Origin of the sequence: Roseivirga sp. UBA838 (assembly GCF_002296035.1) — a bacterium.
Taxonomy (GTDB): domain Bacteria; phylum Bacteroidota; class Bacteroidia; order Cytophagales; family Cyclobacteriaceae; genus Roseivirga; species Roseivirga thermotolerans.
On the sequence record NZ_DBHC01000029.1, the window covers coordinates 1 to 57,671 of the forward strand.

The following is a 57,671-nucleotide window of genomic DNA, read 5'->3' on the forward strand; positions in this document are numbered from 1 at the left end:
GGAAAATATCCGCAATCTCATTTAGGCTCTGGAGATACCGGATAAAACAGCACTTTTTGAGAGTTTAAAGCCTGTTTTTCCGGCATGACGCTCTTTTCGTACATCGAACTCAGATTAAATAAAATGTTCAATGAAAATAAAACAGTACCTCAATTTAACCTTGAAAACGAATACTCTTACTGTGTAGAGATATCTGAAAGAACCAGTATAGTGAAATATTCAAAGGACGTTGAGACGGAACACGGGAAGCTTTGCTTCTTGTTCAATCAATCACTGTCTTCTGATCAGCTCCCTAATAATCTTGGTCATTCCCTTCTCGGCTTGTGCTGCCGCAGCCAGTATTTTCGAAATCTCTACTTTTTCCAGATGGTCAGGGTCGCAGCGATCGGTGATAGCCGATATGGCAAAAACAGGCAAATCCATATGTCGGGCCACAATGACTTCCGGAATGGTAGACATACCCACTGCATCGCCTCCAATACGGGCAATGAACCTGTATTCAGCTCGTGTCTCCAGGTTAGGTCCACTCACCCCTGCATAAACACCCTCATGACAACGGATACCATTTGCACGGGCTATCTCCATAGCTTCGTCAATCATCTTTCGTTCATAAGGTTCGCTCATATCCGGAAAGCGCCCTCCAAATTCATCGAGGTTAGGCCCGGTAAGTGGATTTTCTTTGGTCAGATCGATGTGATCTTCGATAATCATTAAATCTGCTACCTGAAAGTTCAGGTTCACACCCCCGGCTGCATTAGAAATGAAGAGCTTCTCTATACCCAGCATCTTCATTACCCGAACAGGAAAAGTAACCTCTTTCATATTGTACCCTTCGTAGTAATGAAAACGCCCCTGCATAGCCACTACACTTTTTCCGGCCAGCTCACCAAAAATCAGTTTACCCTGATGGCTTTCTACCGTAGACACCGGAAAATGAGGAATACTATCGTAAGAAATTTCATCAACAATTGATATTTCGTTGACCAAAGCACCCAATCCCGTACCCAGAATAATCCCAAACTGAGGCCTCACTTTTGTCTTGGATTGTATATATGTGGTGGTTTCCCTTACTTTTTCTGAATAGGTCATAGCTAATGATTTACAGTGAAAGACAAGAAGGATTGTCCGGGTCGAAATTAAACGGATATTTTCAATTGGCTGGTACAATTCCTAAAATTCCATCGAGCCGTTGCCAATCAATACACTGTCCATTGAACCTTTTATATAAAATATCAATTTGCTGTACATACATACTTTGAAATAATGCAAACAGAGGTCGGCATTTTTGATGAATGACTTTAAGTTTGCGCTGCAAAGCCTTTAACATGATCACCATAGTAGTAGGAACAAACAGAAAAAACTCAATGAGCGGCAAAGTAGCTCATTACTACCAAGATATACTGAAGAGCAAGTTTAGCGGCCCCACTCAAATAGTAGATTTAGCCGAACTACCGGGCGACTTTGTAGGCACTGCGCTTTATGACAACAATGGTAAAAACAGCAAGTTCAACGCTATTAGGGAGCGAGTCCAGGCCTCTGATAAAATTGTATTTGTGGTGCCAGAGTATAATGGTTCTTTCCCGGGTGTATTAAAGGCTTTTATTGACGGACTAAAATACCCAGAGGGCATTCGTGATAAGAAAGGAGCTTTAATAGGTGTTTCTTCCGGAGTTCAGGGGGGTGTATTGGCTATGGCACACCTTACTGACATTTTCAACTACCTGGGTATGCACGTTTTGGCCATTAAACCTAAGCTGGCCGGAATAGAAAAGCACTGGGATGGCACCAGAATCACCAACGACTTATACAACACCCTTTTGCACCAGCATGCTGAGAAGTTGGTGACATTCTAATTCGTTTTTCATGCCGCTGAACCCATTTATCAACTGACAGGTTCGTTTGAGCCTTCTTCTTAAAAAAACTAAAGCAAATTGAAGGTGACGGGAATAAAAAAAGACAGCCCATGGCAGTAGGCTGTCTTATTCACATGTCTCAACTTTTAACCGTTGATTAAGTTAAAAATTGGTTTTAGTCCACGTTGTCATGCAGAAACTTATTGTCTCCCATGATTTCGTCATCATCATTGAGATTATATCTCGAAATATTACGCTCAGATGACGGTGAGTTTTCACTCAACCGAACTTGTCTTCGCTGGTATGCGGGTATTTCCAAACGCTCTTTAAAGTCATCGTTGTTCATTCCATGATTAGAAGAGCCTCTTAGTCGTTCTTCTCGCAAACGAGCCTGCTCCATAAGTTTAGCACGCTTCATTTCCAAAAAGTTTTTGTTTCGCTCTTCGTAGAAATCATTATCTAACGACCTGTTTCGTGCCTCATTTTCTTCCTCATAGGGAGCTGAAGGGTATTCTTCTATCTCGTACTTTCTGGCAAGTCTGGCCAGGAAGGAGTAGCCCGAAGGATTGGCGTCTTCATCATCGTCATCGTCTTGCGACTTGCCGGTAGCTTCAGGTTGGGGCTCCGCCTTTGGAGCTTCAGCCGAACGATCGAAAAGGGAAGTTTGCGAGTGCTTAGGTGAAAGAGAGTCTTCATCTCTCAAATCGATCTCTCGATTGCTCTCCAGATCGATAACTTTTTTTCTCGATTCGCTCATTTGAGTCTTCAGTTCCGGAGCCTCAAAACCTGTAGCAATAACTGTTACGCTGATGTTTTGGCCATGATTAGGATCAATGCCATGCCCGAAGATAACCTCTGCATCATCGCCAGCTTTTTCCTGAATGTATTCTGTGATTTCAGTAAGTTCGTCCATTTGCAACTCTGCCTCTTCTCCGGAAATAATGGAAAGGAGAATTTTGGTTGCTCCATGAATGTCTTTGCTGTTTAGCAATGGAGAAGATATGGCCATTTCGGCTGCGCGCAATGCTCTGCCTTCTCCATCGGCTGTAGCAGAGCCCATTACGGCTGCTCCGGCACCTTTCATTACGGTTTGAACATCCATGAAGTCTACATTGACATAGCCCGGTACGGTAATAATTTCTGCAATACCTTTGGCTGCTGTAGTCAACACATTATCGGCCTCTCCAAAGGCTTTGCTGATGGGCAGGTTACCGTGCACTTCACGAAGTTTATCGTTAAGTATTACCAAAACTGTATCGCAGTTCTCTTTGAGCTCAGCAATACCTTTATTGGCCGCTTCCATTTTCTTTTTGCCTTCAAAGCTAAATGGAGCTGTAACTATACCTACTGTGAGCAGATCCATGTCTCTGGCAATTTTGGCAATTACAGGAGCAGCTCCTGTACCAGTGCCACCGCCCATTCCGGCCGTTATAAATACCATTTTGGTATCGTCCGAAAGCATGGTGCGAATTTCTTCCTTGCTTTCAATAGCGGCATTTTTACCAATATCAGGATTGGCGCCAGCCCCAAGCCCTTCGGTGAGCCCAACACCAAGCTGAAGCCTGTTGGGTACAGGGCTGCTTTTAAGTGCCTGGGCATCGGTATTACATACTACAAATTCCACATCCTTAATGCCTTGATTATACATGTGGTTTACTGCGTTACTACCGCCACCACCAACACCAATCACCTTTATGATTGATTTGTGGTGCTTTGGAAGTTCAAACATATATGAGTCTGCCATGTCGTTTTATTTTGAGCTGGGAGCGAGAAGCTTGAAGCTTGGAGCCCACAGCGGTTATTTCATTTTTTTCCTAAATGCTACTATCATATTTAAGAGGTTGAAGCATCGCTCATAATTGACTTTAAATTCTTCTTCCCCTAAATAATTCCTGTTCCTCGCTTTGTAAAGGCAAGTCACAACCTCTGCGATTGATCTCACAGAGTAACCTAAAAACCTTCTGAACTCTGAGTCTGACTGACCAATTGATCCTTCTGAAATATTCAAGGCAACAGAATCAATCGCTCTCGTAATCTGACTGGAAAGATTGAACTTCTCCCTATCCGGAAATTTGTATGAAAGAGCATTAATCTCTTCACCCAAGTCCATTGCTTCAATCCAAATTTTCATCCGTTCAAACCTAAAGCTCATTTTGTGTGTGATTTAATTTCAAGTTTCCAGGAAGCCGTTTGCTTCCCGCTTCATGCTCCTAGCTCTAAGCTAGTACTCCCCTTTATCATGAAAGTCGTCCATCAAAAGGCCTTTGGTTTTGTCAATAAGCTTGCTAAAAAACTCTGCTCCTTTCTTTTGCCCTCTGACTTCCTTTTTCACTCCACTATGGTTTCTGTTTTCATTGTAGCGGTTTTCGCGCTCATCTATGGCACGGAACCCTGAAAGTACCAAACCAACTGTGGTGGCATACATTGGGCTCTTAATGGCTTCGATCTTAGATTTACCCAAATGCTCGTTGGGGTAACCAATTCTTGCATCCATGCCCGTCATGTATTCAAACAGTTGCTGCACATAAGCCAGTTGCGATCCGCCACCGGTTATCACAATACCTCCGGCCAACTTATTGGCATAACCCGAAGTAATTATTTCTGCGTGCACCAACTCAATTATTTCCTCCATTCTGGCTTCTATAATATGGGCCAGATTTCGAATAGAAATTTCTTTTGGAGGCCTGTTTCTAAGGCCCGGAATCGAGACAATTTCATTTGGATTGGCTTCTTCGGCTATGGCCTTGCCAAACTTGGTCTTTAACAACTCAGCCTGGTTTTGCATTACCTTGAGCCCCTCCTTAATGTCGGTTGTAATAATGTTGCCACCGAAAGGAATGACCGCGGTATGGCGAATTATGCTATCATGGAAAATGGCAATATCCGTAGTACCACCTCCTATATCGACCAAACAAACACCTGCTTCTTTTTCTTCATCGCTCAACACCGACATGCTGGAGGCCAACGGCTCTAAAATGAGATTTTCGATTTCCAGCCCTGCCCGCTTAACACATTTGTTTATATTTCTTATAGCATTGGTCTGTGCTGTAATTACATGGAAGTCGGCTTCCAGTTTTACGCCAGACATACCTACCGGATCTTTAATGCCATCTTCATAATCCACAATGTAGTCTTGCGGCATAACATGAATAATCTCGCAACCGGGAGGCATTACAATTTTGTGAATGTCGTTGGTGAGCCGATTGATATCTTCTACGGTAATTTCATCGTCTACCCGGTCGCGTGTAATGCTTCCATGGTGGATTGAGCTTTTAATGTGTTGACCGGCTATTCCCACATTGACTACATTGATTTCAATGCCCGATTGCTCACTCGCCTCCGCAATCGCCTTTTCAATGGCAATAATGGTTTTATCAATATTGGTTACTATTCCACGGATCACTCCGTCTGAAACGGCTTTACCCATTCCCAGAACCTCAAGTTTTCCGTATTCATTCTTGGTTCCAACTATGGCACAAATCTTAGTTGTACCGATGTCGAGTCCTACTACTATTTTGTCGTGTTGCATGGCATTGGTTAGTCACAAATTATCTGATCCTTATATTCTACATTCACCTTTGAGTAAGTGTTCCAACCTTTGGTTGGCATTATTTGCTTGAAGAAAATCTCAAGCTTCTTGAACTTCTTCTCTATGTCTTCGGCATAGCCGAATTCCAGTCGTTGATCTCCCACCTGGGGATACATAACCACATATCCTTTGCTGTTGATATCGATCTGACCTATTTGCATAGACCAGAACTTGTGGTTGTTAATGAAATTGATGAGTGTGTAAATCTTTTGGGCATACTCTTCTTCTTTCACCGACTTAATGGCCATAAGTTTTTCGGTGTAGCGTCCGGTAATCACAGGTACGCGAGCAGTGTATTTGGAAGATACCGGCAACAGCTCCCCCGTTTCTGCGATGTAGGCATTTTTGCCCTGTGTTCCCATTAGCCGGGCAACAGGTTTGTTTTGCCTCGCCTTTACTACCAAATGGCCTTTTAGGTCTCTGTATACCTCTGCCTCTTTTACAAAACTGTGTGACTCAATTCGCTCCTCTACTTCTTTTAAGCTTACAGGAGTAAAGCCGTCTCCCAGAATGGAGTCGTTTTCGTTTTGCATTATGAGTTCCATTACATCGCTTTCATCGACAAAGAAGTTCTCAAAGGCATTTTCTATCTCTACATTTATTTCTTCTACTCTATATCCAAAGTCTCGTTTCTCTACCGAACTGGCCAGAATAACCAATAGGGCACATCCGGCTATAATCCCCAGCACTCTCAATACATTCTCTTTTGTTTTCATGACAATGCACGTTTTAAGGGTTGAACTAACTTATCTATATCACCTGCCCCCACAGTTAAAAGCACTTGAGGTTGCCAGGCTTTTATCTGATCTATCAAGCTTTCTTTGCTTGATACCATCTTCTTTTCGGCAGAAATACCATCCATGAGCATCTCTGAATTCACTCCTTCCATAGGAAGTTCCCTGGCAGGGTATATATCCAGCAAGATCACTTCATCGGCCAAAGACAAACTCTCAGAAAACTCTTGAGCGAAGTCTCTGGTACGGCTGAAAAGATGTGGCTGAAAAACAACCGTAATCTTTTTGCCGGCAAACAGGTCTTTTACCGATTTGAGTAGAGCAGCAATCTCTACAGGGTGATGAGCATAGTCGTCTATGAACACCAGGTCATCTCGCTTAATAATGAATTCAAACCTGCGTTTGACTCCACGATAGCTCTCTACAGCTTTTTTAATGGATTCATCTTTAGCCCCTAAATGCCTGCTAACAGATATGGCTGCAAGCATATTTTCCACATTGTGATAGCCGGGAACATTGAGGCGTATACCTTCAATGGTTTTCTCTCCATTCTTATAATCGAAAATAAAAGAGGCCTCTTCAAAGCGAATGTTTTCGGCAGTAATGGAAGCCTCTGAAAGCGCATAGCCTTCATGGTTAAGCTCATGACCTGAAACAAGCTCTGTGGCCAACTCATTTTTCACAAAGAGTTTCCCTTCTTGCTTTATTCTTTTTATAAAGTCCCTAAACGAGTCTTTCAACGCATCCTTATGGCCATAAATATCCAGGTGATCAGCATCGGCCGAAGTCACTACAGCCCATTCGGGATGTAAAGTGAGGAATGATCTATCGAACTCATCGGCCTCAATCACAGCAATGGCCTCACTGGTTTCGTTGAGGATCATATTGGTATCGTAGTTGGCACTTATTCCTCCAAGAAAACCGGCCACATCGAACCCTGACTCTTTTAACAGGTGCACAACCATCGATGAAGTAGTGGTTTTGCCGTGGGTTCCGGCCACTGCCACACTGCGCATGTTTTGGGTAATGATTCCCAGCACCTGTGATCTCTTGAGCACTTCAAATCCGTTATCCTTAAGCCAGTTTAATTCTGAATGATCTTTGGGTATAGCCGGAGTGTAGATAATCAAGCTACCTTCGGGGTTTGCCTTTACCTCTGCATCGATCAGGTCAATATTATCATCAAAGTGAATCTCGATTCCTTCCTGAATTAACCTGGTGGTCAACTCCGTTGAGGTGCGATCGTAGCCAGACACACGCTTTCCGTTGTGCTTGAACCAACGGGCCAAAGCACTCATGCCAATACCACCGATACCGACAAAATAGACGCTATGTATCTTTTCTAACTTCATGCGATGAGTTTCACTATTTCATCTACAATTTCATTGGCCGCATTGGGCTTGGCCATAGCCTTTATATTCTTGCTCAGCTGAGCTTTTTTCTGTTCATCTTTCAGCAGTTCGATGGCTCTATCAATGAGCACCTCTCTTGCCTCAACGTCTTTTACCAATACCGCAGCCTTGTTTTCTACCATGGCCTGGGCATTCTTGGTTTGATGGTCTTCTGCCACATTGGGCGAAGGCACGAAAATGGTGGGCTTACCTGCAATACTCAACTCCGATACTGAGAGAGCTCCTGCTCTGCTAATCACCACATCGGCCACGGCATAGGCCAGGTCCATCTCTTTCAGGAATTCAAAAAGCTTCACCAGATCGTTTTGAGGCACTTGCGATAGCTTGTTCTGCATTTCTGCATGGTAGAATTTACCACACTGCCAAAGCACCTGCACTTGTGCATCAATTAGCTTCTGAATATTCAGAATCATGCTGTCGTTTAGAGTTCTTGCTCCCAAGCTGCCACCTAAAGCCAATAATACAGGTCTATCGGCCCGCAGCCCAAAATGGCTGAGACCAGCATCCCTTTTATCAGTCAGTTCGGTAATGTCCTTTCTCACCGGGTTGCCCGTGAGTACCACCTTCTCGGCCGGAAAGAAGCGATCCATTTGCGGATACGCCACGCATATCTTCTGTACCTTCCTGGCCAACATTTTATTGGTTAAACCTGCATAAGAGTTTTGCTCTTGCACAATGGCAGGAATCTTATGCTTAACTGCCATTCTCAACAACGGACCGGAGGCGTAACCTCCAACTCCTACTGCCGCATGTGGCTTAAACCGTTTTATGATCTTCTTACTCTTTAGCAGGCTATCGACCACTTTGAGGGGAAAAGAAAGATTATCGAGCGTGAGCTTGCGCTGAAGCCCACTGATCCAAAGCCCCTTAATGGTATAGCCCGCTTCAGGCACTTTTTGCATCTCCATTTTGCCCTTAGCCCCAACGAACAAAATCTCTGCTTCAGGAAAGCGAGCTTTGAACGCGTTGGCTATGGCTATGGCCGGATACACATGCCCTCCGGTGCCTCCACCGCTAATAATTAATCGATATGGTTCTTTCTTTTCGATGTTATGCAGTTCTTAATTTATTCTTCATGTCGCCACTGATGGCCGAAAAGTCTTCTTGCTCACCTCGGCTCACGCTGAGGATAATTCCCAGTGATAGTCCGGTGAATAGCAGGGAGGTACCTCCCATACTTATGAGCGGAAGTGTCTGGCCTGTTACCGGCCCGAGCCCCACTACAACCCCAATATTTACCAGTGCCTGAATGACTATGGCAAAAGTTAGCCCTGCCGAAAGCAGGCCTCCAAAAGCCCTATCGCTATTGGCTACTACCCGCATGCCTCTATACAGCAATACCAGATAGAGAAAGAGTACCATAACACCGCCAACCAAGCCATACTCTTCAATGATGATTGCATAGGCAAAGTCTGAGTATGCTTCCGGCAAAAAATTTCGCTGAATACTTTCGCCAGGCCCATTACCTAAAATTCCGCCTGTAGCAATGGCCATGTTAGCCACCTGAGCCTGATAAGGCACTTCGGTTGGATTGAGGAACGACCGAACTCTGTTCATAGCTGTTTCGCCTCGTTGCCCCACCTTCATAGCTACGAAGCCTGCAAAGGCACCAACTACCAGAAGCATGGCCAAATACTTTACCGGTACACGGCCTATGAAGAGCAGTAGCATACAGGTAGCAAACAGCATGACGGCTGTTGAAATGTTGGTCATGGCGATGAGGGCACAAATGCCCCCACACCAGGCCAACATTGGAATTAAAGATTCTTTAAAGTCATCTATTTTTTGCTGACGTTTGGCCAACATTGTAGCCAAGGCAGCAATAAGAGCCAATTTTGCCAGATCTGAAGGCTGAAACTGCAGCCCAACAAACGGAAGTACAATCCATCGATTGGCACCGTTTACCTGAGACCCCCACTGCCACGCATAAAGCAACAGGGGCACCGAAAGTAGCAGTGCAAAATGAGTGAGCTTTGCATAGTACCTATAGTCTATCTTATGAGCCACCCACATAACAAATAATGACAAGCCCACCATAATGGTGTGGCGAATCAAAAATTTCTCGGTGTTTACTCCAGCCCTATAGGCCAATGACCCCGTGGCACTATACACTACCAGAATACCAAAAACAGACAGGCAAATAACCACCAACCAGATGACGGGGTCACCCTGAATATTCTTGTCAGCCCATTCTTTGATCTTGTTCATTTCAGATCTTTGATTTTTAATTTTTGATATTTCTGTTCGCAGAAGAAGTTTTGATCGAAGCCACCACTATGCCAAAATCTCATCTCCTTCTTTCATCAATTCTTTTAGCAATTGAAGATTCGTTCCATTTAGTTCGGTTAATAAATCCATGAAGTATAAGCACTCATCGGCCTCTTCTTCGACTATCTTCAGTTTGTTAATGAAGTCTGCTGATTTTGCTCTACAGGCAGCACGATAATTAGCCCCTACCGAGGTACTACATCTAGTCAGTTGCTGACCAATTACACCATAGGTATATCCATTTGGCAATTCCTCAATCATTCTCAAACTGCTGAGTACATATTGCCTTTGGCGTTTGATCATATCGTGTCTACTGAAGCTCAATCGTCATTCAACATTCATAAATCCAAAATCATAGTGCCCTAACGGCACTCTTAAACTGGTTTCCTCTGTCCACATAATTCTGGAACAGATCGAAACTGGAGCAAGCCGGAGACAGCAACACAATGTCTCCCGGTTTGGCAAGTTCTTTGGCCCAGCGCACAGCCTGGATCAAATCGTCAGTAGACCTTACTACCGGTACCAAATTCTCGAAAGACGTAATGAGCTTGGAATTATCTTTTCCCAGGCAGATCAGCGCCTTCACTTTATCCTGCACCAGTTGGTTTACCAGGTTATATTCATTGCCCTTATCAATTCCTCCGGCAATCCACACAATTGGGTTTTCGAAGGCATCGAGGGCATATTTTACGGAATCAAGATTGGTTGCTTTGGAATCGTTGATGTACTCTACTCCATTGAGTTCGCGGACAGGTTCCAGCCTGTGTTCAGCTCCCTTGAAAGTCTTAAGTGCCTCAAGCAATGCTTCCGGTGAAACACCGGCCACAAGGGCAGCATTTCCGGCAGCGGCTGCATTCAACGCATTGTGTAGTCCCTTGATTGAGATATCTGCTCTGGGGGCAGATACCTCAATACCATTAGGGACATAAAACAACCTATCATTTTGTATATAAGTTATCTCAGCAGCGTCTCCGCTGAGCGAAAAGGGATGTACATTGAGGCCACGAGTGGCTTTAACAATGCCTTCCCCGATTTGGGGGTCATCCTGCCAATAGACAGCATGACGTCCCAGGTGTACAAGGTGAAATATGCGCATCTTGGATGCGATATATTTTTGGAAGTCGTAGTCGTATCTATCCAGATGATCCGGTGTGATATTCAACAAGACCCCTATTTCTAATTTCAATTCGTAGGAATCATCCAACTGGAAACTGCTCAGTTCGAGCACATACCAATCGAAGTTTTCCGTGAGCACCTGACGTGCGAAACTGGTTCCTACATTGCCCGCTAGCCCTACATTGAATCCACCCGTTTTCAGGATGTGATAAGTGAGCATTGCAGTTGTGGTTTTACCGTTTGTTCCGGTAATTCCTATGAGTTTTGCATTGGTGAATTGTGCTGCGAACTCGATTTCTGAAATGATCAGATTTCCGTTAGCTCTTAGCTTTTTAATCAACTCTGCCTTTTCAGGAATGCCTGGGCTTTTTACTACCAAGTCGCTTTTCAGAATTCGGTCTGTCGAGTGACTTCCTTCTTCATAAGCAATTCCAGCATCATCAAGCTCCTTCTTATAATTCGCTTTGATTTGACCTGCGTCTGAAACGAACACATCATACTCCCTAGCCTGCCCTAGTAAGGCTGCTCCTATGCCGCTTTCACCGGCTCCGAGTATGGTTAGTTTACGTTTCATTCGTTTCTACCCCCTTGTATTCCCCCTGCTAGGGGGAAATTGGGTTATGGTTTTATATTTTAATTCTTTTCTTCATATCAACTTCTCCCCTCTCAGGGGAGATACAGAGGGGTGTTAGCCCTCCTCTAATCATCACCTCAGTTTCAATGTGGCCAAGGCAATAATTGCCAGCAGGATTCCCACAATCCAGAATCGCGTAACGATTTTAGGTTCTGGGATTTCCATTTTCTGGTAATGATGGTGAAGCGGAGACATCTTAAAGATTCTTCTGCCTTCACCGTATTTCTTTTTGGTGTATTTGAAATAGCTCACCTGCAAAATCACAGAGAGATTTTCTATCACGAAGATTCCGCACAACACGGGAATCAAAAGTTCTTTTCTAAGTACTAGCGCCAGTACAGCAATTACTCCACCTAATGAAAGGCTACCTGTATCGCCCATAAATACCTGGGCAGGGTATGAGTTGTACCAAAGAAAGCCTACACAAGCACCCACAAAAGCCGTACAGAAGATTACCAGCTCTCCAGATCTTGGAATGAACATTACATTGAGGTAATCGGAGAAGATGGCATTACCTGAGATATAGGCCAATATGGCCAGTGTGAGGCCTATAATTGCTGAAGTACCGGCTGCCAGTCCATCGATTCCATCGGTAATGTTTGCCCCATTGGAGATGGCCGTAACAAAGAAAATGACAATTAAGATGTATATGCCTGCTGTAATCAGCTCATTCTCGGTCGGATTCAGTTTGCTGTAATCCAGCTCATTGTTCTTTACAAATGGTATAGTCGTAGTTGTTGACTTATATTCAAACCAATTGACTTCAATTGGTGGATCACTATCTACATCCGGTAGATTAAAATCACGTATTACAACATCTTGGTGAAAATAAAGTGTGGCTCCTACGATTAAGCCTACTGATATTTGTCCAACAACTTTGAATTTACCAGCTAACCCTTCTTTGTTCTTTTTGAATACTTTGATATAGTCATCCAAAAAGCCGATTCCGCCTAAAACCAAAGTAGTTACCAGCAAAAGGATGACATAGATATTTTCAAGCTTGGCAAACAGTAGTGTTGGCACTACAATGGCCGCAATAATAATGAGCCCACCCATAGTTGGTGTGCCTTTCTTTTGCATTTGGCCTTCCAAACCAAGATCCCTTATGGTTTCACCTACCTGCATTTTCCGTAGCATGTTGATGAGAGACTTACCAAATGTGATGGTGATGAGCAATGAAACGAGCACAGCCATACCTGCCCTGAAGGAGATGTACTGGAATACTCCAGCTCCAATCAGGTCAAATTCACGGTCTAAATAGTCGAATAAGTAGTATAACATGCTTAGTTCGGCTTGTGCATTAGGTTCAACATTTCACTCAATACTTTTCGGTCGTCAAAGTCGCTGCGAACACCTTTGATTTCCTGATAAGACTCATGACCCTTTCCGGCCACCAGAATAATATCGTTTGGATCAGCCATAGCACAGGCGGCTTTTATCGCCTCTTTCCTGTCTTCAATGACCAATGTCTTTCTAAAGTTGGATGCAGAAACTCCAGCCTGCATGTCCTTCAGAATGTCGCCCGGCTCTTCGAATCGGGGATTGTCTGAAGTCAGTATCACCTTATCGCTCAAGTCGCAGGCTATCTTGGCCATAACAGGCCTCTTCTCTTTGTCTCTGTTGCCCCCGCAGCCCACTACCGTAATCACCTTTTCGTTACCGGTTCTAAACTCCTTAATGGTTGAGAGTACGTTCTCCAGGGCATCGGGCGTATGAGCATAATCGACCAGTGCCGTAATGCCTGTATTTGAATTGACCTGCTCGAATCTTCCGGGGGCTGGATTCAAACTAGACAACTGCTCCAGCACCATGCTTTCGTCTTCTCCCAACAGTACAGCCGCACCATACACCGCCAACAGATTATAGGCATTGAAATCGCCTATAAGCTTAAACCAAACACTCTTTCCCTCAATATCCAGTTCTAAACCCTGTAGTGTATTGGAAAGAATTTTGGCCTTAAAGGCTGCCATAGATTTTAGTGCATATTTATGCTTGGCTGCCTTGGTATTCTGGAGCATTACTGCCCCCCTTTTGTCATCGGCATTAACCAAAGCGAAGGCTGTCGATGGTAGCCCATCGAACAGCAACTTCTTCGCTTTGATGTACTCATCGAAAGTTTTATGATAGTCCAGGTGTTCATGTGAAAGGTTTGTAAAGACAGCTCCTTCATACTTAAGTCCTGCAATTCTGTTTTGCACGATAGCATGGGAACTCGATTCCATAAAACAATGAGTACAGCCTTTGGCCACCATCTGTGCCAAAGTTTTATTTAAAGTGATAGCATCCGGAGTAGTGTGTGTAGCCGGAAGCTCCTCTTCATTAATTTTGTTTACTACAGTAGAAAGCAGACCGGCATTGTAACCAAGCAACCGAAACAGCTGGTGCAATAGCGTAACACAAGTGGTTTTTCCGTTGGTACCGGTTACTCCCACCAGCTTAAGCTTCTCTGAAGGATTGCCATAGTAATTGGCGGCCATAAAGCCGAGGGCTTTGGAAGAATCCTTCACCTGCACAAAAGCAACATTATTGACCAAAGACTCTGGTAGCTCTTCGCAAACTACTGCTACGGCACCCTTTTCTATAGCCATTTCTATATACTCGTGGCCATCGGCCTGAGTACCACGAACTGCTACAAAAGCGGTTCCGGCCTCCACTTTTCTGGAGTCAAAGGCAATGGCTTTTACTTCGGTTTCCATATTGCCTGAAACCGACTGCAACGAGACTTTATACAATATGTCTTTCAATACAGCCATTAGCCTAATTCTAATTCTATTGTTGCTCCTTTAGTTGCCCGAACACCAGCTCCAACCGACTGTCTTTTCACGCGGCCGCTGCCTGAAGCCAAAACTTTTAACCCTATATTTTCAAGGATGTATACCGCATCGCGCAAGGTCATTCCTTCCACATTGGGCACCAATCCTGTATTGTCATGATTTTTCTTCCAAATGACTACGTTATTATTCACCGAACTCCTTACCCAATCGCTAGCCTGCTCATCAGCATAGTTAGATATGCCCAATTGATTACATAGCTCATTGAGTTCCTCTAGCCTTCCGGCTCGTATTACAGGAAATGTACCATTGTTGGCAGCAGTATACTGAGGTGCGAAGGAGTCATGTATATCGAGGTTTTGAGCATAAATCATATCGGCTATTTCTTTGAAAACCGGTGCAGAAACATCTCCACCATAACGATTCCAACCTCTTGGGTTATCGATAATAACTATGCACGAATAGAGTGGATCTTCTGCCGGAAAGTAGCCGGCAAAAGAGGCATAGTAGCTCTGTGTCATATAGCGCCCATTAACCAAACGCTGGGCGGTACCGGTTTTCCCGGCAATCTTATAATGCTCGTTCTTAATGTTTTGGGCCGTACCACGTTCTACCACCCCTTCAAGCATAAGACGCAGCTTCTGCAACGTTTCGTCAGAAGCAATCTTTTTATTCAGCACTTTGGGCTTAAATACCTCAACCGGCTTATTGGCTCTGTTGATGCTTTTTACAATGATGGGTTGAATCATTTTACCATCGTTGGCAACAGCATTATAAAAAGCCAATGTTTGCAGAGGAGTCAGGCCGGTCTCGTAACCTACAGACATCCACGGCAAGCTGGATCCGGACCAGGACGGATCGCTCGGATCTTTAATATAGGGTTCACCTTCGCCCAATAATTGAAAGCCAAGGGGCTGACCTAAGCCAGTTTCTTTGATGAGATCGACAAACTCCTTTGGGTTATCTCCAAAATGCTCAGTCACCAGTTTAGCTATACCCACGTTAGAGGATTTTTCGAATACATCCTGAACGGTTATCTTCCCATATCCTCCACGTTTCACATCAGTAAGCTTGAGCTTACCATCAAAAAACTCAATGGTACCATCACCGGTATCCACACTGTCGGTCAACTCCACCTTGCCTGACTCCAGCAAAGCCAACATGGTAGCTAACTTAAAAGTAGACCCTGGATCGTTTGTAGTACCTATGGCAAAGTTGTATGTCTCGGCATAGTTGCCGGACTCAAGTTTTTCCAGATTAGAAATAGCCTTAATTTCTCCCGTTTTTACCTCCATTAAAACCACAGCTCCATAGTTGGCCTGATAGGTTGAAAGAGCTCTAAGCAAGGCATTTTGTGCTACGTCTTGCAGGTTAATATCTATAGTAGTATGAATATCATAACCATCTACCGGACGCACATCGGTTGAGGCATATACGGGCTTCCAGTTTCCACCAGCCACTCGCTGAAAAAGACCCTCACCATTTTTACCGGAGAGGTAATCATTAAAACTAGCTTCAATACCTACTACGCCTTTTCCATCTCCATTAACTCTGCCAATGGTTCGCTGAGCCAGCTTTTTAAATGGGCGATGTCGATCATCAATCTTTTCGAAAATCACACCACCGCGCATTTGCCCTAAACGAAATATTGGCCAGGTGAGCATTTCCTGACGCCCCTGGTAATTGACCAACTCTCGGTTGAGAATGAGGTATCTGCTTTTCATTTGCCGAGCTTCCGAGATCTTCTTCTTATAGTAGTCTGAAGAATGATCCCGGAAATATTTCGACAGTAGATGTGAAAGGGAGTCTATATTAGACGTAAATGTTTTATTATCGACCAAAGACGGATCGAAGGCCAACCTGTAAAATGGCAGCGAAGTTGCCAGCAGATCGTTTCCTGAAGCATAAATGCTTCCACGGGTAGCCTTAATGGTTCTATAATCCAGGCTACTTTCTTCTGCCAATTGCCTCCAGTGATCACCTTCAACCATCTGGATATCGACCAGCCTATAAATGACAGCGAAAACAAATAACACTGCCACCAAAAAGGCTATCCTTACCCTTAATAGTATGGAGTGCTTAATATTCATCTTCGTCTACAACAATTTTGATTGGCGGTTCTTTGCTTTCTTCCAAACCAAGCTCTTTTACCTTCTTGGCTACTTCAGACTGCTTACTGCTGAACATATACTCTGCTTCAAGAGTAGTTACGTCAGCTCGCAAATCTTCCACTTCCTCTTCGAGCCTATCCAGCTCGCGAGTTGCTCTTTCGGCATAGTGGTTATTCCAAACATAGATGATACCCAACAAGACCGCGAAGACTACTTTTGGGAGGTACTTGACCGGAAAACCGGACTCCCAGGCAGAACCTAACTTTAAACCGGACGCCAAAAACCCGAAGAATCCCTTCCCCGAGCCCTGCTTTTCCGATTTAACTTTAAACCTGTTTTCTGCCATTTTCAATACGCTCAGCTACGCGAAGCTTTGCACTTCTCGATCGGCTGTTTTTTGTTAGTTCTTGTTGGTTTGCCGTTACCGGCTTTCTATTCACTGCCCTAAAGGGCTTTAATTCATTTCCAAAAAAATCTTTCTCCACCTCGCCAAACACCTTGCCTTTGTTGATGTAGTTTTTGACCATCCGATCTTCCAGCGAGTGATAACTCATGACCACCAGCCTTCCTCCCGGATTGAGCACTTCTGCCGACTGCTGCAAAAACTCCTCTAGTGCACCCATCTCGTCATTTACCTCAATGCGAATGGCCTGAAACACCTGAGCGAAGTACTTATTCTCCTTACCTCGCGGAGCAAACTTCTTCAACAGCTCGATTAAATCGAAGGTAGTCTCGAAAGGCCGCGAAAAACGACTCGACACAATGGCAGCCGCCAACGATCGGGCATTTTTCACCTCGCCATAAATACCCAAAACCTTATGCAGGTCTTTTTCTTCGTATTCATTGACTACGGTTTTTGCCGTCTTTTGAGCCGACCGATCCATGCGCATATCCAACTCAGCGTTACCCCGGGTAGAAAACCCTCGAGAAGCCTCATCGATTTGATGCGATGAAATACCTAAGTCTGCCAAAACACCATCAACCCTAGACACCCCATGCAACTTTAAAAACCGCCTGAGGTACCTGAAATTGGCTTGCACGAATGTGAAAGAACGATTATCTATTTCTTCTGCATTTAACCTGGCATCCTCATCCTGGTCGAACCCGAAAAGCCTGCCAGCCCCAGATAAATGCTTAAGTATTTCTTTTGAATGCCCTCCTCCACCGAAGGTCACATCCACGTAAATTCCGTCAGGTTTGATGTTGAGCCCATGAATGCATTCCTGAAGCATTACAGGCACATGATATTCAGCCATTACTTGTTATTCTTCAGCCAAGTACTTTTCGGCAAGCTTTGAATACTCCGAAGTGTCATTAATGAGGTTCTCCTCATACAGATCAGGATTCCAGATCTCAACCCGGTTGCCCAACCCCACTAAAACCACCTCCTTCTCCAACGAAGCATAACTCATCATTCGGGCCGGAATGTTGATTCTACCAGAACCATCCATTTCTATCTCCAGATTTCCCCGAAAGAAACTCCTTTGAAACCTCCTATACTCCTCGTTGAATTCACTCAAAGACCGAACACGGTTGATAATCTTTTTATACTCGATCATAGGATATAAAACCAGACAAGACTCAAAGCCACGCCTAAGCACGAGCTCCTGAGTAGCCACATCGGGCAAAGCAGACTTTACCTTGGCCGGTAAAGCAAGCCTTCCTTTAGCGTCTAGCTTACAATCATATTCACCAGTAAAAAAAGTCATTACACACCTGAACTAATACAAAGATAGAAAAACATTCCACTTCACCCCACTTTTTTCCTTTTTTTCCCACGTTGACTGAAAATTTAAGAAAATCATTCGATTTTGCGCTACCTGAGCTCATTTCTTTTCATTAACCCACCTCACGCAACAAAATCGTAAATAGCTGTAAATCAGATAAATAATATCAAATTCCAAACTATTGTGTCGAAAAAACATGAACTGTGAAGAAAAGTGGTATACGGTGGGAGATTTCCCCAAAATTTTCAAAAACCAGACGACCTGAGCCAAATTTAAGACCCAAAATTGGTACTCAACCTCTTATTAAGCTCAACAAAATCACCGTCTGACGCATGACGTTTGACCACTACAATTGAGCCGTTCTAACCAAAGTTTGAGGCGGACAATAAGGTTATAATCAAATAGAATTGTTGTTAGGGAGACGAGGCTCAGAACCCTTGTCGGACTACAAGTAAATACTTAAACTACTAACTGAATAGCACCCGTTGAAGACCTTCATCGGGTGTTACTATTTTGAACGTTCAATGGTAAACTGCACAAGATCGAGCAAACTCTGGCGGTAGGCCGTTTCGGGCAAATCTAAAAGCACCTCTCGCGATTTCTGATAATACCCTTGCATTACCTCCTTAGCGTACTCAATACCCCCGGACTGCTTCACATAGTCTATTACCTCTTGTACTTTTTTATTGGTTTGCCTGTTGCTCTTTACAATACTCTTGATTCTTCGTCTATCTCCATTACTAGCCTTGGAAAGAGCATAAATAAGCGGAAGGGTCATTTTCTTTTCCTTAATATCTATCCCCAATGGTTTGCCAATTTCACTGGTGCCATAATCAAAGAGATCGTCTTTTATCTGGAAAGCCATACCTACGTTAAGACCAAACTCTTTCATTTTTTGAATGGTTTGCAAAGACGCCCCCGATGAAGCCGCCCCTACCGCACAGCATGAAGCAATGAGCGAGGCGGTTTTCTGCCTGATCACATCATAGTAGATTTCTTCCGTAATATCCAGGTTGCGGGCCTTGGCCATTTGAAGCAACTCTCCTTCAGACATCTCGCGAACAGCCTCTGAGACTATCTTTAGCAGGTCGAAATCTTCATGATCTACCGAGAGCAACAACCCGCGTGATAACAGGTAATCGCCCACCAATACGGCAATCTTATTTTTCCAAAGTGCATTGATAGAGAAAAACCCTCTTCTGAAGTTCGAATCGTCTACCACATCATCGTGCACCAAGGTGGCAGTGTGCAGTAATTCTATTAAAGAAGCTCCTCTGTAGGTTCTATCGGTAATTTGCCCACAGGCTCCTGCTGTAAGAAATACAAACATAGGGCGCATTTGTTTTCCTTTGCGCTTCACTATGTAACTCATGATTTTATCGAGCAAGAAGACTTTGCTCTTCATGAAGGAACGGAATTTCTCCTCGAAATCTATCATTTCCGAGGCTATGGGCGCCTGTATTTCTTTGAGTTGAAGAGCCATTAGACTTGAGTGCTACAATATTAATAGGTAAACTAGCAACGGCAAAAACATAAACATAAATTCGAAGGATGGAGGTGCAGGAACTGACGAAAAAAGAACTTTTAATTGAAGGAAGCTTAAATCAAAAACCAATAACTGCCGATATTACCTATCTAAACAATGGTATTGCCAAGCCCATCATTCTCTTTGCCCATGGCTTTAAGGGATTTAAAGATTGGGGGCCCTGGTCTCTTCTTTCGGAAAAAGCAGCTCTGGAGGGCTTCTGCTTTCTCAAGTTCAACTTTTCTTACAATGGCGTAACTCCTGAAAATCTAAATGAGATTACAGACAAGGAGGCTTTTGGCTACAACAATTTTAGCCGGGAAATTGAAGATATAGACAGGCTCCTTACCTATCTGGAACTAACCCTGAGCAAGGAAATACAAACCTTAGACCTAAATCGCATATACCTGATCGGGCACAGCCGCGGAGGGGGTATATCTATTATTAAAGCGGCAGAAGATGCTCGAATAAAAAAGCTGGCCACATGGGCTTCTGTCCACGACTTTGCTTCTCGTTTTACCGAAGCTGAACTCACTTACTGGAAAACTCATGGGGTGGTGTATGTAAAAAACTCCCGAACCGGAGAAGATTACCCCATGTACTATCAGTTTGCCGAAGATTTCTCCAGAAACGGAGACCGATTCCTTATAGCCAGGGCTATGGAGAAAGTATGGCAACCAATGCTTATTATACATGGCACAAACGATGAAACTGTCAATATAAATGCAGCTTTTCAACTGCATCAATGGAAACCGGAGAGCAAGCTTTTTATCCTAAACAAGGCCAACCATACTTTTGGAGCTCGGCATCCGCACATGGATAAAAACCTACCTCAAGACCTTGAATTGGCTTTGGAAAAGACCTTAACCTTCTTTAATGACTGACACCCCCTACTGACGCTTGGGTACAAATCTTAGCTGCAGTTCAAGACCTATGTAGGCGTGCCTTCCTGCACGGCCACGCACCTCTTTACTCAGCCAGTTGTAGGTTACTTTAAGAGTAGAGTTTTCTGAGCTGGTAGCCCACCCCAAGCGCATGTGCCTTACCCAAGGCATTATTTCTTCAGTGTGTGGGGCATTGGTATTAAAGGCATGCCCCTGTATGGTGGCGTTGTGTACCACACCTTCCAAACCATAGCCTAAAAAGAAGTAGTTGTGGGTTTCCATGCTGCGGCTACCTTCGCCAATCAGAGCATTCACAAAAGCACTCTTACTAAGACTCCTCAAATGTCCAAACCTCAGGTCTATTCGCTGCCTGGCATTCACAAAGGCGTTGCCCAACTGCATGGCCGATGTAGTTATTAGATCGAACCGGCTTGGCACCAGCACAAACTGCCGGTTATACTCTAGCGAAAAATTAAACACAAATCCATTGGGTATTTGGTTTTTCCACCCCTGCGGTTGTGGAAAGCCAAACTGCTTATGGTACCATTCCTGAAATGCCTGCGCTCCGGATGCCTTGCCCATTACTCCCAGCTCTATGCCGTAGCTAATGCGTTTATAGGTTTCAGGGAATTCGGCCACTTGAAAATTACCATTGAGCAGTCCGGCATAAGGCCTGTAATATGCCTCGGGGTTTATTATTCGCAGGTCTTGGGGAGTCCAAAAACGCTGAGCCAGGCCTACTTCATAAATTACCTTTTTGGAAGATTTTTTGTTTTTGGGCAAAAAGCGGTAGTTAAAGAACATTCCATTGGAGTAGTACCGATCAATGCCGAGAAACAGGTATACGTCATTTTCATTGACAATAGAAAACTCGCGGTTTCTAAACTCGGTTTGAGCCTGTAGCCCAAAAGAAATTAATAAAGATGCAAAGACAATTGGCCTGAGAAACCTCATGTATTCGTAGATTGAGCGCAAAAGTGTGAATTAATTTTCGCTTACACCACACTTTTAGCCGAAATGGAAAGACTGCTAAACCAACTAAACAAGCGTAAAAGCACCAACTCTTTCAGGGAGTTGCGCACTCCAACCAAGGGATTGATCGATTTTTCATCGAACGATTACCTGGGTCTGGCCCAATCGAAAGAATTAAAGGAGACTATTATGGAGCGATACAGCTCTATGCACAGTCTCAATGGCTCTACAGGCTCACGATTGATCACCGGCAACTCTCAACTCACTGAAGCTACGGAGTCGTTGTTGGCCGATGTTTTTCAGTCTGAAAGCACCCTGGTCTTCAATTCCGGATACATGGCCAATCTGGCCTTGTTCTCAGCCATTCCGCAACGAGGCGACACCATACTGTACGATGAGCTCTCTCATGCCTGCCTTAAAGACGGTGCGCGATTGAGTCTGGCTCGCAAGATGCCTTTCAAACACAATGCGCTAGATGATCTTTCCCGAAAACTGGAACAATCGGAAGGCCAGGTATATGTGGCAGTAGAGTCAGTCTATTCGATGGATGGAGATGCCGCTCCGCTCCAAGAATTGGTGACACTAACACAAAAACACAAGGCCCATCTCATTATAGATGAAGCGCATAGCACAGGTGTTTTCGGAAAAAATGGTAGCGGAATGGTAAATGAGCTTGGGCTTGGTGAACAGGTTTTTGCTGTAGTATACACCTTTGGTAAAGGCATGGGTATTCATGGTGCGGCCATAGCCACCAATGCCACAGCAAAAGACTATCTCATTAACTTTTCCCGCCCCTTTATTTATACCACGGCACCCTCCGATTTCGAGCTTATTTCTATTCAGGAAGCTTTCGGGCAGCTTAGTTCTGCCCCATGGCGACAGTTAAAGCTACAAGCCAACAGTCAACTATTCAACTCGTTATTACCCGAAAACGCCTCCCCTTCGGCCATCAAGGCTGTAGTAGTTGGCGGAAATGATAAAACCAAATTGGTAGCCTCAGAGTTACTGCAACTAGGGCTGGATGTACGGCCCATTTTAAGTCCGACAGTAAAAGAAGGCACCGAACGCCTTCGGATTTGCCTGCACAGCTTTAATACTGAAGAAGAAATTGTATTACTTTGTGGGCAACTGAAAAGACTGACTAAGAGAAGCGACTCGTAATGGTCGGCTTTTGAACATATTTAATACTGAATGCAATCCAACTCTAAAGATTACACCAAGAAGAAGTACGATCAGGTATTGCCGGGTGGAATAAATGAATGGCCAGTAGTGGCTCTTAGCCGCAACAGAGCGGAATTTATTAAAGAAGTAACTGAGGAGAGCATACGCAGAATAAAAGCCAACAATAAATCGCGTGAGGCACTCATAGAAGAAATTGAGACAACCCTCTTTAGAGAAAAACTACGGATTAAAAGAAACCCATGGGCAGTAGACCCGCCCGATGAAGCCGCCTTTCTTAACTCAATTAAGGAACGGTTGCTGGACATTGCACAAACTGAAGACGACAAAGCCAAAGACGAGCAACTGGACGCCATTCTTTACGACATCATTGGCCGGTACTCCAATGAAATAGCGGGTAACTTTAAAAAATCACGCTACCGGATGGCCCGCTCCATCGTTACTTTTGGTTTTGCCCGATTGCTCAATGCCTCACGGGCCAGAGGGTTTTGGTCTATTTTCAGTACACAGTATACCCTGCAAGACAAAATTCATATTACAGGCGAGGTTGAACAATTGCGCACACTGGCCAAGAAGGGCACCATTATTATGGTTCCTACTCATTTCAGCAACCTGGACTCTATACTAATTGGCTGGGTAATTAGCACACTGGGTCTACCAGCATTTATTTATGGTGCAGGACTCAACCTTTTTAACATTCGCATGTTTGCCTACTTTATGAACAGCCTGGGGGCTTATAAGGTAGACAGGCGCAAAAAGAATATGCTGTATCTGGAAACGCTTAAGGCCTACTCCAGTTTGGCAATTCAACGGGGCTGCCATAGCCTCTTCTTTCCGGGAGGTACCCGGTCTCGCTCCGGGCAAATCGAAAAACGGCTGAAACTGGGACTTTTAAGCACGGCTATTGAAGCCCAACGGGTAAACTATCAGAAAGGAAAACGCGATGCCCTGGAAAAAATATTTGTAGTTCCCGTTACCCTCAACTATCATTTTGTACTCGAAGCTCCTAGCCTTATCCGTCAGTACCTTAAGCTTCAGGGGCAGGAACGATACTATGTAGAAAATGACGAATACTCTACATCATACAAGATTTCTACCTTTTTGCTGAAATTCTTTACTAAGGGCTCTGATATATCGGTTTCTATCGGTAAAGCTATGGATGTGTTGGGCAACTATGTTAATGATCAGGGCGAAAGCTTCGACAAGCACGGACGCATTATAGATACACAAGAATACTTCACTCAAGACGGGCGTATAATTTCGCAAAATCAGCAACGCGAAGATGAGTATACGCGCATGCTGAGTGAACGAATAGTAGAAGAGTACCATCGCATTAACAAAGTATTTGCCAGCCACCTGGCAGCATTTACAGCCTTTGTTATACTTCAAAAGAAATTCAAGAAACTAGACTTATATAACATATTGCGTCTTCCTGAAGAAGACCTTGTAATTCCCTATGAGGAGTTCAAGACCTCTTTCGAAAGCGTGCTAACCAAGGTTCACCGCATGCACAATGCCGGTGAGATAGGCGTCTCTCCATACCTGACCGGAGAAGTCGATAAGATCATAGATCATGGTTTAAAAAATGTGGGCATGTACCACTCCAAACGACCATTGATTAAGAACAAGAAGGGTGATATTACTACGCAAGATCTAAACCTGTTGTACTATTATCATAACCGACTAGTAGGCTACAATCTCGAAAAATATGTCTGAGCAATTGGTGGGTGTAATCGGAGCAGGAAGCTTCGGAACAGCCGTTTCCAACATACTGGCCAAAAACGTGAACGTGCTACTTTATGCACGAAACACAGAAACCATTGCTGAAATTAAGAAAACCCGCACCTGTGCAGGGCAAAAGCTTTCCGATCGGGTAGAGATCACCAACAACCTATCGGATTTGCCCCAAAACTGCAATGTCCTTTTCCCCATGGTTCCCTCAGCATCGTTCCGGGAAATGGTTCTGAGTCTGGCACCTCACCTGCGGCCCTACCACATGATGATTCATGGCACCAAGGGGCTCCATCTGGAGCTGCCGGAAAAAAAGGCCCCGGATTTCGTGCTCAACAAAAGCAACCTCTACACCATGAGCGAGTTAATTCGCAAAGAAACCGTGGTTGTTCGGGTTGGCTGTATGGCCGGTCCCAATCTGGCCTCTGAACTTTCTATGGGACACCCGGCAGCTACCGTTATAGCCTCGCCCTTCAATGAGGTAATTAGCAAAGGCAAAAGTCTGCTCCGCTCAGAAAACTTCCAGGTGTATGGCAATGCCGACCTTCGGGGAGTAGAGCTGTGCGGTATTCTTAAGAACATTATTGCCATTGGCTCCGGAATTCTCTCCGGCCTGGGGCTTGGCGAAAACTCCCGCGGTCTTCTAGTGAGCCGTGGCTTGGTAGAAATGATCTACCTGGGCAAGGCACTCGGAGGCGAAATATCTTCTTTCGTAGGCCTGGCCGGCATTGGCGATCTGGTGGCCACTACCACCAGTACCAGCAGTAGAAACTATACGCTTGGCCATAAAATTGGCAAAGGAGCCACATTGCAAGAAGCTCTTGGCGAAATGGAAGAAACTGCCGAAGGTGTAAACACCATACGCATTATTAAACAACTGGCCGATAGCCAGGGACTAAAACCACTAATAACAGAGACCCTGTTTAAAATTCTTGAAGGAGAAATGACAGCCGAACAGGGTGTAAACTATCTGATGCGCTATCAGGGGAATATTGATATCAACTTTCTTTAGCCAACTTTTCCATCGCTTCAAGCCGTTGCAATAGTGGAGGATGTGAGTAATGAACAAAGACATAAGCAGGATGCGGGCTAAGATTGCTAAGACTTGAGGCTGAAAGCTTTTTGAGTGCAGTCATTAAAGGTTGGGCAGCATAGGTGCTTGCCGCAAAAGCATCCGCTTCATACTCATTCTTTCGGCTCAATGCGTTCATCAACAAGCCTGTGAGTCTGGAAATTGGCGTATACAACAGGCCAAAGGCTATAAAATTGAGGTGAACAGCCAATTGATTTCCTCCAAGAGCCAAAGACAAATTCTCATTGAACATAAACAGAGAAAGCACATAGAAAGTAATCGCCAGCTGTACCACACTAATCAACAGGCTCATCACAATGTGTTTCTTTTTATAATGTCCTACCTCATGAGCCAGCACAGCCACTAATTCTTCGGTAGTGTGCTTTTCAATAAGGGTATCGTAAAGCACAATCTTTTTTTGCTTACCTAGGCCGGAAAAGAAAGCGTTGGCTTTTGTAGACCTCTTGGAGCCATCAATTACAAAGATATTTTTAAGCGGAAACCCTACACTGTTGCTATAGGCTACAATTTGCTCCTTCAGCTCCCCGTCTTCAAGAGGCTTAAGCTTATTGAAAAGAGGCAAGATGAGTGAAGTATAAAAGAGATTCATTACCAGCATAAACAGCGATACAAGCCCCAGGCCATACAGCCAAAACTGAGCTCCAAGTTCCCGTATAATCCACAGCAGCGCATACCCAAGCCCACCACCAATAAGCGCTATCAGCAAATAGCCCTTCAGCTTGTCGGTAATAAATGTTTTTAAGGTTGTTTTGTTAAAACCGAATCGCTCTTCCAGCACAAAGGTGGCATAGTAAGCAAAGGGAATATTTACCCAGTCAGACAACAGAAAGAGCACACCAAAAAAGGACAGCGAGAGCAGTATAGGGTCGTCTATGGAGTCTCTCAGCCAGGCGTCCAGCCAACCAAAAAGGCCAAGTGATAAAACCAAAAGGGTAAGTAATGTACTAAAAGCCGAGGTAACAAAACCAAACTTTGCCTTGGCCTTCTGGTATTGCTGCGATCTGGCATATTCGTCAGCCTCATACAAGCCTTCGAGCTTTTCGGGCAATTTAGTTTTTGAGTGGCGCAGGTTGAGGTAGTCTAATCCCTGGTCAACCACATAATCGACCAATACAATACCAACAATCAGGTAAAGCCACTCTTCTGGAGTCATACAACATACTTTAATTCTTCGGACAAGGTATTCTCCATCTATCCCTTGGCACCTTCACGGGCTTGTTGAAATTGAGGAAATAGGCCATGGAAAATTCATGAGCTCCCCCCGCCTCAATACCCAAATCGGAAATGGTATAATCGAAACTATAGCCAATATTGAAATTGTTGGTGGTAACCCCCAGCGAAAATATAATAGCCTCATTATTGGGGAAGTTCTCAAACTGATTAAAAGGTACTCCCCTGTACTGTATACCTAGGTTAATAGGCTCAAGGTGTACAAAGGCACCCACGTCTAACTGAGAAAACTTACCTTGTTGCTTGTACTGAAACACAGGGGTAATGGAGCGTTCGGCATAGGTGTAAGTCAGGTCTTTACGTAAAGGTCCTCTTCCTATCTTAAACTTAATTCCCCCATGCAGAGTAATGCGCTGCGGCAAGGGGCTGTCTCCTCCAATAATGGACTGATTGGGCTCTGTGAGGTGTTGTACGGCAGCCCCTAAAAAGAGCCTTCTGGAATAAAGCACCCCTCCCACACTTAAGTCGCCAAAGCTAACCCTTAAATCACGGTTGGCCACTGATGGATCTGTGATGGTTCTATCTATAGCTCCTGTAATTGGGTCTATTTGGTTGGCAAATACTAAACTCTGAAAGCCCGCATTCCGATTGAAATAGTTGTATTGAATTCCCGGTCTGAACACCAGGTTATCATTGATCTTTAGCTGATAGGCATAACTAAGCCCTATATTGGTAGACTGCAGTCCGGCATGGCCTTCTCTGTCAGTAGTAATAATCATACCTATACCACTATTGTACTTATACATAAAGTGGTCGGCATAAAAAGAAAAGGTTACAAAAGAAGATTGCAGATTGGGCCACTGGTTTCGATAGTTCACCCCCATTCGGGTATATTCAGAGGCTCCGGTAAAGGCCGGGTTTATATAAAGCGGGGCGGCATAAAATTGCGAGAACTGAGGGTCTTGCGCCTTTAAATCGCTCAAAGTGAATAAACTGATTAAGGAAATAAGTACTATGCCTGCTCTTCGCATGTAAGTTTTAACAATTAAACGGAAAGAAACCCTGTCACTATTATACTATAGTTTGCCAATTTTTAATTTTTCTACGAGAAGAGCTCGTTTCCACATAGAAGAATTCCGTTATCTTAGGGCATCATAACGAAGGGCTGAATATAATAAAAACCTTTATAACTGCGTATTATGGGTATGATTTCAGCCAATTGTCCATAAGATAAAAGATAAACGTGTCCGCAAAGAAGATTGCTCAGTTCTTAACTGTGTTTCTGTTAACCACTTTCACATTAACAGCGCAGAATTATACCCAGCACAATTGGTATTTCATGGGGAACAATCAGGCATTGATCTTTGGCAAATCGCCCGAAGCCCCTCCCATTCTTCATCCGGGTAAAATTCCTCAAAACAATATTGGAGAGAAGGTAACGGCCACTTCTCCACTTTCTGGCGACTTATACTTCTATTCCGATGGCATAAATATTTATGATGGCACCAACCAGGTTATGCAAAATGGAACGGGCATACTTACCGACCCCAATGCCATACAGGCAATGAGTACAAGCCCGGCCCCGGGAGTGGGCAATGAACTTATTCAATATCTTCTGCACAGAAATGCAGCCGGAGAAATTTTATGGACTGCTGTCAACACCGGTCTGGCCGGTAACCGCACCGATGGTCCTCCGGCCGGAGTAGTGCTGGCACAAAAAAATATGCCTACCGGCATTACCGACAGAGGTGATGGTATGATAGTCATCGGTTCACGCGATTTAGAAGAATTCTGGTTGCTAAGCCAGAACGCCACCACGGGAATCATTGAATTGCATAGCATTCCTGAACCCGGAGGAACGTTCGATCTGGTTGCTAACCTAAACCTTACATCACCCATACGGGCTCAGCATTTTGCCCTTCATGCGGCTACCGGACAAATAGCCATAATCCCGGCCAACAATACCAACATAGAAGTTATTCAGTTCGAAGAAACCGGTGGCCCCGGACCACAGCTCAACACCGTGAGAACCATTCTCAATTCTTTCGCGGCCGGTCAGACCTTTGGAGGTTCGGCCGGATGGTCACTATCAGGTAACTACCTCTACTTTAGCCGAAACAGAGCCACCGAAGGGGGCTTGTATCGATTCAACATGTTCGATTCGCGTCCCGATGCATCGATAGAGACAGTACAAACGTATGGCTCTTTACAGAGCAGAAGCCTTCAACTGGCTCCCGACAGCACCATTTACCACATTACGCAAGACATTGGTGGTGCCACCACCCATCTCAACCGAATTAATCAGCCCGATAGCGTTGTAGCGCGCATTCAGTATGAAGCTAACCTTTTCAGCGATGTCAACCCACAATCCAACTATTTCAGTCAGTTCAGCCCACTTAAAAATACGCAGCCGTTTATTGAGGTGGGCGTTCAGGACGGCACCTTGTGCATGAATACTCCCATACAGTTTTATGTATCATTCGAGCCTAGCACTATAATACCGGGCAGCATTAACTGGGACTTTCAACCCATAAATTTACAGTCCAATATGCAAGCTCCATTGGTTACGCTAGACCAGGCAGGCCCCTTGCTGGCTACTGTTTCTATGGAAGTTAACGGACTGACCTATTCCGGCATACTCAATACTCAGGTGGAGCAAAACGACCTTCAGTTGTCTTTGCCCGATACCACAATTTGCCCTGGAGAAACTTTGACACTGGATGCACAACCTCAGAGCTCCGGAGGCGGAGGAGGCGGTGGCGGTGGCACCGGCTCATACGATTACCTCTGGAGCACGGGAGAAACTACTCAGACCATCGATGTGACCGAATCGGGAGATTACTGGGTGGTGGTTACACCAACGGGAGGCGGATGTCCGGTGTATGGCACAGCCAGAGTTACCGTATATGGCGATGAAGGCCAAACAGCCAACATCTGGTATTTTGGCAATGGTGCGGGTATAGATTTTAATGAAGAAGAAGGGCTTGATCCTCCTCCTCGCAGTATAACCGACCCCCACGCCATGAACGCACCGGCCGGTACCTCTACCATTTCCGATGCCAATGGCGATGTACTATTCTATAGCAATGGGAAAACCGTTTGGAACAGAGAAAATGGTGTAATGCCCAATGGCACCAACATAGGAGGAGATAGTGTGGCTGTTCAGGCAGTAATTATTGTGCCATTTCCCGAAGATGAAACCCTGTACTACCTCTTCACCACCCAGGAAGTATACGGTTCTAACATTTATGCGCTAAAATATTCTGTGGTAGATATGAAAGCCGATAATGGCCGGGGAGACGTTGTGCTGAAAGATATTATCCTATACACCAATAATACAGAAAGGCTGGCTGCCTACGAAGTTGGTGGAGGTTTTTGGTTACTGGCCCATGAGTTCGGGAACAACACCTTTAGGTCGTATCCGATAACAGCCGATGGTATTGGAGCCCCCGTGCTGTCTTCGGCCGGATCGGTCCATTCGTTCAACGATGCCGCCAGTGCACAAACCGGTATGAAATTCTCCAGCGATGGTCAGCGTGTGGCCGTAGCTCTAATTGAAGGTACCGAGGACTATGTAGAGCTTTTCGATTTCGATCCTCAAACCGGTGAAATTGTAGAGTTTGAGTACCGAATAGACCTCAACGAAGGAGGCAGTGCCAATGATGAGGTTTATGACGTACATTTTTCAACAGGAGGAATTAAGCTGTTTGCCACCATGAACAACCGATCGGGAAGCAGCCCGGGTGGAAGAATATTGGAGTACCGGGTAGACTCCTTCTCTACTGAGGCTTCCAGGCTAGCCTCCAAAGCCGATATAACCAGCGGCCAAAATCAGAATGTGAATTATGGACAAATACAAACCGGTCCCAACGGAGCCATCTACGTAGCTGTAGAAACTCCGGGTAATCCGGGAGGTTCCGCTTTTGTAGCCTCCATCAACGCCAATGAAGACACCACAGCCAACTCAGGATTCACCCCTCAGGCTGTAGTGCTTACAGTTGGGCATTCAAGGCTTGGCCTGCCCAATTTTGTGCAAAACAATGCCAACCCGCAACAACTGCCGGGCATGAGTGCCCCAGACGAAACCTGTGTGGAAGAGCGCATTGCTATGAGCGGAACGGGCACCTCCGATATTGATGAGTTCTATTGGAGCATTACCAGGCAGAGCGACAACAACACGGTGTTCAGTGCTCAAGGGCAAGACACAGCCTACGTGTTTACCGAAGATCAAACAGGGCTTTTCAACATTTCGCTCAACATCGTAAACCGCTGTGGCCTTGATACTACCCTGGTACAGCAAATAGAAGTTTTTGCAACACCTGATCCTCCAATGATTCCGCAAGCCATTTCACTTTGCGAAGGAGACACTTATACCCTGGATGCTCTAGGGCAGGGAAATCCGGACGATCCGGGACTTACATTTGAGTGGACCGATAGCCAAGGCACAGTAGTATCGACCAGCAGAACCTTTACAGTTACTCAAGAAGAAATCTATACCGTTACCATCAGTAATGCACTGGGTTGTTATAGTTCGGGCGAAACGTTTGTTGGACCTCCTTTCGAAATTAATCTGCCGGAAGCCAGCACCATTTGTCAGAATGGAGCCCTGACACTAGACCCGGAGGTTACAGCCAACAATTACATCTGGACCGTACGAAACCCCGACAACTCTACCACAACTCTGCCTAATCAGAGAAGAGCAACGGTTGACAGCAGCAATCCGGGAGAATACTTGTACGTGGTATCTATTGAAGACCCCATCAATGCCGGCTGTTTTGTGAACGACACTACTCGGGTAACCATTAACCCCTTGGCGCAAGCTACTGCAACCAATATTGTAAACCCTGCCTGCGGGGCCAGCAATGGTAGCTTTGAGCTAAACATTTCCACAACAGGAAGTTACTCATATACCGTTACCGGCAACTCTACCGGGCAAGTGGCACAAAACTCAATTGCGGGTCCGGCTGTTGAACCGGTAAGCAACCTGGCAGCCGATACTTATACCGTAACTATTACCGATAACAGCAGTGGTTGTGTTCAAACTCTGGACAACATACAGGTGCAAAATGATCCGCCTGACTTTACCATCTCCAATGTAACAGCTACCGATGCGGACTGTAGCAATCCCACCGGCTCTATTCGGGTTACGCTTGACACGGATGTTTTCCCGATTAGCTATGTACTCACCAACAACGATAACGGAAATACGACTTCCGATACCATAAATTCAGCAATTGCCGCCACTACATACGACTTTGAGGTAAGCGGCTTAAGTGGAGGAACGTATGATCTTGAGGTTACATCGAATGGAAACTGCGTGCAAAGTCAAACAGGTATAGTCATTAATGAACCTCAACCGGTTCAGAACTTACAAATTAACGGAGACACGGAGGTTTGTGCTGTAAATCCTAGCACCAGCCTAACCGCTACTTCAGACAACGGCACTGACTACACTTGGGTCACACCAAGTGGAACAACAGTAAATGGCGCTACAATAACCGCTACTGAGTCTGGTGATTACACCGTGACAGCCGATGCTCCTGGCACAGCATGCCCTACTTCCGAAACCGTAACTGTAACACTTACTGTTCAGCCAGATGTAAGCTTCACTGTTGGTGATGTTTGTACAGGTGAAGCTCGCCTTGAGGCCGTCATTAATAATACTCAGTCTAATGCCTCTTACAACTACAGATGGACTAACGGTAGTGGAGATGTTATTGGAACAAGTAGAGCCATTACCGTAACTACCACCGATAATTATACATTAACGGTTAGAGAAGCCGGAGACCTAACTTGCCCTGGTACTTACAGCGAAGCAATTGATATTCCAGAAGAGCTTGAAGCAACTATTACTTCTTCTCCTGCTTGTGACGATGGTTCACCCGTAACACTTACTGTAGATGTTACCTCGGGCAATGCAACTAGTTTTACTTGGGTAAGAGGAGAAAATACTCCTGTACCTCAAACAGGATCTACTATTAGTGTAGACGATGAAGGGGCTTACACAGTAACCATATCTAATGGCACCTGCTCTATTCAAAGAAGCATTAATGTTAGAAGACAAGCTATTCCTGAAGGCCTGCTTCCTGAGGTGGAATACTATTGCTCCACCCGAACATCCAATCCTGTGCTTTTGGCCGGAAGAGGCTTTGAAACTTACGAATGGACCCGCAACGGTCAGCCCTACCCCCAGGGAGGAAGAACACTTGCGGTGGAAGGCCCGGGAGAGTATGTCGTAACTATGACTACCGCCATTGGTTGTGTTCGCACCGATTCGGTAACCATTATTGAAAGTTGCGATCCGGAGGTTATTGCTCCCAATGCTTTTGCACCAAGCAGCCCTGCGCCAAACAATACCTTCTCTGTGTTCCCGAATGACTTTGTCGATAACTTCCAGATTTTCATTTACACCCGCTGGGGTGAGCTTATTTACCAAAGCAACTCGGTAGATTTTAAATGGGATGGCACCTTTAACGGTGAATTGGTTCCTCTTGGTACGTATCCCTATGTAATCCGGTTTACCTCGCGCTTTGAGCCGGAAAGAGGTCAGTTTGAACAGAAAGGAGCAGTAACTGTAGTTCGTTAAAATAGAACGCTTACTATTGAGGTAATAAGGTACTCCACAAACACCACTAGCCGCAAGAATAGGGAGCATGTATCCTTACAATCATGCATGCGGCTTAAAAAAGAGACTGTCTCACTCCCCCGTATCAAACATTACAGGCTTGTGAGACAGTCTTTCTATTTTTACACTTTAAAAATCGAATGGGTAGAAGTCGGGTCAGAAGATTAATCTTCTAAAGCTGCTACACCCGGCAGTTCTTTACCTTCCATGTACTCTAGTAAAGCTCCACCTCCGGTAGAAACGTATGATACCTCTTCTCCATAGCCGAGGGTATTGACAGCAGCAGCAGAATCTCCCCCACCAATCAGAGAGAAGGCTCCTTTCTTAGTTGCTTCTACGATAGCCTCGGCAACAGATTTTGTTCCGGCTGAGAATTTGTCCATTTCAAACACACCCATTGGCCCATTCCATAGAATGGTTTTAGACTCTTTAATGGTTTGCGAAAATACCTCAGCAGCTTCAGGCCCTATATCCAGACCCATCCAACCTTCCGGAATAGAAGTGTTTATACATACCTGCGTTTTGGCTTCATTGCTGAAAGCATCCGCAATTACAGAATCCATAGGAAGCATAAGATTTACCCCTAAAGATTTGGCTTTTTTGATGAGTTCTTGCGCAAGGTCCAGCTTATCTTCTTCCAGCAACGAACTTCCGATAGAACCACCTAATGCTTTAAAGAAGGTATAAGCCATACCTCCACCAATCACCAGGTTATCCACCTTTTCGAGCAATCTTTCAATAATGAGTATTTTATCGGAAATCTTAGCCCCACCCATAATGGCCGTATAGGGCTTTTCGGCATTATCGAGTACTTTCTGGGCATTGTCTAGCTCGGCCTGCATTACAAAACCACATGCTTTCTGGCTAAAGAAGCGAGCAATTATAGAGGTAGATGCATGGGCTCTGTGAGCCGTGCCAAAGGCATCGTTGATGTAAATATCTCCATGTTCTGCCAATGATTTAGCAAAGGCTTCATCGCCTGCTGTCTCTCCTTTATGAAACCTCAGGTTTTCCAACAAAAGTATTTCTCCGGCCTTTAGGTTTGCTGAAAGCGACTTTGCTTTATCTCCAATACAATCGTCTGCAAACTTTACTTCCGTAGAAAACACTTCTGACAAATGACCCACGAGATGTTTGAGGGAATACTTTTCTTCGGGCTGATCTTTAGGGCGACCAAGGTGAGACATCAATACAACTGCTCCGCCATCGTCAAGAACTTTCTGAATGGTGGGTATAGCAGCCTTTATTCGGGTGTCGTCCGTAATCTGATAATCTCCATTGAGCGGCACATTAAAGTCTACTCTTATGAGGGCTCTCTGACCCGAAAAATTGAAATCGTTAATGGTTTTCATAGGTTGTTATTTTGCAGTTGCTCTTTTTAGTCTATCATTAATGGCTCTACCCAGCCCCACATCAGGAACTCTTTGCGTAAGTATAAGTGCTATGTGGTTGTTTTTGTCCATAGTCCTGAGAGCCGTAAACAGGTTTCTTGCCGCCTCTTCCAAATCGCCTTTGGCAGATAACACAAACTGATTCTCTAAAGGCAATTCTTCCAAAGGATGTTGAAATACTATGGCTCCAATTTGCGAAAAATCATTGGCCGCTTTCCAATTGAAGCCATCAATCCATACAATCGATTTACCGGGTGCATAATGGCTCTTGAGCATACCGGGAGCCTGCGGACTGGAGCTGGAATGTTTGTTCACACGTACGGAGCCAATTACCTCTTCTATTTGCTCTACAGCAAGCCCTCCCAAACGGAGCACCTTAGGTTTTTCTTCCAAAAAACTCACTATGGTAGACTCTACACCCACCCGGCAAGCCCCTCCATCTAAAATGTAATCCACAGTATGTCCCAGTTGGGCTTCCACATGTTCTGCGGTGGTGGGGCTCACATAGCCAAACGGGTTGGCACTTGGAGCGGCCAGAGGAAACTCCAGTTGAGCCAGCAGGCTGAGTGTTAGTTCGTGGTTGGGAATTCGAACGGCCACCGAGTCCAGCCCTGAGGTTACCAGGTCGGGCACAATGCTCTTTTTTTGTAGAAGCAATGTGAGTGGTCCCGGCCAAAACTGCTTCGCCAGTTGAATGGCCTGATCGGGTATGTATCGAACAAACGACTCTACCTTATGAAGAGAGTTGGTATGCACAATCAGAGGGTCGAATGAGGGTCTGTTCTTGGCCTTAAATATCTTGCTAACACTACTTTCCTTCAGCGCATTACCGGCAAGCCCATATACGGTTTCGGTAGGAATCGCCACCAGCCCTCCCTGCCTCAGAATTTCTTCTGCACGGCCAATATCTACACCAATTTGTGCCACTACTGCATACAGTTTTGTGAAATAGCCTCCATGGCGCCTTCAAAACCAAGGCTTGCTGCACTGTTCAGGTATTCGCAGCCCTGAGATTTATTGTCTCGGGTCAACTCGGCCAACCCCAGCCAGTAGTAGGCCTCTCCATAGTCCGGTTTTATCTCAATAGCTTTTTTGAGGTCGTAGGTGGCATCTTCAAAATTATTGATGCGCAGTTCTGCTTTCCCTTTGTTCAGATAGATCAAAGCATTGTTAGGATCCATGCGCAAGGCAAACTCAAAATCGAACAAGGCTCTGTCAAACTCATTATACTTAAAAAGAATAGCCCCTCTGTTCAGGTAAGCATCTACCACATCAGGCTTTATCTCCGTTACATAGTCATAGTCCAGCATAGCCTCATTGTCTCGGCCTAAAAGCCTGAACGCATTACCCCTATTAAAAAATGCCTGATACTGGGTGGTATCGGTATTGATGGCTTGGGTAAACACCTCAATGGACTCATCGAGTTGGCCAATACGCAAGAGGGCCACTCCTTTGGCATTGAGAGCCACATAGTTTTGTGGGTTCTTCTCGAGGGCTTTATTCAGCTTTTTTAAAGCTTCAGCGTAGTTTTCCTGCCCCATTAGCTCTCTGCCTTGCTGCACCAACTCTTCTTCTGACGGTGAGCACGAGAACATTAAAAGTGTAACGACTGCGAAAATGGTTAGTTTGCCCCTCATAGCTTTGTTTTGAGGCGGTAAAGATAGCAGTAGTCTTACAGTAGAAAAAATCTATTCTCTCTGTAATACTACCTTACGGCTGTAGCTTTTTTGTTCGTATGTAACCCGAATTAAATAGACTCCATTGCCTACCGGCTGCCCCAATGAGTTGGTGCCGTCCCAGAAGAAGTCGTTCTGACCTACAAAGGCCAGGTTGCTGGTGACTCTTTTTACCTCATTGCCCTTTGAGTCGTAGATCCGGATGATGAGCAAACGGGTGCGGGGCGCATTGACCTCAATAGTTACCTCATCGGCAAAAGGATTGGGGTATACATTGGCAATTTCAAAATCTTCTTCAACCACCAGGTTTTCGTTGGGCACCACGCCATCTGCCTGGGCTGTATACAAGCCATTGCCATGTGTTGCGGCTACCATTTTTCCATCGCTCTGCCTAAAATCTATCATGTTCACCACCATATTGCCAATGCCTTCGGGAGACTCTTGCTCCCACACCACATTTCCTTCTAGCGAAGTAGTGGAGTACAGGCCGGTGCTGGTAGCTGCATAATACAGCTTGGTTCCGTCAGTTTTAGGCACAATGGCGGCCCAGCGGAAAGAAGGTCCATTGCCTGTTCCGTCTTCAAACTCTTCCAGATTGCCAGACACGTGAGTAAATGTGGTTCCACCATCGGTACTTCGGAAAAGGCTCTTTACACCATAGTTAGAAAAAGCCACCAATATGTGGTTGGCATCGGTTGGGTCTATGGCTATGCAGCGAATGTAACCACCCACCGGAAATTCCTGGCCCGTAATTTCTTTTACCGAATAAATGTCGGAATGGGCATTGTCTATTCTAAATAACTGACCGTTTCCGGTACCATAGTACACAATATCTTTAGGGTTGGTAGATACCTGAATGGCGCTAATTACTCCTGCCTGCACCTCTGTTCTTGTGAGCCTTTTCCAGTTAACTCGTGCCGGGCTTTGACTTCCGGCCGGAATTTGCGACAGATTTTGGTTGTACCATACAAAATCGCCACCGGCCAGGTACATTCGGTTGGCATTGTTAGGGTCGAGCACATAGGGGTTCACAAACAGGTACGATTGGCTGGGATCTGTACCGCCTCCAACCGGATCTACTCTTGCGAAGGAGGTTATCTCCGCATTGCGATTTAGCGTGAGCCTGAAAATTCGTGAGTTTTGGAAAGACAGGTAGTAGTAATAGCCATAAGGGGTTGAGGCTGTAAAGCCACCGTCTCCGCCCAAAATCCTGATGCCGTTAGGGCCTTGGTTCACCAACTTATCGAGCGTTAATATAGAGCCATTGTCTTGTGTACCACCAAGCACCACTTCTTCCAATGGATACCGGCTATAGGAAGCCGTATAAAACTGGGTGGTCACAAAGGTGTTGTTTAACGGTATATAAGTAACTTTTTCTGCCCTTGAATCGCTGGTTATAAACACTCCACCATCGTTAGTAGAAATAAGAGCGTCCGGAAAAGCATGGATGAAATGAATAGCATGCTGATCGGGGTGATGGTTGGGGTAAGTGCTTATGTTTTCCGACTCGGGATCATAACCACCAATCCAGGAAATATTATCGGCAGTGGCGAACCCATCGGTAGACCGGTAAAGGTTAGTTCCTCCTATAAATACCACGTTTGGGTTTGTGGGGTGAATGGCCACGGTGAGATTATACGAACCTTGTGAGTCGAATGCTTCTAACTCTTCCGTTTCTATGGGCACGTTGGCCGAGTAGTCTGTAAAGCCTTCTCCCTCCACATATTTCCACAAACGATAGCCTTTGCTGCTTTCTGCTAAAAAGTAGAGCAACCCGGGGTTTGATCTGGATGAGGCAATCTCAATTCTTCTAAAACTCTCTTCGCCCGGACGAAACAGCGAGAGTATACGCTGCCAGTTTTGACCATCCTCCGAACGATAGATACCTCCGTTGCGACTTTCTCCGCCTGCCATATTGGTGGCCGAACTAAGGGTGGCATAAAACACCCCACTCTCGGTGCGATGTATATCGGTAAAAAATTCTGCCGGAATGTTGTTTAAATCGAAGGTAGGTGGATTGTTGATTAAATCTGTCCCCAACACGGTTGTCCAGGTTTGGCCACCATCGGTAGATCGTACAATGGCTCCATAGATGGCTGCCAACACTTCATCTTCGGCCAGGTTGTTGGGATTTGTGGTTATATCCCATACGTATTGAAAGGGTGAGTTAAATATACCGGGCGAGTTGGACTGTGTTGAAGGCAAGGGCTCCCAGCTGTCGCCTCCGTTGGTCGATTTAAAGATACCATCGCCTCTAAAGGGTGCTCCCGGTGCCCGACTGGAGTTACCCACCAGCTCCCCGGTTCCGTAGTACCAAATGTCTTCTTTACCGGTGCGTATATCTTGCGTTATGGTGGTTACGCTCTGCAGCTGATCAGAGGCTGTGGTTTTGAACCAATTCTGCCCAAGATTTTCCGACTTCCACACTCCTCCGGAAACTCCTCCGGCCAGTATAATTTGCTCATTGCGAATATCTAGAGCTATGGCCCGGGTTCTTCCCGCAATATTTTCCGGCCCAACAGGGAGCCATAATAGCTGATGGTTTTTGGTGCCATTTCCTGAAGATGCCGAGCGAGGTGTTTTATTCAGGGTATTTTGAAGGTTTACTTCACGCGCAAACTCCAATTCTTGTTTACGAATATTCGCAGGTACTTTACCCGTTGCCGGGTTCACCAGCATTTCTCGTTCATACTCCTGCCGCGACTGAACATTTTCTTTTTGATAAAAAGAAGACCGGGGAGTCTCTATTTCGGGCGGTGATTTTTTTTCGTCTTGGTATGTAAAAACCAGAATACTGCACACCAGCACATAGACCAGAACCAGAACAGGGAGTACAGCCTGCTTTTTGGAGTTTATCATAGGTTAAATATAACGCTGTGAATAAGGAGGAACGTTAATCTCCTTTATTAATTTTCAATTGAACGGTTTTGTTCAGCATTCTTACAATGGAATCGTTTTGCTTTACTTGCTGCTTCACTTTTTCCAGCGGTAGCCAGGCCATGTCTTTTGCTTCATGGTTGAATTGAAGCGGTTCATTCATAGATGCCAAAACAAGGAACCTAACATCATAATGATCGTGAGCCGGAATACCCTTATACTCAGGGATTAAATGAATATCAATATCGAAAATTTCTTCATCAATCAATTGAAGGTTTTTTAAACCTGATTCTTCACTCACTTCTTTGAGAGCCACCTTCCACAGAGCTGCTTCGCCATCGGCATGCCCTCCCAATTGGAGCCACCGGTTTAGTTTGGCATGGTGGGTAAGCAAGCAGTGGGTTCGCTCCTCGTTTACCACCCAGGCCGAAGCGGTGAAATGGGCATGCTCCAGGCTTCTTTCAAAACAGTTAGGGTAGCTTTCAAGCAAAAAAAGCATTCGTTCTCTGAATGCTTTTTCCGCTGGGTTTTCTGGCGAATAGCCCAGCATTTTTTTCTTTAGCAGCTCTCTGTCAGAGCTCTGAGATAACCACATTGGCCTTGTTTAGTTTTTTAGGTTCCAAATCGGAGATAATTTCGCCACCACCGGCATTGGTCTTATCGCCCTTTTCTACCTTCACATAATATTGTTTTTGGTTGAGGCCCTTAAAGGTAACTATGCCTTTCTTATTGGTAAGCTGAAACTCCTGAACAGGGTTTTTCTCGGCTTTGTAATCATTGGCGTTGGCATAGAGGGTTACCTTAGCATCGGGTACCACATTGCCCAACTCATCTACCACTGTGATTTTAAGTTTGGTCGTAAAAATTTGTGCTTCTGCTTTTTGCTCCAGTCCAAAGCCCACCAGGCCGAACAGCAATACGAATAAAAATTTCTTCATTTGGGTTTAATTATGATTCAAAGACTTTATCGAACAAATCTTGAAAAGGTTCGGCTTTTGTATACTGCCGATCTTGATAAATGTTGGCCATGAATTTAATAAAACTCGGCTTTCGGTTCACATCAACCTTTTCTATGAGCACGTTGCCATAACGCTGATTAATAATTGGCTGCCCCAATTCTTCAGTAACTGGCTTTAAATACCATTTTTCTATGGTTTCTTCATGGGTTTCTTTGTCCAGCACCCTGCGGTCGCCCTGAGATAATTTATAACCGCTGTCCAAAACTTTTTCTTTAAAGAAATCGAAAAGATTTCTAAAGTTTTCGTGACCAATGGAGGGATTGAAACTTACCGCAAAACCATTGGAGTATTGAGTGTCCAGAATGTGCACATCGATAGAAGAAAGTATGCCTTGCTTTTTCATGTAATAGGCATGCTGAATATCGTGAACCAACTGCTTTTGACCTTCTCCTCCTAACCAGCTCTGGTAAGAGGCCAGCTCCTTAGTGCTTCTGCGAAGCATCTCATGTACAAAAGCTGCTTTGGGTGGCTGCTTACCAAAAATTTTGCCCACTACATCTTCGAAAAAACCCATAACTCAAAGGTAATGAATCTACAACTGCCAAAAGGGTCGTGCGGTTTTCTAAATTGCAAAATCTGCGGAAGCTCAAAGCCACCCACAAGCCTAAAGCTTTAGCCTGAGCACAGAGGCGGATAGATCTAAATCCTCAAAAGGCTTACCCATTAGAGGTTGTAGTATGGCCGAAAGCCCCTCCTCTAAAATATCGCTAGCTTCTGTCAACTGCAGTTTGTTGGCCCCATAGCAAGTAAACCCGGGCTCAAACACATAAAAGTCTTCTGCAACTTTCTCGCCTTGCTCATAAAAACGAAAGGCAAAAACCATTGAGGTTTCACTTAGCATAAACTCCGTCAGTTGCTTGCCACCGGAGGTTAATTGCCCAAGTTTGGAGTCTTCTTCCAAAAGTGCGTTGGAGCAGAACACCAGCGAGGCTTCGCCTTCTTCATAAACATCTATATCCGCATATTCGTCTTTGTCTTCAAGAGCCTCCTCCAGAGTAGATTCTTCGCTGCTTTGTATGTCTACAGAGAGGGCCTCACTCAGCTCCTCAAGCTTGTCTGAAAGCTTCTGGTTGGTTATAAACCCGCATGTATTGTAACTCATATCTTCGATTAGTTGATGAACAATTCGATCGGCTCGTTTTCTAAACACCTTGCACAATAGCCTGTTCCAAATCTTTAATTATACCCATCAGGGTATACAGTATCTCCCTTAAATCTTCTACTGAAGAGAATTTGGGAAGATTGTACTTCTTGCGGTCAAATTCATAACCCATTTCTTCCGGGATAAAATCCAACCGGCCCGAAGGTTCCATATACTGCCCTTCATGCCTAATGACTAAAATAGTCTCTACCTTTCCTCTCCAAAGCCCGAAGGTCAGGGTAAATTCGTGACCGGAGGCTAAACTATAGGTAGTGCTTAAAAATTTTTCCTTCTTATTGTGCTCATAAGACAAGCCAAACTCATCTAATACTTCTTTGTAGGCAGCTATTTCATAGCTATCCATACTGGTATCGTAGTTATTGAACTTATGGCATAAGGCCCTGTACCGTTCTACAAAGTTTATTTTCTCAAAAAAGGGAGTTGTTGTGTGTGTATTCATCGGAATTGAATGTTCAATAAGAGTCAAATTCAATGGCTTCTGGAGGGTTTTATGTAGCCGTACGAATCATAGTGCAAGTCACCATGGTCTATAAGTTCAGCCAGTAACTCTAGCAGCAGCTCTTTGTTGCGTGGTTTTATTTTTTTAATCAGTTGCTCCTCACTATAACCTGTTGAAGCAGCCAGTAATTCGTCAATAGCTTTTCGGTAGGTCGCCTTTTCTTTGTGGTCTTGTTCATGCTTGTGCCTGTCAATACAATTGTCGCACACCTCACAACGGCCGTAGTCCGTTTCACCAAAGTAAACCAGTAGTTGCCGGGTGCGGCACTCTTCCCGGTTGTGAACATAGGCCACAACCGACTCCATTTTACCCATTTTTAGTTTACGCTTAGCCTTCAGTGCCTTTTGGTCTATGGGCAACTTATCCGTTGGCTGACGGGGCATTAAAAAGGTAAGCTGCGGTCGTTCTTTTTGTTCGGAATATTCAACCACACCGCGCTGCTGCAAATGACTAAGGCTTTTTCTAATGTCGGCCACAGACTGTCCCAAGAGGGCCGAAAGATTGTTTTCTTGCAAGGTAACAAAGTTCTGATACAACTCTCCACCATGTAGCCTTAGCAATGCCTTAATAAGGGCATCGAACTGGGCATTGGCAATCTGAAACTCATACATTTTTCGCTGATCGATGGCGAAACGCACTTTACCTGGACTGAAAAAAGACTCTGACAAATGGATTACACCATGCTCGCCAAGAACCTTAAGGGCATGATATACCTCCAAAGGATGGCGTTGAAAGCGTTTAGAAAATAGGTCAAAATCAAAATCGAAGCTTTCATCGGGCCAGCTACCCACTGCCAATTGAAAGAAATTACCCAACATTTGGTACACTTCTTTTAGGGTATCCAGTTCAGGAAGAGCCTGCTCGGTTTTTCTGCGCAAGTGCTCAATATCGGCCTGATTGCAGATGATAAGGGCAAAAGCCTTTTTCTCATCTCTGCCCGCTCTTCCTGCCTCCTGATAGTAGGCTTCCAGATTATCGGGCAGATCCATATGTACAACCACCCGAACATCGGGCTTGTCTATGCCCATACCAAAGGCATTGGTGGAAACAATTACCCGTGTGCGATTATGCACCCAATCTTCCTGCTTGGCGCTGCGTTCCTGAAAAGTAAGTCCTGCATGGTAATAATCGGCCGAAATATGATGTTGACTAAGCCATTGTGCCACTTCGCGAGCATGTTTTCGTGTGCTCACATAAACCACTGCACTTCCCGACACTCTTTGCAATACTTCCAGTAGCTTGCGTTCCTTATGTTCTTCGAACCGAACAGAGTAAGATAAATTAGGCCTGGAAAAACTCTTTACAAAGTGCTGAGGGTTACGCAACTTAAGTCTCGCTTCAATATCTTCCCTTACCAATGGGGTGGCCGTGGCTGTAAGTGCAATGATGGGGGGCTGTGGTAACAGGTCGCGAAGAGCCGCAATTTCCAAATAAGCCGGTCGAAAATCGTAACCCCATTGCGAAATACAGTGGGCTTCATCTACCGCAATCAAGCATACTCCACGCTTTGCAACTACTTTTTTTATACGCTCAATGAACAGTTCGGTCTTAAGCCGCTCGGGCGAACAGTAGAGAAATTTGAGGTCGGAGTTGGCCGCATTGTCCAGCAAATAATCAATTTCACGCTTACTCTGCCCTGCGTGCAGGGCTTCGGCTGCAATGCCTCTTTTCTGCAATTGATTTACCTGGTCTTTCATTAGGGCAATGAGGGGAGAAATGACCAGGCAAAGCCCATCCATGGCCATAGCCGGCACCTGAAAGCAAATGCTTTTGCCTCCACCGGTGGGTAGCAGGGCCAGCACATCTTTCTGTTCCAACACAGCTTTTACAATATCTTCCTGCAAAGGCCTGAAGGCAGAATAGCCCCAATACTTTTTCAGGATGTCTACTGGCTGGATCATTGCTTGAATATAGCGATCAGAAAATGGAAATCAGGTTATAACTTCTTCTAAGGTTCGGTTGTAGGGCTGCCCTATTACCTGTCTTAATGAACAGAATTCTACCAACTGGGTTTCTCCTTGTTCAGGAAGGCCGATATCCCCTTCTGGCAATCGTCTGAAGCTCTTGCTTTCGCATTCTGTTCGGCTGCATGGGCCAAGCCTTCTTCTAATGACATGGATTGTACCCGAGCGATCATCTGTTTGGTAAACTGCATGGATTGTCCTGAATTTTTACGCACCAGCTTTCGCGCAAAATCAGCTACAGAACTATCGAGCTCATCTTCTTTGACCACCCAATTGATTAGGCCCATTTCTCTGGCATCCTGAGCGCTGATCAGGTCTCCGGAGAGCAGCAGTTCTTTGGCTTTACCTTCCCCAAGCTTTCTCAAAAGAAAGACTTTAACAATGGCCGGAATAAACCCAATCCGCACCTCGGTATAACCAAACTGCGCTTGCTCTACTGCAAAAGAAAAGTCGCACACCGTAGCTAAACCGCAACCTCCGGCAATAGCGTGTCCTTGAATTTTGGCAATTACCACTTTCGGGTGCGTATATATTTGGTAAAAAAGCTCTTTTAAATGATTAGAATCGGCCAGGTTTTCTTCAAAGGTATTTTTCTGTAATTGCTGTAAATAGGCCAAATCTGCTCCGGCACAGAAAGCTGCTCCTCGAGCCGCCAACACCACCACCTTGGCATCACTATCGATTGCTGCCTTCTGAAATGCCTGCTTTAGCTCGCTCACCACTTGCTCATTGAGGGCATTGCGTTTATCGGGCCTGTTGAGCATAATGGTCGCCACTCTGTCTTTGACCGTATATTCTACAAAATTCATCTTTTCCATAGACTGCTAAAATAACCATTGGTAGCGACTTGATGCACAGGAATACCCATTTCCTTTGCCGCAAGAGTCAAGTAACGGCTCACCCATCGGCTGTTCGATTTATCTAACACAATGTATTGGACATGACTAAAATGCTCCAGTTGTTCCGTCCGGCTTATGGCATTGCCCGAAAGCACAAGGTAGTCTACGGGTATTTGAACTTTGCTCCACCAATGAATGTCTACTAACTCGTTTAACCAAAGAATAGTCTTCCCTTCAAAAACCGTAAGGCTTCCTCCCGGAAACGAAGCACTGGCGAGTGTCAACTCATCGTCTGCTACTCCTTGTTTAGCTCCTGAAATGAGTCGCTTACCATGTAGGCTGAACTGCTGACTTTCCGGATCGGCCAAAAAAACCTCATCGGCCAGAACTTTAGACTGAAACCCGTGCCTAAAATCCATGACAGACTGCCGAGAGGCATCGATTACTGAAAACTCATAAGAGCGCTGATATGGAGCAAAGTGATAGGTCTGACTTAAAACAAAAGCCAGAGCCATGGCCAGGGCAAATTGCAGATAGCTCTTTCTGTGAAGCTCCCAAAAAAGAACCACACCAATAAGCACGGCATAGAGCAACCAGGCATCTAATATGGAAAGGTAAACGCCATCAATGGTGCTCCCCGGAAAGTGACTCACCTGTGTCACCAGCCAATTTACTGCTACCACTGTGCCGTTTAGCATTACCCCCAACAACATAGCCACAGCCGACCAGAATGAGAGTGCTAACAAGCCCAATCCACCAACCAGAATAAGCGTTGCGGCCGGAATAATAAACAGGTTGGAAACTAAAAAGTAAGTCGGAAACTGATGGAAATACAACATACTTAGTGGCCCGGTAGCCAGCTGAGCGGCAACCGACACGCAAGTTATTGACCATACCTTATCGGCCAGCCAATGTCGGGGCTGCCACAATCCATATAGTTTGGGATGTAAATAAACTATTCCAAAAACGGCCAGAAAAGACAATTGAAATCCAACACTCATAATGAGATAGGGATTGTAAAGAAGCAGAACCAATGCCGACAGCGATAGGGTATTGTAAATATTTCCTCCTCTGAAAAGGGCTTTGCCCAGAGCCACAAAAGAGAACATGGTAACTGCCCGAAGTACTGAGGGAGAAAGCCCGGTTAAAAGGGCATAGCTCCAAAGCACCATTAGGCTGGCAATAGCCAGCCACCATCTGTACTTTTTCCTATTGAGACCAACTTGTTTTACAAGCGCAAAGAAGATAAGATAGATTATGCCCACATGCAAACCGGAAACGGCCAGCACATGCATGGCTCCCGTAGCCGAAAAAGAAGCAATAAGCTCATTATCCAGTTCATCTTTTACACCAAGCACTAGTGCCAAAACTACGGCTCTGGATTTGGGATTGGCTATGTATTTACCAACCTGCCCCACACAGAAATCTCTAACCAACAATGATTTGGCCACAAACCAATTGGGAGTTCCGGACCTTAGCAGGCTGAAATTATGCCCCACAAACTGCTGGTAATGAATATTCTGATAGGCCAGGTAATTACGATAGTCGAACTCTCCTGGATTGGCCGGAGCCGTGGTATGAGCTGGCTTACCCTCTATCCAAACCACATCTCCATAGGATAAAGTCTGGCCTGCTTCTTTCGAAAAATAAGCATTCACCCTACCCTTGGCAGATCTCCACCCCACATCCGTTTTAAGCTCCGAAAGTTCAATAACTACCCTCACAGTATTGTCTTTGACCTGAGGCTCCTGAATAAGCTGACCAATGTATCCTCCTGTTTGGTGAGGAAACTCTTCCGGTGCCATTAAAAACATACTCAAACGGTAACCTCCCAGATTAAAGAGCAATAAGAAACTCAGAATGGCCAAAACATGCCGATTGCTATGAGAAGACTGCCATAGCAACCATATATAGACCACCAAAAGTACAGGAAGAATCGCTACCGGAAGTAAAACTGACTCTCCCAGGTAGTGGCGGCACACCACACCCAGGGCAAAGAAAAACGCAAAGCGAACAAATGGAAATCGCTGAAACTTCATGGTGGTGTTTATTGTGTGTTCACCCTAAGCAAGTGATGGTTGTTATCTCGGATTATGCTTAGATCAAAGACAATAGCCGACCGATAACCCTATGAAGTTATTGAATTTACCTGTTGCAAAAAAGTTTAAGGAATTGATGAGTTATAACAACCAAGCCAATTTACACTCTTTTAAGTGCTATGGCCTAAACATATGAGCTAGCTATTGAACGGTTGCTTAGTAAAGGTTAATCGCTTTAGCCTTCAATGGTCTTTTGCATCTCAAAGTGCTCTATACCTACTTCAAAAAAGCGCTCACCTACTTTTTCGAAACCAAAACGAGAATACAGGCCCATAGCATCTACCTGAGCGTGTAAATAAAGCAATGTGCCCGGAGCAAGGTTTTCTTTTTCAATATAACCCAACACCGTTTGTACCAGGCGTTTCCCAACCCCTTGTCCTCTATAGGCTTCCAGCACAGCAAAACGCTCCAGCTTCAAACCCTTGTTGGTTTCCCGGTAGCGGCATGTTCCTGCCGGCTCACCCTTCACAAAAGCAATGAAGTGCGTGGCATTCTCATCAAACTCATCGAATTCGTCTTTTTCAGGACAATTCTGACCTACAATAAACACCTCTCTTCTAATATCGAAGGCCTGATCAAGCTCCTGTTGACTCTCTATTTTCTTTACTCTTATCACTGTTGTTGTTTGGTTTGTCGTAGGCGTTAATAATTTCCTTCACCAATTTGTGGCGTACCACGTCTTTGGTATCCAACTCTACGGTAACAATGCCCTTTACGTTACTCAAAAGCCTTACCGCTTCTGCCAGGCCCGAATGTTGATGCCTGGGCAAGTCTACCTGCGACTTATCGCCAGTTACAATAACCTTGGAGTTGGGGCCCATGCGCGTCAGAAACATTTTCATTTGCATGGAGGTAGTGTTCTGAGCTTCATCGAGTAAAACAAAGGCATTGTTCAATGTACGGCCACGCATATAGGCCAAAGGGGCTATTTCTATAATATTATTCTCCTGATAGAACTTCAGCTTTTCGGCCGGAATCATGTCACCCAGCGCATCATAAATTGGCCTCAAATACGGATCGATCTTCTCTTTGAGGTCTCCGGGTAAGAACCCTAAGTTTTCACCGGCCTCCACAGCGGGCCGGGTAATGATTATTTTCTGTACCTCTTTATTTTTAAGTGCTCTCACAGCCATGGCTACAGAAATAAAGGTTTTGCCCGAGCCGGCCGGACCAATGGCAAAAACCAAATCGTTTTTATTAACAGCCTCTACAAGGGCTTTCTGATTGCGGGTTTTGGGTTTAATAACATTGCCCCGATTGCCGTATACCAAAATATCGTCTTGCCCTTCTTTATCGAGGTGATGAACCTCTCTGCGCACGTAAGACTGTACACTCTCGTGGGTTATTTTGCCGTATTTATGGTAATGCTTAACCAACGACTGAACAATATCATTGATCTGAATAATCTCAGAAGCACTACCCTTAATGAGCAATTCATTGCCACGAGAAACAATTTTACTCTTGGGAAAAGCCGAGGCCACTTCTTTGATATTTTCATTCCCTACACCAAGGAAGTCGACCATAGTAATATTATCGAGTGTAATGAGTTTTTCTACCAAATTTTCAGACGCTTATGAATGATTGTCTATGCTTAAATTTTCAATAATTTTGCTTTCACTAAATTATAGAATAAACGCCAAAGTCACTTATGACCCTTATCACTTTCACATCAGATTTTGGACTGAGTGACCATTATGTGGCGCAATGCAAGGCCCGAATATTAGCCGAACATCCGGAAGCTCACATCATTGATATTTCGCATCAAATCAGACCATTCGATTTGGCTCATTTGGCGCATACAGTTGGCTCTGTTTTTCAGGATTTTCCCGAAGGAACCATCCACCTGATTGGAGGCGAAGCCTCAGCAGCCTCTTCACAAGACTACCTGCTGGCCGAAGTAGAGAAGCACTTTTTTGTGGTGCCTGATAGTGGTATTCTCAGCCTTATTTCGGAAAGAATTCCCGGCCATGCCATAAAACTCAGCATAAAGAAAAATGCCTATCGGGAAGTACCGGCACTGGTGGGCAAACTGGCCAAAGGCGCTTCTCCTGAAAGTCTGGGAGAAGTAACCGAGTCGTTCAAACAGTATGTGAAACGAAAATCAAGAGCCACTAAAAAAGAAATTTCCGGCCACGTGATTCATGTAGACCGCTACGGCAATCTAATCACCAACATAGAAAAGGTAGACTTTGACATACTTAGCCGGGAAAGAAGGTATGTCATTTATTTTGGCCGCGAACAAGCCCATGCGGTTCAAAAAAGCATAAATGAAGTTGACCCTGGCGATGTGTTCGTAGTCTTTACTGACGGTGAAAAAATGATGCTGGGCATTAACCAGGGCAATGGCAGTCAATTATTGGGGCTGGAATATGATAGCCCCGTTACCATTCAGTTCGAAGATTAATGCCTGCCACTCCTGTTTGTGTGTTCGCAAAAAGAATCGAACTTTGATCTGTAACTTTTACCTCCAATGCTGATACGAGTTGTTCGAATGACCTTTAGACCGGAAGAAGTTGAGGCTTTTCTGGATTTGTTTCATGCCACCAAAGAGAAGATTCGCCACTTCGAGGGATGCAAACACCTGGAACTGCTTCAAGACTTTAACACTCCTCACATTTTTGTTACATATAGTTACTGGGAATCTGAAGAACACCTCAATCGCTACAGACACTCCGCTTTGTTTGCAGAAGTTTGGAAAGCCACCAAAAGTAAGTTTGCCGATAAACCAGTGGCATTCTCTTCCAAAAAAGTGATTGAGGTGAAATAAGAACGTCAGACCGGAAAAAATAGTCCCTACATTCAAGCAGGGGCTATTTTATCCGGTATCTCATGAGCGATATTTCAAAAAGAGATTCCGGATATTTTTCTTCTCTTTTTGAATTTGAGACGAAAAATTCCGGAATGACAGATTCATCAATTTTCCTCAACCTCAAGGTTGTTTAATAAAAAATCTTTACTCATTTTTGCACACCCAATTTCATAGATGCCTAGGTGGCGGAATTGGTAGACGCGTTGGTCTCAAACACCAATGCCTTCGGGCGTGCCGGTTCGACTCCGGCCCTAGGTACAAAAGCCTCGACTCTGTCGGGGCTTTTTCTTTTATATCCTGAGCTTGCCGAAGGATCTGCCCTACCCTATTTGCACACTGGCATTATTTCATTTGAATGCTTCCTTCTCGGAGATGGCTGTAGATAAGGAATGTCACAAATTGATTGCTACCTAATAATCACAATTTTACCGAAGTCTTTGTTGAAGGCCTTGTCTTTGCCTGTACCCCGGTGGCCAAGATCCTGCCCGTTGGCCTTTACCTGCACCCGATAAATGTAGGTGCCATTGGCCAGAATATCGCCAAATTCATCGCGCCCATCCCAGGCATACTCAGTAATGTTGTTTCCAATACGGATTGGCCCAATTTCATCTTGCGTAATCTCACGCACCAGTTTGCCCGATACAGTAAAAATCTGAATTTTAATCTGATCGGGTATCTCACTTCCTGTGAGTGTAAACACAAAACGTGTGCTGGTGGAGAAAGGATTGGGGTATGGATAAAAATGAGTGATAGTAGACTCGCTCACCACTTCGAAAGTAATTTCGTAGGGGCCTACTCCGGCATAATTACCAGAAGCATCGGAGGCGTTGACCTGCAACATGTATTCACCATCGGGCAGGGTCTCCGGCTGAAACTGTACTTTAAAATTCTGACCTTCGGCTGCCGGCACATAGGTAACTTCGGGATCGGAAAAGTTAATCCGCTTCAACGCGCAACCTTCGCAAATCTGACCAAGAAAAATCTCAACTCCTGTTGTATCGGTCTTAAAAAGGTACGGATTGTTATCGCGTAACTCTATTTCGACCATAGGCTTAGGAGACACTATGTCGCCATCTACGATATAGATACCATCGAAGGTCACATCCATAGCCGGATTTACCTCATCGCGCTTCACATTGATAAAGTCCTCTAAACGAATGACGTTGTTGCTGTAATACTGCTCAATTTCATCGCCCGGGTTCACGAATATTTCAAAATCATTCAACCCCAATTTACCCTGTGTTTCTATAGGCACCGTAAAGTCTACCGACTGACCGGCTGCTACTCCAGCAATTTGAGAGGTGGCGAAAGACTCTTCTCCTGTGGTTTGATTGGTGAGCTTATACCGTACATTCAGTGCTCCTTTAAAGTCGTAAGACGAAATATTGCTAAAACGAAAAGCTGCCTCAAAGGGCTCGCCATCTTGTAGCTCTATTCGCTCGTTTTTATCGTTTTGGAGGGTAAGTACCCCTTCAGGAACTCCCTGATAGGAAACAAACCAATTTTTAAATTGAGGGGGAGTTGCCGACACGCGGTCTCTGGCACTCACAAACAACCGAACAAAGGGGTATTGCTCTGCATCAATGGCGCTCATATCTAACTCATCAATATCGTTGAGGGTAGCCAAGACTACTTCTGTGCCGTTACTCTGGCGCCCCCTCACTTCAAAAATCACATCGTCTTCAGAAGGCTCTTCATCTATTCGCTTGGTGAGCCTGCCCCAGGAGCTCACAGGACCTATGAGAGGAGAAAACACACTCCCTGAGTCTGTGCTGGCAAAAATGGAGGTCTGAAAAGAAATCTCGGTGCGGGTATCGTCTGGCTGAGCTCCGGACGATACTCCCTCAATTAAAGTAGCCGTACCTTGCTGCGCCCCTTTTCTACCATAGATTATAATGGGCTCCCCATTCGTATAATTAGAAAGCTGTGTTGGAGCTACTCCAATTCGGCCGAGCGAACTGCGGGTAATATCGGCCCAGTTTTCATAAAGCAATTCGCCTATAGAAAACATCAGCACAAAATCTCCATTACCCACTCCGTCCATATACTGACTAATTAAGGCACTATTATCAATCTGGTTTCTGAGGTCTTCATCCGCAAAGCGGTTAATTACTTGCGGTGTAGTACCACAGTTGAGTGGATCCTGATCTTCAAATTCTGCCCCGGGAGTTTTTAGAATCACATAGGGCCGTCCACTGTCTTTGTCGAAGGCTATGGCATTGAGCGATTCGGGCAGGCAGCTTCTATTGGCTCCTTCTCCGAACAGAGAGCGCCCGTCTACCTCAATGGTCATCTTAAGCGGCTGCCCCCCTAAAGGGTGGTTTTCGCCATAGGTAACCACGTTGATGGTGGTTTCGTTGCCTTCAAAAATCCAGGTTTTGGTGTTAGGTTCTTTGGCAATAGAACTTAGACCAAGGTCTCTAAACTGATCGAATTCTGTCTGAGCCCAACCTTCTACCCCATTTTCAATATTGGTAAAGGAAGAGATGGCCCAGGGCTGAGGGTTATCCAGAAGTTCGTCTTCAAAGATAGACCTCCAATAATACTGAATGGTATCGTTTACGGTAAAGGGCAGAAGTTCTACCTCCCAATTAACCAATCCTTTTCCGCTGAGCGTATTGGTTTTTCTCCACGGGCTGTTAAAATTAATGGTGGTGTCAATCTGAATTACAAAACTCTCATCGTTGGCTTTCAGGTTGGCCGACTGAGCCACCAGGTTAACGGTAGACTGCGAAAGAGTTGCAAAGTGGGTGGGTGCTGTATTAAACGTGCCTGAAGCACCTAAAAAAATAGAGGTCTCGGCTATATTGTTGAATTCGCTTCCTTCGTCTACTTCATTATTCCTGTCGAGGTGTACTTCAAATTTGTTTTCTCCAAAAGCATCGAGTCCCTGGTTACTAATCTCATAATATATAGTATCTCTGTTTCTCACAGGGGGCACTTCTATTTCTGAAAGCTCTATTACTGTACCATCGGGCAATGTTCTCCTTACAAAAACTTTTACCGGCTTATCGGTGGTTCGCCCCGCGTTGTTCACCACCACGCCAAGGTTAAAAAATGGTGTGGAAGCCGTAACTGGTAAGCCATTGATAGACTCCCGGAAAATATCTTCAGAACGAACAATGTAATCTACCTTATCGTGACCAAACACCGGAATGGCCGGGTCTCCCTGCAATACCGTTTGCTCTACTACAGCAAAGTCTATCTCATCGGGTGAAAAGGTATTCAATTGCCGAATGATGGCTTCTTGTTGAATGTGCCCAATGGAACGGGTCATCCAGAGAGTATCAGACATAATTCTGTAGTACTGCTCTGTATATTCTCTAAGTACATTGGGAATACCCACATCGCTATGAGCCAAAAAGTTGATTGCCCCCTTGTCTTTTGCGGCCATCCAGTTTTCGCCAAAAGAGTTATAGTAAAATATTTCACCACCCCTGCATCCATTGACAAACATGACCGGATAGCGCCCCTGATTGTTATAACCGTAAGCCGGGTCAGTTACATACCCCACATCAATATCGGTATAAGTTGTAGAGGAGTGCCCAAAGAAAGTCACAAAGCCGGTGCCCTTATTAATCTCTTCTGAAATGTTGATGTTCTGAACCGCATTGTTATTGGTTTTAGAAATGTTGGTTACCGCTGCACCCAGGTAATCTTGTGAAACAATATTCTTAAAACCGTCAATGAACTCACGGAAACGAAAAAGCTCATCTGTAGTAAGCCCACCACTCAACTGAAGAAAATTCTTGGTCCAAGGAGAATCTTTCAAAGCAGCCTCTTTTTCTTTTACCTTGTCCAGGTAATTGGCCACCCCTTGTGGTGTAGTTACAGAGAGCCTACCCACAGGAAAAGCTGGATAGTGCGCCCTTCCATCCAAAGCCTCTACATACATTATGTCCGAACCGGGCGCGCCCATGGTAGGCACAAGTTCCCGGGAAGAAATAATCAGAGGGTCGGGCAAGCGTTGGGTTCGAATATCTACCCTTCTTGATTTACCAATTAGAAAGAGGTATTGAGGATTACCTTGCAGGTAGGCACTTCGCACAAATCGCCTAATGGCTAATGGGGTATATTCTCCATAGCCAAACTCATCATACAATTCCGTCACGTTGGCATTCAGCACCTGCCAACTGCCTCCTTCCACAGAACTTCTGTAGTCTACATAGGCCTGTACAGGATCATCATAAGCCCCTTCCACCGGCTGACTTAGGTAGGGGTGCGAAATCATCAGGTAATTGTAAGCCGAAAGGTCGTTGTAGTGGAAACTCACTTTCTCTACCTTGGGTTCTATGCTCTGCTGCATATTTTTTAAGTACAGCTTTTGCTCGGCTGTTGTGGCGGGCAACCCGGCCGAAAAACTACCACTTGCCTGACCTTGTATTACCACAGGATTTCGGTAGTCTGTCACATCGAAAAGGACCGCATTGGCAGGAGGATTGGCTACAGTAAGCACTCGCTCCTGATTAGCTGGTGGTATGAACAAGTACTTATCAGAACCAAAGGCATTAAGCTCTCTGGGATATCGGATTCTAAGATAACCAACCGACATTTGATCTACCGGGTATTCATCATACCCCACTACTTCAACTCTGAAAACAAGTTGCCCCTCTGCACTAATATCGTCCCAGTTGATTTGAAGTGTTCGTGTGCCAAAATTGTTAAACGAGAGTGTGATGTCTTGTACCAATGGGCGCAGATTGTCTCTGTCAGGCCCCACATAAACATTGGCTCGGTGCAAAGCAATGTTATTGAACCCTATGAGCTGAAAGGTGAGCTCAAGTTTTGAAATACTTGGAATTTGACCAGAAATACCCTGAAATATAAAGTCTCTGAAGTTGGTTCCCTTGCTTACCGTAGCACTCGATTTAGTGATTACGTTGCTCATAAACATTTGGCCACGATCGTAGAGCGAACGTTTTACTTCTCCGGCCGGGTTGCCAATGGGGTAGTATTGACCAAAGCCAAAAACATCAGTTCTAACCTGCAAGTCATCTTCTCTGTGATAAGTTACGGCTGGCAATCCGGTGGGCGAAACATTCCGTACAGTCATGCGCTTACCTGCATTTTCTCCAACGGTTAAAAAGAAAGCCGTGGTATCGGAGAAAAGATTATAAAATGTATGAATTTGATCTTGCGCCCTATAGTACAACTCGGTGTCCTGAGTACCATCATTTCTTCTTCCCCAAAACTCTACATAATCTCCGGGGTCAAAAGAAGCATCCTCCATTCCCACGGTACGTATGGCCACCTCCTGCCCTCTATGATACAACTGAATATTGTCTGGACTTATACCGGCAGGATCAAACCCGGCTGTCACAAGTTTCTCATAGGTAATGCGGTGAACATCGTCTTTACCCGTCTTTATTTTGTAATACTCCTGGCTATAGTTAATCCACTCATTGCCCAATTGCTGACCAAAAGCCAAAGGGCCATAGAACAGAATTAAAAGAAGCAAACAACTATTTTTCACTCTTACCCTCCTTCTTTCTTATTCTTCGCTTATTTCTTGAGTAGCTCCCCGGCAGCTTTTCTAACGAATACAATATGGAAAACACATGAGAATATGGAGACTCTGCTACATTACCAATATCTGTTAACGCGTAATCTATGGTAAATTCCTCCAACACCACTCCTATACCCATATTGGGCTGAAAAGACCAAAAGGTAGACTCGCTGGGCTGGCCTCCCCTGCTAAAATCTTTGACACGCTGAAAATTGCCAATACCCATGCGCAAAAAGAACTTGTTCTCATAGTCGAACTCTGCCCCTACCTGCGGGTCAATAGAGGCCAACCTAGACTTGACCAACACGTTTCTGCGGCCATCAAAAGTAAAAACCATATCGGCAGAGGTTAACACATCTATCTTGTCGTTGATTCTAAACGAGCGTGATGCTCCAACAATCGCCTTAGGGAGTGTAATTTCGGTTGAATTACCCGGGATATCATTATTGGTTTGGTTGAACACCGGCCGTAAGGCCTCTTTATTGATAGTCCAGGTATTGAATGTGGTAGAAATATCGCGCAGCATTAAACCAAAGTTCCAGTCGTCTACCCTGTATTTAGCCGATGCATCAAGACCAAAGCCCCAGGCTGTGGCAAAATCTCCGATTCTCCTTCGAACAATCTTGGCATTAATACCAAACGTGAGTCCTCCGCCTTCCACAAAGTTTTCTCCGGAAATAAAGCTTACCCCTCTGGCATAAGAAAAAACAAAAGCCAGGTCGGCTGCAGAAAAGAAATTAATTCGACTGTAATCAATTCTTCCCTGATCATCGAATAACAAGCGAGTATCAGGAATATCATCAATCCCAAGGCGTATTATAGCCATTCCCATATGGCTGTCGGTATCAATGGCCATAGCTGCACCCAGGTAGTCGTAGTTGGCCACTCCTGCAAAATAGGCTGCATGCTGAAAAGAAAACTGATAGCGATATTCAATATCTGTTAGAGCAGCAGGGTTCCAGTACACCGCGGTTACATCGTCCGAAACAGAAGTCATGGCATTAGACATGGCCAAAGCCCTGGCCCCTACCCCAATAGACAAAAACTCATTGCTGTACTTTGGAGAACTCTGAGCAAGGACCTTAGGAGAGGACAAAAATATAGGGATGAGAAGCACCCCTTTCAGTAAGAAAACAGCTAACTGTTTCACGCGCATTTGTAACTACTACAATCCAAAATTAAATATACCTACTGGATTTGCGGCATTTTTAACATTCAACTGCAATAAAGATTTTTTATTACCCAAAAACCACCGACACCGGTTAAAAAAGCCATTTTTAGCTACCCCTTGACCACAAGGTAATATTTTTTATATAGTACTATGCAACACATAGTACCTTCTTTCGTATATTTGCATGAGGTCTAAAACTTGAATAGATGAATTTGGAAAATACACAAGTGCAAATGCGGAAGGGAATTCTCGAATTCTGCATTCTGCACATAATCTCGAGGGGAGAAGTCTACGCCTCCGACATGCTAGAGGAACTTACCTCAGCAAAAATAATGGTAGTTGAAGGCACCCTCTACCCCTTGCTCACTCGCCTGCGCAAAGCAGGTTTGGTAGAGTACAAGTGGGTTGAATCTAACTCGGGGCCACCCCGAAAGTACTACACCATCACTCCAAAAGGCCAGGATTTCTTGAATCAACTTGTCAATACCTGGCAAGAACTGGTCGGTTCAACCACACAAATCATCACAAAAACATCTAAGTAATGGTCATGAAGAAGAATATCAGCATAAATATTAGTGGTATCATATTCCACATAGAAGAAGATGGCTATAAAAAACTCAAAGCCTATCTCGATTCTATCAACAAGTACTTTAGCAGCTACGATGGTAGCGAAGAGATTATTGCCGACATAGAGAGTCGGATTGCAGAAATCTTTCTGGAAAAACTCGATGAAGAAGGCAAACAGGTTATCTCTAATGATGACATTGACCAACTCATTAGCACCATGGGAAAAGTCTCTGATTTTGAGGCCATGGAAGAAGAAGCAGATTTTTCTGCCGGAAGCTCTGACAACAACTCGGAAGACCCAAAGAAAACCACCGGCTATACTTACGAAAACACCTATAAAGCCCGCAAGCTATATCGCGACTTAAACGATCAGATTGTAGGTGGAGTATCATCCGGAGTAGCCAAATACTTTAACATAGATCCCCTGTGGATTCGCATCGCCTTTGTGCTGAGTTTCTTTGCAGGCTTTGGCCTCATAGTTTACATCATTATGTGGATAGTGATTCCCGGCAGTACAGAACTTAAAGATGATGACTCCATCAAAAAGTTTTATCGAGACCCTGACGATCGGGTGTTAGGAGGTGTGGCAGCCGGTTTGGCCAACTATTTCAAAACCGACACCATCATATTCCGGATCATATTTATAGTCCTGTTCTTTGGTTTCGGCACCGGCCTGCTAGCTTACATAGTCCTGTGGA

46 protein-coding genes and 1 tRNA gene (1 of these 47 running past the window's edge) are annotated in these 57,671 nt (G+C 44.9%); 11 read left to right on the top strand and 36 right to left on the bottom strand.

Annotation, left to right across the window (positions count from 1 at the left end):
* Positions 1 to 270 precede the first annotated feature (270 nt).
* Positions 271 to 1,089 carry a purine-nucleoside phosphorylase gene (locus tag B3O12_RS09610; protein WP_286756142.1) on the bottom strand — a complete coding sequence of 273 codons (819 nt, stop codon included), beginning with the start codon at positions 1,087 to 1,089 and terminating at the stop codon, positions 271 to 273.
* Positions 1,090 to 1,325: 236 nt separating this feature from the next.
* Here B3O12_RS09610 and B3O12_RS09615 point away from each other — a divergent pair, with 236 nt between their 5' ends.
* Positions 1,326 to 1,853: an NADPH-dependent FMN reductase gene (locus B3O12_RS09615; RefSeq protein ID WP_189630194.1), complete on the top strand. Its 528-nt coding sequence runs from the start codon at positions 1,326 to 1,328 to the stop codon at positions 1,851 to 1,853.
* Between the two features lie 175 nt (positions 1,854 to 2,028).
* Here B3O12_RS09615 and ftsZ read toward each other — a convergent pair whose 3' ends face one another.
* From ftsZ to B3O12_RS09695, 16 genes are all read right to left on the bottom strand, one after another.
* A complete protein-coding gene (gene ftsZ, locus B3O12_RS09620) occupies positions 2,029 to 3,597 on the bottom strand; it encodes a cell division protein FtsZ (protein ID WP_286744923.1) in 1,569 nt (522 codons plus the stop codon).
* Between the two features lie 54 nt (positions 3,598 to 3,651).
* A complete protein-coding gene (locus tag B3O12_RS09625; protein WP_286756144.1) occupies positions 3,652 to 4,005 on the bottom strand; it encodes a four helix bundle protein in 354 nt (117 codons plus the stop codon).
* A 69-nt stretch (positions 4,006 to 4,074) separates the two neighbouring features.
* Positions 4,075 to 5,382, bottom strand: a complete 1,308-nt coding sequence (gene ftsA / locus B3O12_RS09630) for a cell division protein FtsA (RefSeq protein WP_189630190.1) — start codon at positions 5,380 to 5,382, stop codon at positions 4,075 to 4,077.
* 8 nt (positions 5,383 to 5,390) lie between these two features.
* Complete coding sequence (locus B3O12_RS09635) at positions 5,391 to 6,158, bottom strand: cell division protein FtsQ/DivIB (RefSeq protein ID WP_189630189.1); 768 nt, start codon at positions 6,156 to 6,158, stop codon at positions 5,391 to 5,393.
* Positions 6,155 to 7,528: a UDP-N-acetylmuramate--L-alanine ligase gene (gene murC, locus B3O12_RS09640; RefSeq protein WP_286756145.1), complete on the bottom strand. Its 1,374-nt coding sequence runs from the start codon at positions 7,526 to 7,528 to the stop codon at positions 6,155 to 6,157. The genes B3O12_RS09635 and murC overlap by 4 nt, the downstream gene beginning before the upstream one ends.
* Entirely contained in the window at positions 7,525 to 8,637 is a 1,113-nt protein-coding gene (gene murG, locus B3O12_RS09645; protein ID WP_286756183.1) for an undecaprenyldiphospho-muramoylpentapeptide beta-N-acetylglucosaminyltransferase, read from the bottom strand. The genes murC and murG overlap by 4 nt, the downstream gene beginning before the upstream one ends.
* Position 8,638: 1 nt before the next feature.
* A complete protein-coding gene (locus tag B3O12_RS09650; RefSeq protein ID WP_189630187.1) occupies positions 8,639 to 9,796 on the bottom strand; it encodes an FtsW/RodA/SpoVE family cell cycle protein in 1,158 nt (385 codons plus the stop codon).
* A gap of 66 nt (positions 9,797 to 9,862) precedes the next feature.
* Positions 9,863 to 10,159 carry a four helix bundle protein gene (locus B3O12_RS09655; protein WP_286756147.1) on the bottom strand — a complete coding sequence of 99 codons (297 nt, stop codon included), beginning with the start codon at positions 10,157 to 10,159 and terminating at the stop codon, positions 9,863 to 9,865.
* 49 nt (positions 10,160 to 10,208) lie between these two features.
* The gene (murD, locus tag B3O12_RS09660) at positions 10,209 to 11,546 is read right to left on the bottom strand and encodes a UDP-N-acetylmuramoyl-L-alanine--D-glutamate ligase (protein WP_286756148.1); all 1,338 of its coding nucleotides are present in this window, start codon (positions 11,544 to 11,546) and stop codon (positions 10,209 to 10,211) included.
* 132 nt (positions 11,547 to 11,678) lie between these two features.
* Complete coding sequence (gene mraY, locus B3O12_RS09665) at positions 11,679 to 12,887, bottom strand: phospho-N-acetylmuramoyl-pentapeptide-transferase (protein ID WP_286756149.1); 1,209 nt, start codon at positions 12,885 to 12,887, stop codon at positions 11,679 to 11,681.
* A 2-nt stretch (positions 12,888 to 12,889) separates the two neighbouring features.
* Positions 12,890 to 14,359 (bottom strand): UDP-N-acetylmuramoyl-L-alanyl-D-glutamate--2,6-diaminopimelate ligase, encoded by a 1,470-nt coding sequence (locus tag B3O12_RS09670; protein ID WP_286756150.1) that lies wholly within the window; start codon positions 14,357 to 14,359, stop codon positions 12,890 to 12,892.
* A complete protein-coding gene (locus B3O12_RS09675) occupies positions 14,359 to 16,467 on the bottom strand; it encodes a penicillin-binding protein (RefSeq protein WP_189630182.1) in 2,109 nt (702 codons plus the stop codon). Before B3O12_RS09675 ends, B3O12_RS09670 begins: the two co-directional genes overlap by 1 nt.
* Positions 16,457 to 16,834 carry an FtsL-like putative cell division protein gene (locus B3O12_RS09680; protein WP_189630181.1) on the bottom strand — a complete coding sequence of 126 codons (378 nt, stop codon included), beginning with the start codon at positions 16,832 to 16,834 and terminating at the stop codon, positions 16,457 to 16,459. Before B3O12_RS09680 ends, B3O12_RS09675 begins: the two co-directional genes overlap by 11 nt.
* Positions 16,815 to 17,744, bottom strand: a complete 930-nt coding sequence (gene rsmH, locus B3O12_RS09685; protein WP_286756151.1) for a 16S rRNA (cytosine(1402)-N(4))-methyltransferase RsmH — start codon at positions 17,742 to 17,744, stop codon at positions 16,815 to 16,817. Before rsmH ends, B3O12_RS09680 begins: the two co-directional genes overlap by 20 nt.
* A 6-nt stretch (positions 17,745 to 17,750) precedes the next feature.
* Entirely contained in the window at positions 17,751 to 18,197 is a 447-nt protein-coding gene (gene mraZ, locus B3O12_RS09690; protein WP_189630179.1) for a division/cell wall cluster transcriptional repressor MraZ, read from the bottom strand.
* Positions 18,198 to 18,723: 526 nt separating this feature from the next.
* Complete coding sequence (locus B3O12_RS09695) at positions 18,724 to 19,698, bottom strand: polyprenyl synthetase family protein (RefSeq protein WP_189630178.1); 975 nt, start codon at positions 19,696 to 19,698, stop codon at positions 18,724 to 18,726.
* 68 nt (positions 19,699 to 19,766) lie between these two features.
* On the opposite strand from B3O12_RS09695, the gene B3O12_RS09700 reads away from it, so the two are divergent.
* Positions 19,767 to 20,624: an alpha/beta hydrolase family protein gene (locus B3O12_RS09700; protein ID WP_286756152.1), complete on the top strand. Its 858-nt coding sequence runs from the start codon at positions 19,767 to 19,769 to the stop codon at positions 20,622 to 20,624.
* Positions 20,625 to 20,630: 6 nt separating this feature from the next.
* Here B3O12_RS09700 and B3O12_RS09705 read toward each other — a convergent pair whose 3' ends face one another.
* The gene (locus B3O12_RS09705) at positions 20,631 to 21,578 is read right to left on the bottom strand and encodes a lipid A deacylase LpxR family protein (RefSeq protein ID WP_286756153.1); all 948 of its coding nucleotides are present in this window, start codon (positions 21,576 to 21,578) and stop codon (positions 20,631 to 20,633) included.
* A 63-nt stretch (positions 21,579 to 21,641) separates the two neighbouring features.
* On the opposite strand from B3O12_RS09705, the gene B3O12_RS09710 reads away from it, so the two are divergent.
* Genes B3O12_RS09710 through B3O12_RS09720 form a run of 3 tightly spaced genes read left to right on the top strand, consistent with a single transcriptional unit; the run spans position 21,642 to position 25,518 of the window.
* Positions 21,642 to 22,757, top strand: coding sequence for an aminotransferase class I/II-fold pyridoxal phosphate-dependent enzyme (locus B3O12_RS09710; protein WP_286756155.1), 1,116 nt, complete (start codon positions 21,642 to 21,644; stop codon positions 22,755 to 22,757).
* Between the two features lie 30 nt (positions 22,758 to 22,787).
* Entirely contained in the window at positions 22,788 to 24,491 is a 1,704-nt protein-coding gene (locus tag B3O12_RS09715; protein WP_189630174.1) for a 1-acyl-sn-glycerol-3-phosphate acyltransferase, read from the top strand.
* Positions 24,484 to 25,518, top strand: coding sequence for an NAD(P)H-dependent glycerol-3-phosphate dehydrogenase (locus B3O12_RS09720; protein ID WP_286756156.1), 1,035 nt, complete (start codon positions 24,484 to 24,486; stop codon positions 25,516 to 25,518). The genes B3O12_RS09715 and B3O12_RS09720 overlap by 8 nt, the downstream gene beginning before the upstream one ends.
* On the opposite strand, the gene B3O12_RS09725 is transcribed toward B3O12_RS09720, so the two are convergent.
* Positions 25,505 to 26,752, bottom strand: a complete 1,248-nt coding sequence (locus B3O12_RS09725; protein WP_286756157.1) for a M48 family metallopeptidase — start codon at positions 26,750 to 26,752, stop codon at positions 25,505 to 25,507. The two genes, B3O12_RS09720 and B3O12_RS09725, sit on opposite strands and share 14 nt — an antisense overlap.
* Positions 26,753 to 26,762: 10 nt before the next feature.
* On the bottom strand, positions 26,763 to 27,800 hold the full coding sequence (locus B3O12_RS09730) for a PorP/SprF family type IX secretion system membrane protein (protein WP_286745002.1): 1,038 nt from the start codon (positions 27,798 to 27,800) through the stop codon (positions 26,763 to 26,765).
* 308 nt (positions 27,801 to 28,108) lie between these two features.
* Between B3O12_RS09730 and B3O12_RS09735 the strand changes: the two genes are divergently transcribed.
* A complete protein-coding gene (locus tag B3O12_RS09735) occupies positions 28,109 to 33,355 on the top strand; it encodes a gliding motility-associated C-terminal domain-containing protein (protein ID WP_286756158.1) in 5,247 nt (1,748 codons plus the stop codon).
* A 203-nt stretch (positions 33,356 to 33,558) separates the two neighbouring features.
* On the opposite strand, the gene B3O12_RS09740 is transcribed toward B3O12_RS09735, so the two are convergent.
* The 14 genes from B3O12_RS09740 to B3O12_RS09805 form a co-directional block, all read right to left on the bottom strand.
* Entirely contained in the window at positions 33,559 to 34,746 is a 1,188-nt protein-coding gene (locus B3O12_RS09740) for a phosphoglycerate kinase (protein WP_286756159.1), read from the bottom strand.
* Between the two features lie 6 nt (positions 34,747 to 34,752).
* Complete coding sequence (locus B3O12_RS09745; protein ID WP_189630168.1) at positions 34,753 to 35,712, bottom strand: L-threonylcarbamoyladenylate synthase; 960 nt, start codon at positions 35,710 to 35,712, stop codon at positions 34,753 to 34,755.
* Positions 35,712 to 36,422 carry a tetratricopeptide repeat protein gene (locus tag B3O12_RS09750; protein ID WP_286756160.1) on the bottom strand — a complete coding sequence of 237 codons (711 nt, stop codon included), beginning with the start codon at positions 36,420 to 36,422 and terminating at the stop codon, positions 35,712 to 35,714. Before B3O12_RS09750 ends, B3O12_RS09745 begins: the two co-directional genes overlap by 1 nt.
* A gap of 51 nt (positions 36,423 to 36,473) precedes the next feature.
* Entirely contained in the window at positions 36,474 to 39,320 is a 2,847-nt protein-coding gene (locus B3O12_RS09755; RefSeq protein ID WP_286756161.1) for a FlgD immunoglobulin-like domain containing protein, read from the bottom strand.
* 34 nt (positions 39,321 to 39,354) lie between these two features.
* The gene (locus B3O12_RS09760; protein WP_286756162.1) at positions 39,355 to 39,933 is read right to left on the bottom strand and encodes an NUDIX hydrolase; all 579 of its coding nucleotides are present in this window, start codon (positions 39,931 to 39,933) and stop codon (positions 39,355 to 39,357) included.
* Complete coding sequence (locus B3O12_RS09765) at positions 39,911 to 40,276, bottom strand: carboxypeptidase-like regulatory domain-containing protein (RefSeq protein ID WP_189630165.1); 366 nt, start codon at positions 40,274 to 40,276, stop codon at positions 39,911 to 39,913. Before B3O12_RS09765 ends, B3O12_RS09760 begins: the two co-directional genes overlap by 23 nt.
* Positions 40,277 to 40,286: 10 nt before the next feature.
* Positions 40,287 to 40,871, bottom strand: a complete 585-nt coding sequence (locus tag B3O12_RS09770; protein ID WP_189630164.1) for a hypothetical protein — start codon at positions 40,869 to 40,871, stop codon at positions 40,287 to 40,289.
* Between the two features lie 90 nt (positions 40,872 to 40,961).
* Positions 40,962 to 41,459 (bottom strand): hypothetical protein, encoded by a 498-nt coding sequence (locus B3O12_RS09775; protein ID WP_286756163.1) that lies wholly within the window; start codon positions 41,457 to 41,459, stop codon positions 40,962 to 40,964.
* A 40-nt stretch (positions 41,460 to 41,499) separates the two neighbouring features.
* Entirely contained in the window at positions 41,500 to 41,958 is a 459-nt protein-coding gene (locus B3O12_RS09780) for a hypothetical protein (RefSeq protein WP_286756165.1), read from the bottom strand.
* A 29-nt stretch (positions 41,959 to 41,987) separates the two neighbouring features.
* Positions 41,988 to 43,919, bottom strand: a complete 1,932-nt coding sequence (locus tag B3O12_RS09785) for a RecQ family ATP-dependent DNA helicase (RefSeq protein ID WP_286756166.1) — start codon at positions 43,917 to 43,919, stop codon at positions 41,988 to 41,990.
* 98 nt (positions 43,920 to 44,017) lie between these two features.
* Positions 44,018 to 44,791, bottom strand: coding sequence for an enoyl-CoA hydratase/isomerase family protein (locus tag B3O12_RS09790; RefSeq protein WP_286756184.1), 774 nt, complete (start codon positions 44,789 to 44,791; stop codon positions 44,018 to 44,020).
* Positions 44,788 to 46,860 (bottom strand): ComEC/Rec2 family competence protein, encoded by a 2,073-nt coding sequence (locus B3O12_RS09795; protein WP_286756167.1) that lies wholly within the window; start codon positions 46,858 to 46,860, stop codon positions 44,788 to 44,790. Before B3O12_RS09795 ends, B3O12_RS09790 begins: the two co-directional genes overlap by 4 nt.
* Positions 46,861 to 47,095: 235 nt before the next feature.
* On the bottom strand, positions 47,096 to 47,536 hold the full coding sequence (locus B3O12_RS09800; protein WP_229838633.1) for a GNAT family N-acetyltransferase: 441 nt from the start codon (positions 47,534 to 47,536) through the stop codon (positions 47,096 to 47,098).
* The gene (locus tag B3O12_RS09805) at positions 47,496 to 48,479 is read right to left on the bottom strand and encodes a PhoH family protein (RefSeq protein ID WP_286756169.1); all 984 of its coding nucleotides are present in this window, start codon (positions 48,477 to 48,479) and stop codon (positions 47,496 to 47,498) included. Before B3O12_RS09805 ends, B3O12_RS09800 begins: the two co-directional genes overlap by 41 nt.
* An 89-nt stretch (positions 48,480 to 48,568) precedes the next feature.
* On the opposite strand from B3O12_RS09805, the gene B3O12_RS09810 reads away from it, so the two are divergent.
* From B3O12_RS09810 to B3O12_RS09820, 3 genes are all read left to right on the top strand, one after another.
* Positions 48,569 to 49,324 carry an SAM hydrolase/SAM-dependent halogenase family protein gene (locus B3O12_RS09810; RefSeq protein WP_286756171.1) on the top strand — a complete coding sequence of 252 codons (756 nt, stop codon included), beginning with the start codon at positions 48,569 to 48,571 and terminating at the stop codon, positions 49,322 to 49,324.
* Between the two features lie 66 nt (positions 49,325 to 49,390).
* Complete coding sequence (locus B3O12_RS09815) at positions 49,391 to 49,687, top strand: putative quinol monooxygenase (protein ID WP_189630156.1); 297 nt, start codon at positions 49,391 to 49,393, stop codon at positions 49,685 to 49,687.
* Between the two features lie 218 nt (positions 49,688 to 49,905).
* A tRNA-Leu gene (locus tag B3O12_RS09820) sits at positions 49,906 to 49,987 on the top strand.
* A gap of 148 nt (positions 49,988 to 50,135) precedes the next feature.
* Here the strand turns inward: B3O12_RS09820 and B3O12_RS09825 are convergent.
* Together B3O12_RS09825 and B3O12_RS09830 are read right to left on the bottom strand one after the other, a co-directional pair.
* Positions 50,136 to 55,187: a C25 family cysteine peptidase gene (locus B3O12_RS09825; protein WP_286756172.1), complete on the bottom strand. Its 5,052-nt coding sequence runs from the start codon at positions 55,185 to 55,187 to the stop codon at positions 50,136 to 50,138.
* 4 nt (positions 55,188 to 55,191) lie between these two features.
* On the bottom strand, positions 55,192 to 56,391 hold the full coding sequence (locus tag B3O12_RS09830) for a hypothetical protein (RefSeq protein ID WP_286744813.1): 1,200 nt from the start codon (positions 56,389 to 56,391) through the stop codon (positions 55,192 to 55,194).
* A 221-nt stretch (positions 56,392 to 56,612) separates the two neighbouring features.
* Between B3O12_RS09830 and B3O12_RS09835 the strand changes: the two genes are divergently transcribed.
* Together B3O12_RS09835 and B3O12_RS09840 are read left to right on the top strand one after the other, a co-directional pair.
* Positions 56,613 to 56,948: a PadR family transcriptional regulator gene (locus B3O12_RS09835; protein ID WP_189630097.1), complete on the top strand. Its 336-nt coding sequence runs from the start codon at positions 56,613 to 56,615 to the stop codon at positions 56,946 to 56,948.
* A gap of 5 nt (positions 56,949 to 56,953) precedes the next feature.
* A protein-coding gene (locus B3O12_RS09840; RefSeq protein ID WP_286756173.1) for a PspC domain-containing protein crosses the window boundary here: on the top strand, positions 56,954 to 57,671 show its 5' portion. 1,724 nt of this gene lie beyond the right edge of the window; only the first 718 of its 2,442 coding nucleotides appear in the window; its start codon is at positions 56,954 to 56,956; its stop codon lies beyond the right edge, outside the window.

Coding starts and splice junctions, on each gene's coding strand:
- B3O12_RS09610 (WP_286756142.1), bottom strand. CDS start 1,089: ATGACCTATTCAGAAAAAGTAAGGGAAACCACCACATATATACAATCC.
- B3O12_RS09615 (WP_189630194.1), top strand. CDS start 1,326: ATGATCACCATAGTAGTAGGAACAAACAGAAAAAACTCAATGAGCGGC.
- ftsZ (WP_286744923.1), bottom strand. CDS start 3,597: ATGGCAGACTCATATATGTTTGAACTTCCAAAGCACCACAAATCAATC.
- B3O12_RS09625 (WP_286756144.1), bottom strand. CDS start 4,005: ATGAGCTTTAGGTTTGAACGGATGAAAATTTGGATTGAAGCAATGGAC.
- ftsA (WP_189630190.1), bottom strand. CDS start 5,382: ATGCAACACGACAAAATAGTAGTAGGACTCGACATCGGTACAACTAAG.
- B3O12_RS09635 (WP_189630189.1), bottom strand. CDS start 6,158: ATGAAAACAAAAGAGAATGTATTGAGAGTGCTGGGGATTATAGCCGGA.
- murC (WP_286756145.1), bottom strand. CDS start 7,528: ATGAAGTTAGAAAAGATACATAGCGTCTATTTTGTCGGTATCGGTGGT.
- B3O12_RS09650 (WP_189630187.1), bottom strand. CDS start 9,796: ATGAACAAGATCAAAGAATGGGCTGACAAGAATATTCAGGGTGACCCC.
- B3O12_RS09655 (WP_286756147.1), bottom strand. CDS start 10,159: ATGATCAAACGCCAAAGGCAATATGTACTCAGCAGTTTGAGAATGATT.
- murD (WP_286756148.1), bottom strand. CDS start 11,546: ATGAAACGTAAACTAACCATACTCGGAGCCGGTGAAAGCGGCATAGGA.
- mraY (WP_286756149.1), bottom strand. CDS start 12,887: ATGTTATACTACTTATTCGACTATTTAGACCGTGAATTTGACCTGATT.
- B3O12_RS09670 (WP_286756150.1), bottom strand. CDS start 14,359: ATGGCTGTATTGAAAGACATATTGTATAAAGTCTCGTTGCAGTCGGTT.
- B3O12_RS09675 (WP_189630182.1), bottom strand. CDS start 16,467: ATGAATATTAAGCACTCCATACTATTAAGGGTAAGGATAGCCTTTTTG.
- B3O12_RS09680 (WP_189630181.1), bottom strand. CDS start 16,834: ATGGCAGAAAACAGGTTTAAAGTTAAATCGGAAAAGCAGGGCTCGGGG.
- rsmH (WP_286756151.1), bottom strand. CDS start 17,744: ATGGCTGAATATCATGTGCCTGTAATGCTTCAGGAATGCATTCATGGG.
- mraZ (WP_189630179.1), bottom strand. CDS start 18,197: ATGACTTTTTTTACTGGTGAATATGATTGTAAGCTAGACGCTAAAGGA.
- B3O12_RS09695 (WP_189630178.1), bottom strand. CDS start 19,698: ATGGCTCTTCAACTCAAAGAAATACAGGCGCCCATAGCCTCGGAAATG.
- B3O12_RS09700 (WP_286756152.1), top strand. CDS start 19,767: ATGGAGGTGCAGGAACTGACGAAAAAAGAACTTTTAATTGAAGGAAGC.
- B3O12_RS09705 (WP_286756153.1), bottom strand. CDS start 21,578: ATGAGGTTTCTCAGGCCAATTGTCTTTGCATCTTTATTAATTTCTTTT.
- B3O12_RS09710 (WP_286756155.1), top strand. CDS start 21,642: ATGGAAAGACTGCTAAACCAACTAAACAAGCGTAAAAGCACCAACTCT.
- B3O12_RS09715 (WP_189630174.1), top strand. CDS start 22,788: ATGCAATCCAACTCTAAAGATTACACCAAGAAGAAGTACGATCAGGTA.
- B3O12_RS09720 (WP_286756156.1), top strand. CDS start 24,484: ATGTCTGAGCAATTGGTGGGTGTAATCGGAGCAGGAAGCTTCGGAACA.
- B3O12_RS09725 (WP_286756157.1), bottom strand. CDS start 26,752: ATGACTCCAGAAGAGTGGCTTTACCTGATTGTTGGTATTGTATTGGTC.
- B3O12_RS09730 (WP_286745002.1), bottom strand. CDS start 27,800: ATGCGAAGAGCAGGCATAGTACTTATTTCCTTAATCAGTTTATTCACT.
- B3O12_RS09735 (WP_286756158.1), top strand. CDS start 28,109: ATGGGGAACAATCAGGCATTGATCTTTGGCAAATCGCCCGAAGCCCCT.
- B3O12_RS09740 (WP_286756159.1), bottom strand. CDS start 34,746: ATGAAAACCATTAACGATTTCAATTTTTCGGGTCAGAGAGCCCTCATA.
- B3O12_RS09750 (WP_286756160.1), bottom strand. CDS start 36,422: ATGAGGGGCAAACTAACCATTTTCGCAGTCGTTACACTTTTAATGTTC.
- B3O12_RS09755 (WP_286756161.1), bottom strand. CDS start 39,320: ATGATAAACTCCAAAAAGCAGGCTGTACTCCCTGTTCTGGTTCTGGTC.
- B3O12_RS09760 (WP_286756162.1), bottom strand. CDS start 39,933: ATGTGGTTATCTCAGAGCTCTGACAGAGAGCTGCTAAAGAAAAAAATG.
- B3O12_RS09765 (WP_189630165.1), bottom strand. CDS start 40,276: ATGAAGAAATTTTTATTCGTATTGCTGTTCGGCCTGGTGGGCTTTGGA.
- B3O12_RS09770 (WP_189630164.1), bottom strand. CDS start 40,871: ATGGGTTTTTTCGAAGATGTAGTGGGCAAAATTTTTGGTAAGCAGCCA.
- B3O12_RS09775 (WP_286756163.1), bottom strand. CDS start 41,459: ATGAGTTACAATACATGCGGGTTTATAACCAACCAGAAGCTTTCAGAC.
- B3O12_RS09780 (WP_286756165.1), bottom strand. CDS start 41,958: ATGAATACACACACAACAACTCCCTTTTTTGAGAAAATAAACTTTGTA.
- B3O12_RS09785 (WP_286756166.1), bottom strand. CDS start 43,919: ATGATCCAGCCAGTAGACATCCTGAAAAAGTATTGGGGCTATTCTGCC.
- B3O12_RS09790 (WP_286756184.1), bottom strand. CDS start 44,791: ATGAATTTTGTAGAATATACGGTCAAAGACAGAGTGGCGACCATTATG.
- B3O12_RS09795 (WP_286756167.1), bottom strand. CDS start 46,860: ATGAAGTTTCAGCGATTTCCATTTGTTCGCTTTGCGTTTTTCTTTGCC.
- B3O12_RS09810 (WP_286756171.1), top strand. CDS start 48,569: ATGACCCTTATCACTTTCACATCAGATTTTGGACTGAGTGACCATTAT.
- B3O12_RS09815 (WP_189630156.1), top strand. CDS start 49,391: ATGCTGATACGAGTTGTTCGAATGACCTTTAGACCGGAAGAAGTTGAG.
- B3O12_RS09830 (WP_286744813.1), bottom strand. CDS start 56,391: ATGCGCGTGAAACAGTTAGCTGTTTTCTTACTGAAAGGGGTGCTTCTC.
- B3O12_RS09835 (WP_189630097.1), top strand. CDS start 56,613: ATGAATTTGGAAAATACACAAGTGCAAATGCGGAAGGGAATTCTCGAA.